This is a genomic window from Variovorax sp., from assembly GCF_965279555.1.
GTDB lineage: Bacteria > Pseudomonadota > Gammaproteobacteria > Burkholderiales > Burkholderiaceae_C > Variovorax.
Window position 1 is genome coordinate 4,598,503 of sequence record NZ_OZ257247.1, and the last position, 56,281, is coordinate 4,654,783.

General features: G+C 68.1%; 51 protein-coding genes (2 of these 51 running past the window's edge). 26 read left to right on the forward strand and 25 right to left on the reverse strand.

All coding sequences use genetic code 11. The features are described from left to right. The 4 genes from ACQY8B_RS21515 to ACQY8B_RS21530 all read left to right on the forward strand — a co-directional run. A protein-coding gene (locus ACQY8B_RS21515; RefSeq protein ID WP_422088563.1) for a hybrid sensor histidine kinase/response regulator crosses the window boundary here: on the forward strand, positions 1-53 show its 3' end. Its footprint begins 1,747 nt before the window's first position; 53 of the gene's 1,800 nt are visible here — the last part of the coding sequence; the start codon falls outside the window, past its left edge; it ends in the stop codon at positions 51-53. Positions 54-153: 100 nt separating this feature from the next. After that, positions 154-744, forward strand: a complete 591-nt coding sequence (locus ACQY8B_RS21520; protein WP_422088564.1) for a cytochrome b — start codon at positions 154-156, stop codon at positions 742-744. Continuing rightward, positions 744-1,325 (forward strand): YceI family protein, encoded by a 582-nt coding sequence (locus tag ACQY8B_RS21525; protein ID WP_422088565.1) that lies wholly within the window; start codon positions 744-746, stop codon positions 1,323-1,325. The genes ACQY8B_RS21520 and ACQY8B_RS21525 overlap by 1 nt, the downstream gene beginning before the upstream one ends. 44 nt (positions 1,326-1,369) lie before the next feature. Further along, positions 1,370-2,026, forward strand: coding sequence for a YceI family protein (locus tag ACQY8B_RS21530; protein ID WP_422088566.1), 657 nt, complete (start codon positions 1,370-1,372; stop codon positions 2,024-2,026). 39 nt (positions 2,027-2,065) lie between these two features. Here ACQY8B_RS21530 and ACQY8B_RS21535 read toward each other — a convergent pair whose 3' ends face one another. After that, positions 2,066-2,323, reverse strand: coding sequence for a hypothetical protein (locus ACQY8B_RS21535; protein WP_422088567.1), 258 nt, complete (start codon positions 2,321-2,323; stop codon positions 2,066-2,068). Positions 2,324-2,468: 145 nt separating this feature from the next. On the opposite strand from ACQY8B_RS21535, the gene ACQY8B_RS21540 reads away from it, so the two are divergent. Beyond that, positions 2,469-3,113, forward strand: coding sequence for a LysE family translocator (locus tag ACQY8B_RS21540; RefSeq protein ID WP_422088568.1), 645 nt, complete (start codon positions 2,469-2,471; stop codon positions 3,111-3,113). Between the two features lie 17 nt (positions 3,114-3,130). Here the strand turns inward: ACQY8B_RS21540 and ACQY8B_RS21545 are convergent, their stop codons facing one another. From ACQY8B_RS21545 to argS, 7 genes are all read right to left on the reverse strand, one after another. Next, positions 3,131-4,732 carry a phospholipase D family protein gene (locus tag ACQY8B_RS21545; protein ID WP_422088569.1) on the reverse strand — a complete coding sequence of 534 codons (1,602 nt, stop codon included), beginning with the start codon at positions 4,730-4,732 and terminating at the stop codon, positions 3,131-3,133. 10 nt (positions 4,733-4,742) lie between these two features. Next, positions 4,743-6,356: an RNA polymerase factor sigma-54 gene (locus ACQY8B_RS21550; RefSeq protein WP_422088570.1), complete on the reverse strand. Its 1,614-nt coding sequence runs from the start codon at positions 6,354-6,356 to the stop codon at positions 4,743-4,745. 20 nt (positions 6,357-6,376) lie between these two features. Next, positions 6,377-7,171, reverse strand: a complete 795-nt coding sequence (gene lptB, locus ACQY8B_RS21555) for an LPS export ABC transporter ATP-binding protein (protein WP_422088571.1) — start codon at positions 7,169-7,171, stop codon at positions 6,377-6,379. After that, complete coding sequence (gene lptA / locus ACQY8B_RS21560; protein WP_106935949.1) at positions 7,168-7,878, reverse strand: lipopolysaccharide transport periplasmic protein LptA; 711 nt, start codon at positions 7,876-7,878, stop codon at positions 7,168-7,170. The genes lptB and lptA overlap by 4 nt, the downstream gene beginning before the upstream one ends. A gap of 125 nt (positions 7,879-8,003) precedes the next feature. Beyond that, positions 8,004-8,651, reverse strand: coding sequence for a thiol:disulfide interchange protein DsbA/DsbL (locus ACQY8B_RS21565; protein ID WP_422088572.1), 648 nt, complete (start codon positions 8,649-8,651; stop codon positions 8,004-8,006). A gap of 149 nt (positions 8,652-8,800) precedes the next feature. After that, positions 8,801-9,562, reverse strand: a complete 762-nt coding sequence (locus ACQY8B_RS21570) for an SPOR domain-containing protein (RefSeq protein WP_422088573.1) — start codon at positions 9,560-9,562, stop codon at positions 8,801-8,803. A gap of 11 nt (positions 9,563-9,573) precedes the next feature. Beyond that, on the reverse strand, positions 9,574-11,259 hold the full coding sequence (gene argS / locus ACQY8B_RS21575; protein ID WP_422088574.1) for an arginine--tRNA ligase: 1,686 nt from the start codon (positions 11,257-11,259) through the stop codon (positions 9,574-9,576). Positions 11,260-11,389: 130 nt separating this feature from the next. Between argS and ACQY8B_RS21580 the strand changes: the two genes are divergently transcribed. Further along, on the forward strand, positions 11,390-11,722 hold the full coding sequence (locus ACQY8B_RS21580; RefSeq protein WP_422088575.1) for a hypothetical protein: 333 nt from the start codon (positions 11,390-11,392) through the stop codon (positions 11,720-11,722). Between the two features lie 56 nt (positions 11,723-11,778). Here the strand turns inward: ACQY8B_RS21580 and ACQY8B_RS21585 are convergent, their stop codons facing one another. The 5 genes from ACQY8B_RS21585 to ACQY8B_RS21605 form a co-directional block, all read right to left on the reverse strand. Beyond that, on the reverse strand, positions 11,779-12,231 hold the full coding sequence (locus ACQY8B_RS21585; protein ID WP_422088576.1) for a DUF2214 family protein: 453 nt from the start codon (positions 12,229-12,231) through the stop codon (positions 11,779-11,781). 198 nt (positions 12,232-12,429) lie between these two features. Continuing rightward, positions 12,430-13,356 (reverse strand): LysR family transcriptional regulator, encoded by a 927-nt coding sequence (locus ACQY8B_RS21590; protein WP_422088577.1) that lies wholly within the window; start codon positions 13,354-13,356, stop codon positions 12,430-12,432. A 42-nt stretch (positions 13,357-13,398) separates the two neighbouring features. After that, positions 13,399-14,379 carry a Bug family tripartite tricarboxylate transporter substrate binding protein gene (locus ACQY8B_RS21595; RefSeq protein WP_422088578.1) on the reverse strand — a complete coding sequence of 327 codons (981 nt, stop codon included), beginning with the start codon at positions 14,377-14,379 and terminating at the stop codon, positions 13,399-13,401. A gap of 4 nt (positions 14,380-14,383) precedes the next feature. After that, positions 14,384-15,574, reverse strand: coding sequence for a CaiB/BaiF CoA transferase family protein (locus ACQY8B_RS21600; RefSeq protein ID WP_422088579.1), 1,191 nt, complete (start codon positions 15,572-15,574; stop codon positions 14,384-14,386). Beyond that, complete coding sequence (locus ACQY8B_RS21605) at positions 15,567-16,505, reverse strand: hydroxymethylglutaryl-CoA lyase (RefSeq protein ID WP_422088580.1); 939 nt, start codon at positions 16,503-16,505, stop codon at positions 15,567-15,569. Before ACQY8B_RS21605 ends, ACQY8B_RS21600 begins: the two co-directional genes overlap by 8 nt. Before the next feature lie 137 nt (positions 16,506-16,642). Here ACQY8B_RS21605 and ACQY8B_RS21610 point away from each other — a divergent pair, with 137 nt between their 5' ends. After that, the gene (locus tag ACQY8B_RS21610; RefSeq protein ID WP_422088581.1) at positions 16,643-17,383 is read left to right on the forward strand and encodes an IclR family transcriptional regulator; all 741 of its coding nucleotides are present in this window, start codon (positions 16,643-16,645) and stop codon (positions 17,381-17,383) included. Between the two features lie 28 nt (positions 17,384-17,411). On the opposite strand, the gene hisC is transcribed toward ACQY8B_RS21610, so the two are convergent. After that, positions 17,412-18,389, reverse strand: a complete 978-nt coding sequence (gene hisC, locus ACQY8B_RS21615) for a histidinol-phosphate transaminase (protein WP_422088582.1) — start codon at positions 18,387-18,389, stop codon at positions 17,412-17,414. 205 nt (positions 18,390-18,594) lie between these two features. Here hisC and ACQY8B_RS21620 point away from each other — a divergent pair, with 205 nt between their 5' ends. Next, complete coding sequence (locus ACQY8B_RS21620; protein WP_422088583.1) at positions 18,595-20,769, forward strand: malate synthase G; 2,175 nt, start codon at positions 18,595-18,597, stop codon at positions 20,767-20,769. A 156-nt stretch (positions 20,770-20,925) separates the two neighbouring features. Further along, entirely contained in the window at positions 20,926-22,236 is a 1,311-nt protein-coding gene (locus ACQY8B_RS21625; RefSeq protein ID WP_422088584.1) for an MFS transporter, read from the forward strand. Here ACQY8B_RS21625 and ACQY8B_RS21630 read toward each other — a convergent pair. Together ACQY8B_RS21630 and ACQY8B_RS21635 are read right to left on the reverse strand one after the other, a co-directional pair. Further along, positions 22,215-22,430 carry a hypothetical protein gene (locus tag ACQY8B_RS21630; RefSeq protein WP_422088585.1) on the reverse strand — a complete coding sequence of 72 codons (216 nt, stop codon included), beginning with the start codon at positions 22,428-22,430 and terminating at the stop codon, positions 22,215-22,217. The two genes, ACQY8B_RS21625 and ACQY8B_RS21630, sit on opposite strands and share 22 nt — an antisense overlap. Before the next feature lie 114 nt (positions 22,431-22,544). Then, positions 22,545-22,856, reverse strand: a complete 312-nt coding sequence (locus tag ACQY8B_RS21635) for a hypothetical protein (RefSeq protein ID WP_422088586.1) — start codon at positions 22,854-22,856, stop codon at positions 22,545-22,547. On the opposite strand from ACQY8B_RS21635, the gene ACQY8B_RS21640 reads away from it, so the two are divergent. Further along, complete coding sequence (locus ACQY8B_RS21640) at positions 22,843-23,421, forward strand: fasciclin domain-containing protein (RefSeq protein ID WP_422088587.1); 579 nt, start codon at positions 22,843-22,845, stop codon at positions 23,419-23,421. The genes ACQY8B_RS21635 and ACQY8B_RS21640 overlap by 14 nt on opposite strands. Before the next feature lie 7 nt (positions 23,422-23,428). Here ACQY8B_RS21640 and ACQY8B_RS21645 read toward each other — a convergent pair whose 3' ends face one another. Continuing rightward, a complete protein-coding gene (locus ACQY8B_RS21645) occupies positions 23,429-24,355 on the reverse strand; it encodes a LysR substrate-binding domain-containing protein (protein ID WP_422088588.1) in 927 nt (308 codons plus the stop codon). 82 nt (positions 24,356-24,437) lie between these two features. Between ACQY8B_RS21645 and ACQY8B_RS21650 the strand changes: the two genes are divergently transcribed. From ACQY8B_RS21650 to ACQY8B_RS21670, 5 genes are read left to right on the forward strand one after another with little or no spacing between them, the layout of a single operon-like run. Continuing rightward, positions 24,438-24,770: a DUF2917 domain-containing protein gene (locus ACQY8B_RS21650; protein ID WP_422088589.1), complete on the forward strand. Its 333-nt coding sequence runs from the start codon at positions 24,438-24,440 to the stop codon at positions 24,768-24,770. 54 nt (positions 24,771-24,824) lie between these two features. Beyond that, positions 24,825-26,003 carry an acetyl-CoA C-acetyltransferase gene (locus ACQY8B_RS21655; protein WP_422088590.1) on the forward strand — a complete coding sequence of 393 codons (1,179 nt, stop codon included), beginning with the start codon at positions 24,825-24,827 and terminating at the stop codon, positions 26,001-26,003. Positions 26,004-26,008: 5 nt separating this feature from the next. Continuing rightward, positions 26,009-26,812 carry an enoyl-CoA hydratase-related protein gene (locus tag ACQY8B_RS21660; protein WP_422088591.1) on the forward strand — a complete coding sequence of 268 codons (804 nt, stop codon included), beginning with the start codon at positions 26,009-26,011 and terminating at the stop codon, positions 26,810-26,812. A 57-nt stretch (positions 26,813-26,869) separates the two neighbouring features. Next, the gene (locus ACQY8B_RS21665; protein WP_422088592.1) at positions 26,870-28,126 is read left to right on the forward strand and encodes a 6-phosphofructokinase; all 1,257 of its coding nucleotides are present in this window, start codon (positions 26,870-26,872) and stop codon (positions 28,124-28,126) included. Then, positions 28,126-28,356, forward strand: a complete 231-nt coding sequence (locus tag ACQY8B_RS21670; protein WP_422089091.1) for a cysteine-rich CWC family protein — start codon at positions 28,126-28,128, stop codon at positions 28,354-28,356. The genes ACQY8B_RS21665 and ACQY8B_RS21670 overlap by 1 nt, the downstream gene beginning before the upstream one ends. On the opposite strand, the gene ACQY8B_RS21675 is transcribed toward ACQY8B_RS21670, so the two are convergent. Continuing rightward, entirely contained in the window at positions 28,347-29,672 is a 1,326-nt protein-coding gene (locus ACQY8B_RS21675; RefSeq protein ID WP_422088593.1) for a zinc-binding metallopeptidase family protein, read from the reverse strand. The two genes, ACQY8B_RS21670 and ACQY8B_RS21675, sit on opposite strands and share 10 nt — an antisense overlap. 145 nt (positions 29,673-29,817) lie before the next feature. On the opposite strand from ACQY8B_RS21675, the gene ACQY8B_RS21680 reads away from it, so the two are divergent. The 4 genes from ACQY8B_RS21680 (at position 29,818) to ACQY8B_RS21695 (ending at position 35,681) form a co-directional block, all read left to right on the forward strand. Further along, on the forward strand, positions 29,818-31,320 hold the full coding sequence (locus ACQY8B_RS21680; RefSeq protein WP_422088594.1) for an MFS transporter: 1,503 nt from the start codon (positions 29,818-29,820) through the stop codon (positions 31,318-31,320). A gap of 77 nt (positions 31,321-31,397) precedes the next feature. Continuing rightward, on the forward strand, positions 31,398-32,543 hold the full coding sequence (locus tag ACQY8B_RS21685; RefSeq protein ID WP_422088595.1) for an ABC transporter substrate-binding protein: 1,146 nt from the start codon (positions 31,398-31,400) through the stop codon (positions 32,541-32,543). 39 nt (positions 32,544-32,582) lie between these two features. Beyond that, positions 32,583-33,350 carry a class II glutamine amidotransferase gene (locus tag ACQY8B_RS21690; RefSeq protein WP_422088596.1) on the forward strand — a complete coding sequence of 256 codons (768 nt, stop codon included), beginning with the start codon at positions 32,583-32,585 and terminating at the stop codon, positions 33,348-33,350. A 114-nt stretch (positions 33,351-33,464) separates the two neighbouring features. Continuing rightward, positions 33,465-35,681, forward strand: coding sequence for a TonB-dependent receptor (locus ACQY8B_RS21695; RefSeq protein WP_422088597.1), 2,217 nt, complete (start codon positions 33,465-33,467; stop codon positions 35,679-35,681). Between the two features lie 9 nt (positions 35,682-35,690). On the opposite strand, the gene gshB is transcribed toward ACQY8B_RS21695, so the two are convergent. Then, positions 35,691-36,650: a glutathione synthase gene (gene gshB, locus ACQY8B_RS21700; protein WP_422088598.1), complete on the reverse strand. Its 960-nt coding sequence runs from the start codon at positions 36,648-36,650 to the stop codon at positions 35,691-35,693. Positions 36,651-36,930: 280 nt separating this feature from the next. On the opposite strand from gshB, the gene ACQY8B_RS21705 reads away from it, so the two are divergent. Together ACQY8B_RS21705 and ACQY8B_RS21710 are read left to right on the forward strand one after the other, a co-directional pair. Further along, entirely contained in the window at positions 36,931-37,362 is a 432-nt protein-coding gene (locus ACQY8B_RS21705) for a nuclear transport factor 2 family protein (protein ID WP_422088599.1), read from the forward strand. A gap of 13 nt (positions 37,363-37,375) precedes the next feature. After that, positions 37,376-38,299, forward strand: coding sequence for a polysaccharide deacetylase family protein (locus tag ACQY8B_RS21710; protein WP_422088600.1), 924 nt, complete (start codon positions 37,376-37,378; stop codon positions 38,297-38,299). Between the two features lie 17 nt (positions 38,300-38,316). Here ACQY8B_RS21710 and ACQY8B_RS21715 read toward each other — a convergent pair whose 3' ends face one another. The 6 genes from ACQY8B_RS21715 to leuS form a co-directional block, all read right to left on the reverse strand. Further along, entirely contained in the window at positions 38,317-40,185 is a 1,869-nt protein-coding gene (locus tag ACQY8B_RS21715) for a potassium transporter Kup (RefSeq protein ID WP_422088601.1), read from the reverse strand. 165 nt (positions 40,186-40,350) lie between these two features. Next, a complete protein-coding gene (gshA, locus tag ACQY8B_RS21720; RefSeq protein WP_422088602.1) occupies positions 40,351-41,679 on the reverse strand; it encodes a glutamate--cysteine ligase in 1,329 nt (442 codons plus the stop codon). Between the two features lie 123 nt (positions 41,680-41,802). After that, the gene (locus ACQY8B_RS21725; protein ID WP_422088603.1) at positions 41,803-43,095 is read right to left on the reverse strand and encodes a glutamate-5-semialdehyde dehydrogenase; all 1,293 of its coding nucleotides are present in this window, start codon (positions 43,093-43,095) and stop codon (positions 41,803-41,805) included. A gap of 92 nt (positions 43,096-43,187) precedes the next feature. After that, the gene (holA, locus tag ACQY8B_RS21730; protein ID WP_422088604.1) at positions 43,188-44,261 is read right to left on the reverse strand and encodes a DNA polymerase III subunit delta; all 1,074 of its coding nucleotides are present in this window, start codon (positions 44,259-44,261) and stop codon (positions 43,188-43,190) included. A gap of 7 nt (positions 44,262-44,268) precedes the next feature. Beyond that, positions 44,269-44,790: an LPS assembly lipoprotein LptE gene (lptE, locus tag ACQY8B_RS21735; RefSeq protein ID WP_422088605.1), complete on the reverse strand. Its 522-nt coding sequence runs from the start codon at positions 44,788-44,790 to the stop codon at positions 44,269-44,271. Positions 44,791-44,801: 11 nt separating this feature from the next. Continuing rightward, positions 44,802-47,444: a leucine--tRNA ligase gene (leuS, locus tag ACQY8B_RS21740; protein ID WP_422088606.1), complete on the reverse strand. Its 2,643-nt coding sequence runs from the start codon at positions 47,442-47,444 to the stop codon at positions 44,802-44,804. 203 nt (positions 47,445-47,647) lie between these two features. Between leuS and ACQY8B_RS21745 the strand changes: the two genes are divergently transcribed. The 5 genes from ACQY8B_RS21745 to glgX form a co-directional block, all read left to right on the forward strand. After that, positions 47,648-48,613, forward strand: a complete 966-nt coding sequence (locus ACQY8B_RS21745; RefSeq protein WP_422088607.1) for a Bug family tripartite tricarboxylate transporter substrate binding protein — start codon at positions 47,648-47,650, stop codon at positions 48,611-48,613. 1 nt (position 48,614) lies between these two features. Continuing rightward, the gene (locus ACQY8B_RS21750) at positions 48,615-49,676 is read left to right on the forward strand and encodes an NAD/NADP octopine/nopaline dehydrogenase family protein (RefSeq protein ID WP_422088608.1); all 1,062 of its coding nucleotides are present in this window, start codon (positions 48,615-48,617) and stop codon (positions 49,674-49,676) included. Positions 49,677-49,773: 97 nt separating this feature from the next. Beyond that, positions 49,774-51,456 (forward strand): alpha-glucosidase, encoded by a 1,683-nt coding sequence (locus tag ACQY8B_RS21755; protein WP_422088609.1) that lies wholly within the window; start codon positions 49,774-49,776, stop codon positions 51,454-51,456. Between the two features lie 5 nt (positions 51,457-51,461). Then, positions 51,462-53,636, forward strand: coding sequence for a 1,4-alpha-glucan branching protein GlgB (glgB, locus tag ACQY8B_RS21760; RefSeq protein WP_422088610.1), 2,175 nt, complete (start codon positions 51,462-51,464; stop codon positions 53,634-53,636). Positions 53,637-54,234: 598 nt separating this feature from the next. Beyond that, positions 54,235-56,281, forward strand: partial view of a glycogen debranching protein GlgX gene (gene glgX, locus ACQY8B_RS21765; RefSeq protein WP_422088611.1) — the 5' portion only. Its footprint extends 65 nt past the window's final position; 2,047 of the gene's 2,112 nt are visible here — the first part of the coding sequence; the start codon lies at positions 54,235-54,237; the stop codon falls past the right edge of the window.

Consider the following 56,281-nt stretch of genomic DNA (forward strand, 5'->3'; position numbering starts at 1 on the left):
TGCAGCCGGACGAACTGCACGGGGTGCTGCTGAAGGCGCAGCCACGGGGCTGAAGGCGCCCGGCCTTGCCCTGCGTGGCCGCTGGCACGGGCCGTGCAACAGCGTCACGGCTTCCGATATATGCTCCGCGCACAGGCCGCCGGCCCTGCCCCGATGTCCACCGACACTCCTCTTTCCTCCCTCCCCGCCGATCCGCGAAACCTGCGCTACGGCGGCGTCGCCATCGCCTTGCACTGGCTGCTCGCGGCACTGATCGCAGGCTCGCTCGGCGTCGGCCTCTACATGACGGGGCTGCCGTTCTCCCCCCTGCGCCTGAAGCTCTACAGCTGGCACAAGTGGGCCGGCGTCACCATCCTGCTGCTGTCGGCGCTGCGGCTGGCCTGGCGGCTCGGGCACCGGCCGCCGGCCCTGCCGGTGGCGCTGTCGCGCTGGCAGCTCGCGGCCTACCGCACGGGCCATGCGCTGATGTACCTGCTGTTCTTCGCGGTGCCGCTCTCGGGCTGGGCCTACAGTTCGGCGATGGGCGTGCCGGTCGTGTGGTTCGGCGCGCTGCCGCTGCCCGACTTCATGCCGGTCGACCAGCCCTTTGCCGAGGCGGTGCTGCAGCCGCTGCACAAGGGCTGCGCCTTCACGCTGGCGGGCGTCACGCTGCTGCACGTGGCCGCGGCGCTCAAGCACCACTGGATCGACCGCGACGGTCTGTTGAAACGCATGTGGCCCGCGCCACGCAAGGAATCCGCCTGATGAAGCGCCGTGACCTTTTCGTTCCCCTCGCCTTCCTGGCGCTTGCGCCGGGCATGGCCGCCTTCGCCGAGCCGCCGGCCGCGAAGCTGGTCGCCGACAAGAGCCAGATCGTGTTCGTCAGCAAGCAGATGGGCGTGCCGGTGGAAGGCACGTTCAAGAAATTCGACGCCCAGGTCGCGTTCGACCCGAAGAAGCCCGAGGGCGGCAGCGTGGCGCTGCACATCGACACGGCCAGCGCCGGCTTCGGCATTCCGGTGAGCGACGCCGAACTGCCCAAGGCGCCATGGTTCGACGCCGCGCACTTTCCGCAGGCCACCTTCCAGTCGAGCGCGATCAAGGCGCTGGGCGACGGCAAGTTCGAGATGACGGGCAAGCTCACCATCAAGGGCACGGCGAAAACGGTGACGGTGCCGGTCGGCATCGCTGCCGCCGGCGCCAACCAGGCGGTGGCGACCGGAAGCTTTACGATCCAGCGGCTCGACTACAAGGTCGGCGACGGCGAATGGACCGACACCTCGATGGTCGCCAACGAGGTGCAGGTGCGCTTCAAGCTCACCATCGCGGGCCTCGGGCCGCTGTGAAGAACCACCAGGCCGCGCTGCTGCTCACTCACCCCCACCCTTTCATGACATATCCAGCCACCGCCGTGAAGACGAAGCTCATCCTTGCCGCGCTGCTGTCGGCCGCGGCCTTCTCCGGCACCGCCACGGCGCAGGAATACACGGCGCCGCCCGTGGCCGTGAAGCCCGCGGGCGGGCCGAAGAAGAACGCGAACTACGTGGTCGACCCGACGCACACCTTCGTGATGTACGAGATGGGCCACTACGGCACCACCACCAACCGGGGGCGCTTCAGCACCAAGGACGGCTCGGTGCAGATCGACGGCACCGGCACCAGCGGCAAGGTCGACATCACGATGGACATCAGTTCCATCAACACCGGCGTCGACCTGCTCAACCGCCATGTGCAGAGCAAGGATTTCTTCAACGTGGCGGAATTCCCGACCGGCCGCTTCGTGGCCGACCGGATCGACATCAGCGGAGACAAGGTGGTCGACGTGCCGGGCACGCTCACCCTGATGGGGCAGACGAAGCCGGTGACGCTGAAGGCGGTGCGCTTCAACTGCTACCTGAGCCCGCTGATCAACCGCCAGGTGTGCGGCGGCGACTTCGAGACCACGGTGGAACGCAGCGACTGGGGAATTACCTGGGGACTGAACTTCGGCTTCGAGAACAAGGTGAAGCTGCTGGTGCAGGTGGAAGCGGTCAACGTCCAGCCTTAGGCGCTTCCGGCGCCGTGGCTGGCGGCCCCGCCGGCCTGCCTACCTGACGATGGTCTTGCGGGGGCGGCTTGCGGCCAGCGGCTCCTCGCTATCGTCTTTCGGGGCTTTCAGCCAGTTGCGGGCGGCCATCAGGGCACGCGGAAGGTTCAGCAGGACCAGCATCCAGGCGCCCATCGCCACGGCCATCACCGCACCGAACAACAGTTGTTCGGCCAGCGGCGCATCACTCCAGTAGAAGAAGCTCAGCAAAAACGACAGGATCAATGCCCAAATGATCAGAAGGTAGAGATTTTTCATTTTTGTACGCCGCGGAAGTCGGCACACAAAATGTAAACGAAAATTAAATTTAAGTACTACTTATAGTTTACTTTTCAGTCGTTGATCAGCGTGACTTTCTGCACGTTATTCACCCATTTCAAAATTTCCCAAGGAGACAGCCCCGATGGACAACACCCTTTCCTTGCTGGGCATCGCCGGCGCGATGGCAGTGGGCGCAATGAGCCCCGGCCCCAGTTTCGTCATGGTGGCGCGCACGGCCGTGGCCTCGCGCGGCGACGGGCTGGCGGCGGCGTTGGGCATGGGTGCGGGCGGACTGGTCTTCGCCATCGCCGCGATGGCCGGACTGCAGGCAGCGTTCCTGGCGGTGCCGGGGCTCTATCTGGCGATAAAAGGCTTTGGCGGCGCCTACCTCGTCTACCTGGGTTTTCGCATCTGGCGCGGAGCGCGGCAGCCACTGGCTGTTACGCCCGAAGTGGGTAACTCCACCGGCCGACAGGGCCGCGGCGGCCGTACCTTCCTGCTGGGGCTGGCCACCCAGGTCAGCAACCCGAAGACGGCGGTGGTCTACGCCAGCATCTTCGCCGCCTTCCTGCCGCGCGAGGTGCCGCTGGTACTGGCGCTGGCGGTGCCGGCAGTGATCTTCTGCATCGAGACCGGCTGGTACGCCATCGTGGCACTGGCGCTTTCCTCGGCGGCGCCGCGCTCTGCCTACCTGCGCTACAAGGCCTGGATCGACCGCGCGGCCGGCGGCGTGATGGGGCTGCTGGGCGTGCGGCTGGTCTGGTCGGCGGTGCGCGGCGGTCACTGACCGGACACCGGCCGCGCCTAGAGCAGGCTCTCGGGCGTCAGCGGCGCCAGTATCTCGAGCATCGTGCGGTCCCAGAAGCCCGAATCGGGCTCCTCGTGCAGCACGGTGATCTGGCCGGCGTCGTCGCTGACCCATTCGATGTGCCCGTCGTTGCTGCCTTCCGCAAAGCGCAGCCGGTAGGCGCCCTGCTGCTTGAGCACATCGAGCAGCTTGAGCATCTGCTGCGCCATTTCCGGGCTGTGGATGATCAGCCCGATCTCGGTGTTCTGCGACTCCGAGCGCGGGTCGAAATTCATCGAGCCCACGAACAGCGTGCGCCGGTCGATCACCGCCGACTTGGCATGCAGCCGCCCGACCGTGGTGCCGAAGAGCCCCAGCCGCACGCTGCGCCGGGTGCGCGTGGAACTCAGCTCGTACAGGTCGGCGCCGAGCTTGAGCATGTCGGGCCGGTAGCGGCGGTAGGCGGTGTGCACCAGCGGCTCGTCGGTGGCGGCCAGCGAATTGGTGACCACGCTGATCTTCACGCCGCGCCCGCGGATCTCGCGCATCACCTCGAGCCCCGTGGCGCCCGGAATCAGGTAGGGCGAGACGATGGTCACTTCGTCGCGCGCGCGGCGCATCTGCTCGACCACGTTGTAGCGCACGCTGTCGACGTCCAGCAGCGGCACGCCGCCGTACGACGCGGTCTTGCCGATGACCCGGTCGGGCGAGTCGGCATAGGCCTCGGCCAGGGTCCAGATCAGGCCCAGCCTGCCGGCGTTCAGGTCGTCGGCGATCGGGCTGTAGCCCAGCAGGTCGTTGGGCGCGGGCGGTGGTGGCGGCGGGGTGGTGCCGGCGCCGGTAGCGGCATCGAAGCGGCGCTGCAGTTCCTCGCGCGAAAGGCTGCTTGCCACCACCGACTGCACGGGGCGCACGTAGGTGCTGTTCCAGTACTGGTCGAACAGGCTGCCGAGCCGGGGGATCAGCGCGCCGGTCACGAAGGTGTCCAGGTCGAGGAAGTTCTCGCCCGCCGTGCGCGTGAAGTACTGGTTGCCGATGTTGCGCCCGCCCGCCACCGCCATCGCGCCGTCGGCGATGAACAGCTTGTTGTGCATGCGGCGGTTCACGCGGCTGAAGTCGAACAGCGACGCCGCGAAGCGCCTGAGCAGGCTGCCGCGCCCGGCCGGGAACGGGTTGAAGAGGCGCAGCTCGACATTCGGCGTGGCGGCAAAGCCGAGCAGCAGTTCGTCTTCGCCGGAGGTGTAGAGGTCGTCCATCAGCACCCGCACGCGCACGCCGCGCAAGGCGGCATCGCGCAGGGTGCGCAGCAGGTAGCGGCCGGTCTCGTCGTTCTCGATCTGGTAGTACTGCACGTCCAGCGTGCGCTGGGCGCGGCGCGCGAGCTCGATGCGGGTGTCGAAGGCAAAGTCGCCGCCGGGCATCAGGCGAAAGCCGCTCAGGTCGGGGTCGGGCTGGGCGGCCATCGCGAGCTTGCCGAGCGCGGTGTCGGCCGACACGGCCATGGCCCTGGTGGGCGGGCGCGGCGCCTCGTCGGGCAGGGTGGCGCAGCCGCTGAACAGCAGCACGGCCAGCAAAGCGATCACCCAATGGCCCCAGCGCGACATCGGGAGACGGCTCATCGAAGGCTTTCTACAGTGCCTTGCGCAGATTGGCGGGCGCGATGCGCAGCGCCTCGCGGTACTTGGCCACGGTGCGGCGCGCGCACTCGATGCCCTGCTCCTTGAGCATCTCGGAGATCTGGCTGTCCGACAGCGGCTTCTTGATGCTCTCCGAGCTCACGAACTGCTTGATCAGCGCACGCACCGCGGTGCTCGATGCATTGCCGCCGGTCTCGGTGCCCAGCGCCGAACCGAAGAAATACTTCAGCTCGACCGTGCCGAACGGGGTGGCCATGTACTTGGCGGTGGTCACGCGCGAGATGGTGGATTCGTGCAGGCCCAGCTCGTCGGCAATTTCGCGCAGCACCAGCGGGCGCATGGCCAGCTCGCCGTGCACGAAGTAGCTCTTCTGGCGCTCGACGATGGCGTTGCTCACGCGCAGGATGGTGTCGAAGCGCTGCTGGATGTTCTTGATGAACCAGCGCGCCTCCTGCAGCCGCTGCGACAGTGCCTGGCTGCCTTCGCCCTTGTGCGACTTGAGCGCGCCGGCATAGATGTCGTGCACGCGCAGGCGCGGCATGACCTCGGGATTCAGCATGACGCGGAACTTGACGTTGGTGCCCCGGCCGGTCTTGGTGACGATCACGTCGGGAATGACGATGTTGCGCTCGACATCGACGAAACGGCGCCCCGGCTTGGGCTCCAGCCGCGCGATGACCTGCAGCGCCGAGCGCACCAGCTCTTCGCTGCTGCGGGTGAGCGTGGCCAGGCGCTTGAAATCGCGCCGCGCGAGCAGCTCCATCGGCTGCTTGCAGATGGTGATGGCGGTCTTGTAGACCTGTGCCTGCTCTTCGTCTTCGTCGTCCTCGGCGGCCAGCGCGCGCAGCTGGATGCTCAGGCATTCGCCCAGGTCGCGCGCGCCCACGCCCACCGGCTCCAGGCTCTGCAGCAGGCCGAGTGCCACCTGGAAGTGGTGCACCAGGTCGTCGAACTGGTCGTTGTCGTCGCCGGCCAGGCCCGAGGCCAGCGCCGGCAGGGAGTCTTCGAGATAGCCGTCGTCGTTGAGCGACTCGATCAGGAAGCGCAGCGCGGCGCTGTCGTTCTCGCTCAGGCGCAGGCTCAGTGCCTGGCGGTGCAGGAACGACTGCAGCGATTCCTGGCTGCGCGCAAGCTCGGTGGCGTCTGCGCGCTCGTCGTCGCCCAGGTTGTTCTGGCGCGCGGGGGCGTCGCTGCCCCACTCGCTGTCGTCGGGCGCCATGTCGACGGTGCCGTCGCCTTCCCAGTCGGGCTCGCGCTCGGCGATCTCGGCGGCGGGGCCGTCGGAATCGGCCGTGGTGGTGGTGCTGGTCTCGGTCGAGGCGGCGGAAGTGCTGGCCGGCGGCGGGGTGAACTCGCTCTCGCCGTCGCCGCCCTCGCCACTTTCGCCGCCGTCATCGCGCGCGACGGGGGCGTCGGCCGTGTCGAGCCCGAATTCCTCGCGCGCCGCTTCTTCCGCGGTGCGCTCGAGGAAGGGGTTCTCGTCGAGCATCTGCTCCACTTCCTGGCTCAGTTCGAGCGTGGAAAGTTGGAGCAGCCTGATCGACTGCTGCAGCTGTGGCGTGAGTGCCAGATGCTGCGAGACGCGAAGGGACAGCCCTTGCTTCATGTGGAGAACCCGACCCTTCCTTACATGCGGAAGTGTTCGCCCAGGTACACCCTGCGTACCTCGGCGTTGTCGACGATCTCCGAGGGCGTACCTTGTGCCAGCACATGCCCGTCGCTGATGATGAACGCGTGATCGCAGATGCCCAGCGTTTCGCGCACGTTGTGGTCGGTGATGAGCACGCCGATGCCGCGCTCCTTCAGGAAGCTGATGATCCGCTGGATTTCGATCACGGCGATCGGGTCGATGCCGGCAAAGGGCTCGTCCAGCAGGATGAAGCGCGGCTGGGTGGCCAGGGCGCGTGCGATCTCGACGCGGCGGCGCTCGCCGCCCGACAGCGCCAGCGCCGGCGAGTCGCGCAGGTGGTCGACGCGCAGGTCGGCCAGCAGTTCGGACAGGCGCTCTTCCATGTGCTGCCTGGACAGCGGCACGAGCTTGCCGCTCGCGTCGGGCTCATGCTGCAGTTCGAGCACGGCGCGCACGTTTTCCTCCACGGTGAGCTTGCGGAAGATCGAGGCTTCCTGCGGCAGGTAGCTCAGGCCCATGCGCGCGCGGCGGTGGATGGGCATGTGGGCGATGGGCTCGCCGTCGATGGTGATGTCGCCCGCATCGGCGCGCACCAGCCCGACGATCATGTAGAACGAGGTGGTCTTGCCGGCGCCGTTGGGGCCGAGCAGCCCGACGACTTCACCCTTCTGCACGTCGAGCGAGACGTCCTTCACGACCGTGCGGCTGCCATAGCTCTTCTTCAGGCCGCGCGCCACCAGGCGGCTGCCCGGTGCGCCGTTGGCTTCCTGGGTTCCAGCGGTTTCGATCACTTGCGGGTTTCTCCATCGCCACCGAGCGTGGTGGTCGAGCGCAGGCCCGTGCCGGGTGCCGGCGTGGACGCTGCCGGCGCGGCGGGCTTGGCTCCGGCCGGAGCGCCGGGCGCGGGCGCCGTGGCGGCCTTGGGTGTCAGGATGGTCTTGACGCGGCCGCTCGGGGACGATGCGTTGACCGCGGTGTTCGGCGGCACGGTGGAACCGTTGACCGTGTAGGTGTCGTTGCTCTGGTCGTAGACGATCAGGGCGCCGGTGCTCACGTCGTTCGGCGTCGAACCGAGCAGGCGGCGCATTTCTGCGTTGCGGATGAACTTGACGTTGTCGGCGCGGCTGTCGTACTCGATGACTTCGGATTCGCCCTCGATCCACTCGTCAGGTGCGTTGCGCTTCTGCTTGTAGTAGGCCCGCTTGCCGGGTGCCGCCGTGACCACGCCGTACTGGTAGCCCTCGGCGTCCTGGCGGACATCGAGCCGCGCGCCGCGGATGATGATCGTGCCTTTTGTTACCAGCACGTTGCCCGTGAACACGCTGGTCTGCTTGAGGTCGTCGTAGCGCATGGCATCCGACTCGATGTTCATCGGCTTGCTGCGGTCGGCGGTCTCGGCCAGGGCGCCCGAGGCAAGGCCGGCCAGCAGCAACGCGGCGGCAGCCAGGCGGCCGACGCGACGCAGGAAGGGAGTGGTGGAGTAAGAATGCAATGTCATAGAGGCACGAAACTTGCTCGGCATTGTATGCGGCTGATTGCGTCAACCCGCACGCACAGATGAAAAAGCCCGCCGAAGCGGGCCGGTGAGGGGCGCAGCGGCACGAAGTGCGCGGAGCCTGGGCGTCAGCCCTTTTTAGCTTCGCCGACCAGGTAGTTCACGACCTGCAGCACCTTGGTCATGCTGCCAGCGGTTTCGCCGTCCACGTACCAGCGGCCGGCGACAGCCATGGCCGGCACGCCCGCCACCTTGTAGGCATCGGTCATCTGCGAAGCCCGCTTGGCCTTGCTGGCCACGCCGAACGAGGTGAAGAGTTCCTTGAACTTGGCGCCGTCGAGGCCGTTGGCGGTGGCCCAGGCAATGATGTTGGCGTCGCCGTTCACGTTCTGGCGCTGCGCGTGGATCGCATTGAATACCTTCGGCTGGTATTCGTCGACCTTGCCCATGGCTTCGAGCGTGTAGTACAGGCGCTGCTTGGCTTCGACGTCGTTGCCCACGAAAGGCACCGGGATGCGGCGGAAGGCCACTTCCTTGGGGGCCGACTTGACCCAGGCTTCGAGCGACGGTTCGAAGTCGTTGCAATGGGGGCAGTTGTACGAGAAGAACTCGACCACTTCGACCTTGCCGGCCGGCGCGTCGACGGGCACGCGCTTGTCGAGCACCAGGTACTCGGTGCCTGCCTTGGGCGCACGCGCCTGGGCATGGGCCGGGTTGGCGGCCAGGGACAGCAGCCCGAGCGAAGTGGCGGCCAGCGAAAAGTCACGACGTTTCATTGAAAGGATTCTCCAGTTGGTACGGCAGACTGAGCCGGCACGCGGCGGGGAGTTCCCCCGCCCGCGGCGCGCCCAAGGCGATGAATGGTGGCGGCAAATACCGCGCGGCGAAGCTTAAGGGCTATTCGTGGCAATCGATTGCCGCGGCTTCAGCGTTGCACCCGCACGAGTGCCGAGTCGAGGCCGCCGCCGTCCAGGCGCTCCTTGAGCCGGTCGGCGTCTTCCTTCTTGTTGAAGGGGCCGGCGCGCACGCGGTAGACGGTGCGGCCCGCCTGCTCTCGCTCGGTGACCTTGGCCTCGACGCCCATCAGCGACAGCTTGGCGCGCTGCGCCTCGGCGTCGTCGGTGGTGCGGAAGGCGCCGGCCTGCACGAAGTACATGAACGGGTCGGCGCCCGAGCTGCTGCTGGCGGCGCTGGTGTTGCTGCTGGGCGCGGCCGACGCGGTGGTCGTGCTGCCGGAGCCGCCGCCCGAGCGGGCGCGCGCCAGGTCGCCCAGCGGGTCGTTCGACGGCGGCAGCGCATTGGCCTCGGCCGGCACGGGCGCGGTGCGCGGCTTGGCCGTGGGCGCCACCACCACGGGCACCGGCGGCGCGGTCGTGGGTGGTGCGGTGGCGGGTGCGACCGCGGTGGTCGCCGGCTCGCCAGTGACGGGGTTGACCGGCCCGCTCGCGGCCGGCGCCGGCTTGGCGGCGCCGGCCTTGCCGGCCAGTGGCGCGTTCGGATCCCAGTCGCGGTTCTTGCGGGCTTCGGCCTCGTCCTGCTCGGCACCGCCGCGCTGCGTCTTGGTCACGAAAGGAATCGGCACCTTGGTCACGTAGACCGCAATGCCCAGCGCGACGCCCAGGCCGAGCACCAGCCCGATGATCAGGCCGATGACGATGTTGCCGCGTTGTCTGGTTGTCTTCTTCATGGTGGGGTGGTTCACATCTTGCTCGGCGCACTGACGCCGAGAATCGCGAGGCCATTGTGCAGCACCTGCGCGGTCGCGGCGACCAGCGCCAGGCGGGCCAGCTTGACCTTCTCGTCGTCCACCAGGATGCGTTCGGCGTCGTAGTAGCTGTGGTAGCTGGCGGCCAGCTCGCGCAGGTAGAAAGTGACGTCGTGCGGGGCGAAATCGCGCGCGGCCGCGGTGAGCATGGCCGGGTACTTGGCCAGCAGCAGCATCAGCGCCTGGGCCGCCGGGCTTTCCAGCGGCGACAGGTCAACGCCCGCCAGCGTGGCGCGGTCGCCGCCCCAGCCCGCGAGCACCGAGCAGATGCGCGCATGCGCGTACTGCACGTAGTACACCGGGTTGTCGTTGTTCTTGGTGACCGCGAGGTCGACGTCGAAGGTGTACTCGGTGTCCGGCTTGCGGCTCAGCAGGAAGAAGCGCACGGCGTCGGTGCTGGTCCATTCGATCAGGTCGCGCAGCGTGACGTAGCTGCCGGCGCGCTTGCTGATCTTGACCTCCTCGCCGCCCTTGACCACGCGCACCATGGTGTGCAGCACGTAGTCGGGATAGCCCTCGGGGATGCCCTCGCCAGCAGCCTGCAGGCCGGCGCGCACCCGGGCGATGGTGCCGTGGTGGTCGGTGCCCTGGATGTTGACGACCTTGTGGAAGCCGCGCTCCCACTTGGCGATGTGGTACGCCACGTCGGGCACGAAGTACGTGTACGTGCCGTCCTGCTTCTTCATCACGCGGTCTTTGTCGTCGCCGTAGTCGGTCGACTTCAGCCAAAGCGCGCCGTCCTGCTCGTAGGTCTTGCCGGCGGCCACGAGCTTCTGCACGGCGGCCTCGACGCGGCCGCTGGTGTACAGGCTCGACTCCAGGTAGTACTGGTCGAAGTGCACGCGGAAGGCCTGCAGGTCCAGGTCCTGTTCGCGGCGCAGGTAGGCCACGGCGAACTCGCGGATGGCGTCGATGTCCTCGATGTCGCCGGTGGCGGTGACTTCGCGGTCTTCAGACTTGACGGTCTTCTTCGCCTTGAAGTCTTCGGCGATGTCGGCGATGTAGTCGCCGTTGTAGGCCGGCGCCTTTTCGCCGCTGGGCCATTCGGCGTCGCCGGGCTTGAAGCCGCGCGCGCGCAGCTGGGTGCTGTTGGCCAGCGTCTGGATCTGCACGCCGGCGTCGTTGTAGTAGTACTCGCGCCACACGCTTTCGCCCTGCGAGGCGCGCAGGTTGCAGATGGCGTCGCCCAGCGCGGCCTGGCGGCCGTGGCCGACGTGCAGCGGGCCGGTCGGGTTGGCCGAGACGAACTCGACCAGCACCTTCTCGCCGGTGGCGGGCTGCTGGCCGAAGCTTTCGCCGGCCGACAGCACCTCGCGCACGATCTGCTGCTTGGCCGCCGTCTTCAGGCGGATGTTGAGGAAGCCGGGGCCGGCGATCTCGATGGCTTCGACCCATTGGCCGAAAGCGGGGGTTGCGAGCAAGGCGGCGCTGAGCTGTTCGGCCAGCTCGCGCGGCTTGCGCGCTAGCGGTTTGGCGAGCTGCATGGCTGCCGTGCTGGCGAAATCGCCGTGGGCAGCCACCTTGGGCGACTCGAACGCAGCTTTGGAGCCAGCGCCGGGCGAGAGGGATTCGAGCGTGTTCGCGAGCGCCGCGAGCAGCTCCTGTTTGACCAATAGCATCTGCGAATTTTACCGGGGGCAAACCCGAGCGCTGTTGACAATGGTCATCCAATCGTGAACCTGGGCCGTTACGATGGTCGGCCCCGGGGCGGGGCAACTGTCACAACCAACCTTGCAAGGACATATCACCATGAAGAAGTTCCTTTCCCTGGTAGCCCTGGGCGCCTGTCTCTCCTTCGGCGCCTACGCGCAAGACAAGGCCGCCGCACCGGCAGCCGCTCCCGCCGCCATGGCCGCGCCGGCCGCCGGCGCCAGCTGCGACGCCAAGGCTGTCGACAAGAATGGCAAGGCCCTGGCCGGCGCCGCCAAGGCCAGCTTCGTCAAGAAGTGCGAAAAGGACACCAAGGCCGCCGCTGCACCCGCCTGCGCGACCAAGGCAGTCGACAAGAACGGAAAGGCCCTGGCCGGCGCCGCCAAGAACAGCTTCATGAAGAAATGCGAAGCGGACGCAGCCAAGGGCTGATGCACCGCCAGCGCTGAAGAAGCCCGCCTCGCGCGGGCTTTTTTCGTCCCGGCTTCCTATTTGCCGAAGCCGCGCGCCAGGAACACCGCCACCAGCGGGATCAGCGCGATCAGGTGCGCCTGGACAATCACCAGCTTGCGCGTCTTCCTGATGTCGGCCTCGTCCGGCAGCTTGCCGGTGGCGCGCAGCGTCTTGCGCCAGCGGAAGTAGGTGAGCGTCGGGAAGATCGAAACCACGCCGACGATGATGAAGAGCCCCAGCTTCACGTGCAGCAGCGGGTTGGTCCAGTACCAGGCCGTGCCCTTCATGCCCCACCAGGTGCGTGCGATGCCGGTGGCGAGCACCGCGACAGCCGCGATGCCGTAAACCATGTCGACCTTGGCCAGCCGCTCCACCACGGCCGCGTTGAGCCACTGCACCCGGCACAGCGCCGCTTCGCTGGAGATGAACACAACCATCGTCAGGATGGCCAGCAAGTGCAGATAGGCGAGGATGGCTTCGAGCGTCATCGAGGGCTTTCAAGGTGGCTCGCCCCCAGGCTGCGCGCACTTCGTGTCGCTTCGCCAACCCCCTACCGGGGGCAACACCTGAGGCCCGGCAAAGCCGGTTCCTCGGTGTTTCGCGAAGGAGCCTCGATCGCTGTCAACGTGGGGAGCGTGTCAACAAAATTTCAAATGTGAAGAGATTGTGCCGCCGCACCCCTGCCCTCAGGCCCTGCCGCCCCAGAATTCCGGGTTCCCGTATTGCTCCTTGAGGAAATCAAGCCACAGCCGCACCCGCAGCGGCAGGTGCTTGGCGCCCGCGAACACGGCGTAGATGCCGTTGGGCGGCGCGGCGAATTCGTCGAGCAGCGGCACGAGCAGGCCGGCGTCGATCTCTGCCTCTACCTCCCAAGTGCTGCGCCAGGCGATGCCGTGGCCGGCCAGGCACCAGTCGTGCAGAACCTGGCCGTCGGAGCAATCGAGCGGGCCGCTGGGCCGCAGGTGGATGAGTTCCTGCGCGCCGGCCTCGGTGGTAATGCGAAAGGCCCAGCCGCGCGTCTGCGAGGCGTCGCTCGACAGCGTGAGGCAGGCAAAGCGCGAAAGCTCGCCCGGATGCTTCGGCTTGCCGTGCCGGCGCACGAAGTCCGGGGTGGCGACGCAGCGGCGGCGGTTGTCGGCCAGCCGCACGCTCACCAGCGACGAATCGGGCAGGTCGCCCACGCGCACCGCGCAGTCGAAGCTCTCGCCGGTGACGTCGACTACCCGGTCGCTGAGGTTCAGCGAAATCGTCACCTCCGGGTGCAGCGCATGAAAGCGCGGCACCAGCGGCGCGACATGCCGGCGGCCGAAGCCGGCCGGCGCCGTCACGCGCAGGTGGCCGCTCGCCTTGATGCCGCCGGCACTCACGCTGGCCTCGGCGTTGGCGAATTCGGTCAGCAGGCGCTGGCAGTCTTCGAGGAAGGCGCTGCCCTCGTGCGTGAGCGTGATGCGGCGCGTGGTGCGCACCAGCAGCTTGACGCCCAGCCGCTCTTCGAGCGCGTCGAGCCGGCGGCCCATGATGGCCGGGGCAACGCCCTCGGCCTTGGCCGCGGCGGTGAGGCCGCCCCGGGTCGCGACGGAAACGAAGGATTCGAGCTGCTTGAGGCGGTCCATGGCGGGCGGAACTATATCCCCCGCCGTACGAAGGACGCGGCCTTATTCGGGCCGCACGCCCGCCTCGCGCACCGCCGCGCCCCAGCGCGCATGCTCGGCCTTGATGTACTGCGCCGCCTGCTCCGGGCTGCCGCCGCCCGGCGTGCTGCCTTCGGCCAGCAGTTGCGAGATGGTCGCCGGCCTGGCCAGCGCCTTGCCGATGGCGGCGTTGAGCTTCTTCACGATGTCGACTGGCGTGCCGGCGGGCACGACGATGGCTTTCCAGTCCACCGCCTCGAAGCCCTGGTAGCTCTCGCCCACCGTCGGCACGTCGGGCATCACCGGCAGGCGCTTGGCCGAGGTGACGGCCAGCGCGCGCAGCTTGCCGCCCTTCACCATCGAGAGCGCGCCCTGCGGCGTGGCGAACATGTAGTCGGTCTGCCCGCCGAGCAGGTCGGTGATGGCGGGCGCGGCGCCCTTGTAAGGCACGTTGAGCACCTTGAAGCCCGCGCGCCTGGCGAGCACCTCGCCGGCCATGTGGCCCAGCGTGCCGGTGCCCGCGAGCGCCTGCTTGATCTCGCCCGGCCTGGCCTTGGCGGCCGCGACCAGTTCGGCCAGCGACTTGTACGGCGCCTCGGTGCGCACCACCAGCACCACCGGCTGCGATGCCACCACGGCCACCGGCACCAGGTCCTTCAGCGCGTCGTAAGGCATCTTGGGAAACAGCGTCGGGTTGATCGCGAGGTTCGCGGTCTGGCCCAGGCCGATCGTGTAGCCGTCAGGCCTGGCCTTGGCCACCACGTCCATGCCGATGTTGCCGTTGCCGCCCGCGCGGTTGTCGACGATGAAGGTCCACTTGGTGTCGTCCATGACCTTCTGCGCGATCAGCCGCGCCACGATGTCGGTGGCGCCGCCGGGCGTGTAGGGCACGACGAGGCGCACCGGCTTGTCGGGCCAGGCTGTGTCGGCGAGGGCGGGTGCGGCGCTCAGGCATGCCGCGGCCGCGGCGCAGGCGAGCAGTGCGCGCCGTGTGATCGATTGCATGGGGTCAGTCTCCGAGGGTGATGTTGTGTGTTGCGAGCGCGGCGATCTGTTCGTCGCTGTAGCCCACTTCTTTGAGGAGTTCGCGGCTGTGTTCGCCGATGTGCGGCGGCTGCAGCCGGATGCCGGGGCGTTCGCCGTCCAGCGTGAACGGCATCAGCGGCACCTTGGCCGTGCTGCCGTCGTTCATGCGCACCGGCGCGAGGCCGCCGGTGGCGTTGAGGTGCGGATCGTCGAACAGGTCTTGCGGCTTGGTGATGGGCGCGAAGGGCAACTCGTTGCGCTCGAACACGGCCGCGAGCTCAGCGGCGCCGCGGTTCGCCAGGTGCGAGCGCAGGATGGGCATCATCCAGTCGCGCGCCAGCACGCGGTCGTTGTTGGTCTTCAGGCGCGGGTCGGCCAGCATGTCTTCCAGGCCGAAGGCCTTGCAGAAGATGGCCCACTGCTTGTCGCTCACAGCCGCCAGGAAGATCTGTTCGCCGTCTTTCACGGTGAACACGTCGTACACCGCCCAGGCCGAGATGCGGCTGGGCATCGGGTCGGCCGCCTTGCCGGTGGCGGCGAACTGCATCATGTGCTGCGCCACCAGGAACACGTTGTTCTCGAACAGCGCCGACTGCACCTCGCAGCCCTTGCCGGTGAGCTCGCGCTGGCGCAGCGCGGCCATCGCGCCGATGGCGCCGAACATGCCGCCCATGATGTCGTTCACGCTGGTGCCGGCGCGCAGCGGGTCGCCGGCACGGCCGGTCATGTAGGCCAGGCCGCCCATCATCTGCACCACCTCGTCGAGCGCGGTGCGGTGGTCGTACGGGCCGGGCAGGAAGCCCTTGTGGCTCACGTAGATGAGGCGCGGGTTGAGCTTGGCCAGCGTGTCGTAGTCGAGCCCCAGCTTCTTCATGGTGCCGGGCTTGAAGTTCTCGCTGACGATGTCGGCGGTGGCGATCAGGCGCAGCGCGGCCTCCACGCCCTCGGGCTTCTTCAGGTCGAGCGCGATGCTCTTCTTGTTGCGGTTGAATGTCGGGAAGAAGCCCGCGCCGGAGCCCAGCAGGCGGCGCGTGTTGTCGCCCTCGATGGGCTCGACCTTGATGACCTCGGCGCCGAGGTCGGCCAGCAGCAGGCCGCAGGTCGGGCCCATGACCATGTGGGTGAATTCGACGACGCGAACGCCGGCGTACGGCAGAGGATTGGCTTCAGACATGTTGTGCGATGTGTTCCTGGACGAAGCCCTTGGGCAATCCGGCTTCGGGCGTCATGCCGTAGACCGGCTCGCCCGGCAGGCCGGCCATGAGCGGCGCGCGCGCCGCGATGAGTTTCTGGATGTCGATGCCGGTGCGCACGCCCATGGCCTCGAACATGAAGACGAGGTCTTCGGTGACGGCATTGCCCGAGGCGCCCGGCGCATAAGGGCAGCCGCCGAGGCCGCCGAGCGAGGCGTCGAAGGTGCGCACGCCCTCGTCCCATGCCGCCAGGCAGTTGGCGATGCCCAGGCCGCGCGTGTTGTGCATGTGGGCGGCGCCAGCGTGCACGCCGATCTCCGCGCGCAGCCGCCTGAACAGCCGGCGCACCTGCGCGGGGTTGGCATAGCCGACGGTGTCGGACAGGCCCGATTCGTCCGCGCCGGCCTCGATGCATTGCGCGGCCAGGCGGATCACCTCGTCTTCGGGCACCAGGCCCTGCAGCGTGCAGCCGAAGGCGGTGGAAATGCCGGCCTCCAGCTTCACGCGCGGCGCGATGGCGTTGCGCAGCTCGGAGATGGCGCGCACTTCTTCCACCATTTCCGTCGGCGTCTTGCGCACGTTGGCCAGCGAATGCGCCACGCTGGCCGACACCGGCATGGTGAGCTTGTGCACGCCGGCCTCCAGCGCGGCCTGCGCGCCCTTGCGGTTGGGCACCAGCGCCATCACCACCAGGCCGGGCAGCGTGACGGCATGGCGCACCACCTCGGCGGCGTCGGCCATCTGCGGCAGCAGCTTCGCGGGCACGAAGGAAGCGACCTCGATCTCGCGCACGCCGGCGGCGTAAAGCGCGTCGATCCAGCGCAGCTTGTCGGCGGTGGGCATGGTGGCCTTGACCGACTGCAGGCCGTCGCGCGGGCCGACCTCGCTGATGAGAACGTCGGGGGGGGTCATGGAATCTGTCTCCTGTGCTGGAATTGCTTGACTGTTCTGTCTTACAGAACTATATTCCGCTTAACAGAATTAGACCGTCGATCCGTCCGACTGTCAAGCCGACCCATCCCCATCCCCATCCCCGTCCCCCACTGCCCATGCCCCGCAAAGCCCAGACCGAATCGGTGTCCGACCTCAATGCCGCCCCCGGCGGTGCCGCCGCGGTCGACCGCGCGCTGAGCCTGCTCTCGGCATTCCGCCCGGGCGACGAGGCGCTGTCGCTTGCGCAGTTCGCTGAACGCACGCAGCTCTACAAGAGCACCGTGCTGCGGCTGCTGGCCTCGCTCGAACACGCGCGGCTGATCCGCCGCCAGGACGACGGCCGCTATGCGCTGGGCATGGAGATCGCGCGGCTGCACGGGCTGTATGCGGCGTCGCTGTCCGTCGACCGCATCGTGCTGCCGGTACTGCGCGCGCTTGCGGCGACCACCGGCGAAAGCGCGGCGTACCACGTGCGGCAGGCGCAGGGCGGCAGCTGGGTGCGGCTGTGCCAGTTCCGGGTCGATTCATCGCACGTGGTGCGAGACCACGTGCGCGTCGGCGACCTGCTGCCCAACGACCGGGGCTCGGGCGCGCGGGTGCTCATCGCCTTCGGCCCGGAGCGCGACCTGCCGCGCGACGCCGAAGAACGCAAGCTGTACGAGGACATCCGCGCGCAGGGCTTCTGCGCGCTGGTGGGCGACCGCACGGCAGAGCTGGCGGGCATCTCGGCGCCGGTATTCCATGCGGACGGCAGCCTGGCGGCGGCAGTTACGCTGACGATGCCCACGCACCGGTACGACGAGCGCTACATCGAGCCGGTGCGCGCCGCGGCGAAGGAGCTCAGCGGCCAGGTCTGACGCCGTCCGGCGTCAGTCAGTCGGTCAGTCAGCGCAGCGCGGCGAGCACCGCGCGGTTCTGCTCGGGCAGCCCCACGCTGATGCGCAGCCATTGCGGCAGGCCGTAGGGGCCGAGCAGCGACACCTCGATGCCGGCGGCCAGCAGGCGCGAATGCACTGCCTGCGCGTCGCCGACCTGCACCATCAGGAAGTTGCCGGAAGAAGGAACGCAGGCCAGCCCCAGTTCCCTGAAGCCGGCGGCGAGCTGGTCGCGCCCGGCGGTGTTGAGCTCGTACGTGCGCGCCAGGAAGTCCGCGTCGCCCAGCGCGGCCACCGCGGCGGCCTGCGCCGGCGTCGTCACGTTGAAGCGCGGCCGGTGTGCGTTCATGCGCGCCGTGAGCGCCGGCTGCGACACGCCGTAGCCGATGCGCAGTCCGGCCAGGCCGAAGGCCTTGGAGAAGGTGCGCGCCACGATCAGGTTCGGCAGGCGGCGCACCCACTCGATGCTGTCGTAGCGCTGCGCGGGCGAGAGGTATTCGGTGTAGGCCTCGTCCAGCAGCACCGTCACGTGCGCGGGTACGGACTGCAAAAAGGCCAGCAGCGGCGCGGCATCGATGAAGGTGCCGGTGGGGTTGTTGGGGTTGGCCACGAACACCAGTTTCGTGTCGTCGCAGATGGCGGCGCGCATGGCGTCCAGGTCATGGCCGAACTCGCGCGACGGCACGACTGTTGCGTGCGCATGGGCATGCGCCGTGGCCGCCGCATAGACGATGAAGCCGTACTGCGAATAGACGACGCCCTCGCCCGGCTTCAGGCTCACCTGCGCCGCCAGCTCGAGGATTTCGCTCGACCCGCTGCCCAGCGTGAGCCAGTCGGCGGGCACGTCGAGCCGGGCGGCCAGGGCGTTTTTCAGGGCCGTGCCGTTGCTGTCGGGGTAGTTGCCGGCGCCCTCGAGCGCGGCGGCGGCGGCCCGACGGGCCGATTCGGGCATGCCCAGGGGGTTTTCGTTGGAGGCCAGGAGAATCATGGAACAGGTCGGGATTTATTTAAGAAGTTAAATATATCCGCCGGCCACCATGCTCTTATCAGTGCCTACCCTTTGCGCCCTGTACCTCTCACGCTCGATTACCTCTATTTTTGTCACGGATAAATCCCGCTTGCGGCTCTTACTCGTCAACCAGGTATCGAATAAAGTTGATCCCAGGATTGCATCTTTCTCAAGGAGAACCCCCATGACCGCCCGCACCACCGCCCACGGACTCCAGGTCGCGACCGAGCTCCACCGCTTCATCGAGGACAAGGTCCTGCCCGCCAGCGGCGTGGCCAGCGACGTCTTCTGGAAGGGCTTCGACGCCATCGTCAGCGACCTCGCGCCGAAGAACATCGCCCTGCTCGCCGAACGCGACCGCCTGCAGAGCGAGCTCGACGCCTGGCACAAGAAGAACCCCGGCCCGATCGCCGACATGCCGGCCTACCGCGCCTTCCTCGAGAAGATCGGCTACCTGCTGCCGCAGCCCAAGGGCGCGAAGGCCACGACCGCCAACGTCGACTCCGAACTCGCGCTGCAGGCCGGCCCGCAGCTGGTGGTGCCCATCCTCAACGCACGCTACGCACTGAACGCCGCCAACGCACGCTGGGGTTCGCTGTACGACGCGCTCTACGGCACCGACGCCATTCCCGAAACCGGCGGCGCGGAAAAGGGCTCCGGCTACAACCCGGTGCGCGGCGCCAAGGTCATCGAGTTCGCGCGCAACGTGCTCGACCAGGCCGCGCCCCTGGCCAACGGCTCGCACAAGCAGGCCACCGGCTACAGCGTGAAGGACGGCAAGCTGGTCGTCGCGCTGCAGAGCAGCAGCACCGGCCTGGCCGACGCATCGCAGTTCGTCGGCTACCAGGGCGACGCCGCCGCGCCGTCGTCGGTGCTGCTCAAGCACAACGGCATCCACCTCGACATCCGCATCGACCGCGGCACGCCCATCGGCAAGAGCGACGCGGCCGGCGTGAGCGACCTGGTGCTCGAAGCCGCGCTCTCGACCATCCTCGACCTCGAAGACTCGGTGGCCGTGGTCGACGCCGCCGACAAGGTGGTCGCGTATTCGAACTGGCTCGGCATCGTCGAAGGCACGCTGACCGAGGAAGTCGCCAAGGGCGGCAAGACCTTCACGCGCGGCCTGAACCCCGACCGCGAATACACCGGCGCCGACGGCAAGCCCGTGAAGCTGCACGGCCGCTCGCTCATGTTCCTGCGCAACGTGGGCCACCTGATGACCAACCCGGCCGTGCTGTATGCGGACGGCAAGGAGATTCCGGAAGGCATCCTCGACGCCGTGGTCACCACCACCATCGCCACCATCGACCTGAAGCGCAAGGGCAACTCGCGCACCGGCAGCATCTACATCGTCAAGCCGAAGATGCACGGCCCGGCCGAAGTGGCCTTTGCCAGCGAGCTGTTCGGCCGCGTCGAGCAGCTGCTCGGCCTGCCCGCCAACACCGTGAAGCTGGGCATCATGGACGAAGAGCGCCGCACCAGCGTCAACCTGAAGGCCTGCATCGCCGAGGCCGCGGCGCGCGTGGCCTTCATCAACACCGGCTTCCTCGACCGCACCGGCGACGAGATGCACACCGCCATGCAGGGCGGCCCGATGATCCGCAAGGGCGACATGAAGTCCAGCGCGTGGATCGGCGCCTACGAAAAGAACAACGTGCTGGTCGGCCTGTCGTGCGGCCTGCGCGGCAAGGCGCAGATCGGCAAGGGCATGTGGGCCATGCCCGACCTGATGGCCGCGATGCTCGAACAGAAGATCGCGCACCCCAAGGCCGGCGCCAACACCGCCTGGGTGCCCTCGCCCACCGCCGCCACGCTGCATGCGCTGCACTACCACCAGGTCAGCGTGACCGCGGTGCAGCAGGAGCTGGAAAAGATCGACGCCGACGCAGAGCGCGACAACATCCTCGGCGCGCTGCTGCAGGTGCCGATCGCGGCCGATGCCAAGTGGACCGCCGAAGAGCGCCAGCAGGAAATCGACAACAACGTGCAGGGCATCCTCGGCTACGTGGTGCGCTGGATCGACCAGGGCGTGGGCTGCTCGAAGGTGCCCGACATCCACAACGTCGGCCTGATGGAAGACCGCGCCACGCTGCGCATCTCCAGCCAGCACATCGCCAACTGGCTGCTGCACGGCGTGGTCACCAAGGCGCAGGTCGACGAGACCTTCCAGCGCATGGCCAAGGTGGTGGACGAGCAGAACGCGGGCGACCCGCTGTACCAGCCGATGGCCGGCAACTTCGCGACCTCCTCGGCCTACAAGGCGGCGCAGGACCTGGTGTTCAAGGGCATCGAGCAGCCCAGCGGCTACACCGAGCCGCTGCTGCATGCATGGCGCCTGAAGGTCAAGGGCGAGGCCTGAGTCTTCGCACCAGTGACTGAACGGCAATGAAAGCCGGGCTCCTGCAGCCCGGCTTTTTCTTTTGTCGCGAGGCGCGGGCGTCGCCGTGGCGACGGCCGAGCGCCAGCGATCCATTAGCATTCAGGCCGCCTCATCCTTCACGGCCTTTCTCTCCTCATGAATCCGAACGCGGCACCCAAGCCCGCGGAGCGCTCACGCCTCTCCCGCCTCACCCGCCTTTCCCACTGGTCAACCTCCACGACGGCGATGCTGGTCGCCCTTGCCACGGCCTTCGCCCTGAGCCAGGCCTTCCGCACCGTGGGCGCGATGATGGCCACGCCGCTCTCCCAGAACTTCGGGCTGACGCCGCAGCAGCTCGGCATGTGGGCCGGCACCTTCCATTTCACGTTCGGCGTGATGCAGCTCGGCATGGGCGTGTCGATCGACATGTTCGGCGTGCGCCGCACGGTGCTCAGCGCCTTTCCGCTGGCCGTTGCAGGCGCGGTGCTGTGCGCGATGGCGCCGAGCTTCCATGCGCTGCTGCTGGGGCAGGCGCTGATCGGCGTGGGCTGCGCGCCCGCGTTCCTGGCGTGCACGGTGTTCATCGCGCGGCACTTCGATGCGGCGCGCTTCACCGCCATGTCGGGGCTGGTGATGAGCATGGCCGGCATGGGCATCCTGTTCACCGGCACACCGCTGGCATTGCTGATCGAAGCCGCATCCTGGCGTGCCGGCTACGCGGCGCTGGCCGGGTTCGCGGTGCTCTCGTGGCTGGTCATCTTCTGGCGCGTGCGCGAGCCCGCGCGCGCGGCGGTAGTACATGGCGGCGGGCAGCAGGCGCCGGCGGAACGCCAGTCGCTGCGCAACGCGGTGCGCGAGCTGCTGCCTCTCTTCGCCATGCCGCACACGCTGGGGCTGCTGTGCTTCGCCTGCGTGTCGTACGCGGCGTTCATCACGCTGCGCGGCCTGTGGCTCGGCCCGGTGCTGCACGACCGGCACGGCCTGTCGCTGGTGGCAAGCGGCAACGTGGCGCTGGTGATGACCGTGGCCGGCATGGTCAGCCCCGCGCTGTTCGGCCGCATGGACCCGGGCGGCGCGCGGCGCGGCCGCTGGATGATGGGCTGCGCCGTCGCCGGCGCGCTGATGTTCGGTGCCATGGCGCTGACGCATTCGGCGGTCGTCGACATCGGCCTGCCGATCATCTACGGCCTGCTCTCGGGCTACAGCGTGCTGCAGTACGCGTACACCAAGAACGCCTATCCGGCGGAGATGACCGGCCGTGCGATGGCGCTGCTGAACATGGCGATGTTCCTCGGCGTGTCGCTGATGCAGTGGACCACCGGCGTGGCCGCGTCGTGGGCGGTGGCGCACGGCGCGGAGCCGTTCCGCGCGGTATTCCTCACGGTGGCCGGCATGCTGGCTTTGGGAACGCTTGCGTTCCTGGTGCTGCCGCGCTCGCATGGCGGTCAGTCCTCCGTGAAGCGATAGTCGGCCTTCCGCAGGGCCACCTTCTGCGCGCGCCGTTCCGCGCGATGCGTGCGCAGGTGGCGCCCGGCCTTCTGGTTGGATTCGCCGCGCGCCATCGCGGCCGCCACGGGGTTGCGAGGTGCCGACGCCGGCACCGAAAAGTAGAACCGGCCCAGACGCTTGTCGTCGTCACGGGCCTTTCGTTGAGCACTCATGTGCGCACACTCCGAAAAACAGGAAAGCCCCGGCGAATGGCTGCGCGGGGCCTTTGTCGATGGGCCTCGGCGGGTGCATGGATGCACGTCCGGCCGGGGCGGTCGGTGTGCGGATCAGGTGTTCAGGAAAAGCTTCATTGAATGGTGTGGTCGCCCGGGAGGTTGGTCGTCACCGGGCGCGGTGAGAAAGAAACTGTTGCCGAAAAACGAGGGGCGGATTCTGGCGAGCGCCTGCACGAACCGCAAGGCCCGCATGCGCGGCTGTGGCGCAAAGCCGACGCGGCACAAATCTGCAACCGGCTGCGAATCCAAACGCGAAGAGGCCCCGTATTCGATCCAAGCGCATCGCGCCTCCGAGCTGTTGGCGGTTTCCACAGACACCTTCAAGAACCATTCTTTCCAGGAGCCTTCAATGAAAAAACTCATGATTGCAGTCGGCGTTTCGGTCCTGCTCGGCGCTTGCGCGGGCGGCATGGGCATGAGCGGCAGTGGCAGCAGCGGCATGTCGTCGAACCCGATGGTCGGCGGCGCCGCGATGTACCCGACGAAGGACATCGTCGACAACGCCGTCAACTCGAAGGACCACACGACGCTGGTCGCCGCAGTCAAGGCCGCAGGCCTGGTCGACACGCTGAAGAGCCCCGGACCGTTCACCGTGTTCGCGCCCACCAACGAGGCCTTCGCCGCACTGCCGGCCGGCACCGTCGACACGCTGCTCAAGCCCGAGAACAAGCCCACGCTGACCAAGGTGCTGACGTACCACGTGGTGCCTGGCCGCATGGACGGCCCGGCGCTGATGAGCGCGATCAACGCGGGCGGCGGCAAGGCCGTGCTGAAGACCGCCAGCGGCGGCACGCTGACCGCGACGATGAACGGCGGCAACGTGTGGGTGACCGATGCCAAGGGCGGCACCGCGATGGTCACCATCGCCAACGTGTACCAGTCGAACGGCGTGATCCACGTGATCAACAAGGTGCTGCTGCCGGGTTGATCCTTCTTCAGGTCCGCTGCGCGGCTTCCGCTTCGTCGCGCAGCCATTGAGCGAAGTCCTGCGCGTCGCGGTTGCCCGCGGCGCGCTGCGACATCTCGACGAAGTAGGCGCGGCGCGACATGGCGCCTTCGCCGAGCGGTGCCACCAGGCGGCCGTCTCTCACGAGTTCGCGCAGCAGCGGCATCCTTCCGATCACCACGCCCTGCCCCGCCACGGCCGCCGCCACCGCGTCGGCATAGTGGGTGAAGCGCAGCGTGCTCTTCATGCGCAGGTCGGCCAGACCCATCACGCGCAGCCAGGGTTCCCAGTCGGTCGTCGCCGTCTCGCCGGGATCGGCGTAGTCGACCGTGAGCAGCGTGAGGCCCGACAGGTCCGACGGCGCATGCAGCGCCTCGGCGAGCTTCGGCGCGCACAGCGGCACCACCGACTCCTCGAACAGCGCCGGCCCCACGCCACGGCTGATCGGCGCGAAGCGCACGGCGATGTCGATGCGGCTGCTTTCCAGGTCGAGCAAATCGAGCGTGGCCGACACGCGCACGTCGACCTGCGGATGGGTGCCGGTGAAGCGCGCCAGTTTCGGAATGAGCCAGAGCGACGCGAAACCCGGCGTTGTGGTGATCGCCACCTGGCGCGGCGCCGAGTTGGCACGCACGCGCGCGGTGGCGTCGCGCAGGCGCTCCAGGCTGTCGGTGACGGCGCGCTGCATGACGCCGCCGGCCTCGGTGAGCGACAGCGCACGGTGGCGGCGCTCGAACAGCAGCACGCCCAGGCTGGCCTCCAGCTGCTGGATCTGTCGGCTCACCGCCGATTGCGTCAGGTGCAGTTCGCCCGCCGCGAGCGTGAAGCTCAGGCGCCGCGCCGCGGCCTCGAAGGTGCGCAGCAACTCGAGTGGCGGCAGCTCGCCGGCCGAGGCTTTCGCATTCTCTGGATGCATGCAACGAGTTCCGAATGACCGCGTGTAAGTAAGTGGCCGGCTCACTATATTCATTCGTATCTCGAATGCAATGGAGCTTGCCATGAGCACTTCTTCAAAGAAATCCGGCGCCGCCTCGCGCTTCCACGTCAGCCTGCCGACCCGTTCCATCTTCGCCGTGCCCGATGGCGCCGGCGTGGGCATCGAATGCCGCAGCGGCTCGGTCTGGGTCACGGTGGACCGCGACACGCGCGACATCGTGCTCGCGCCCGGCGAGCGCTTCGAGAGCGCCGAGCACCGGCGCGTGCTGGTGTCGGCGCTGGAGTCCTCGTGCATCACCGTGTCGGATGCGCAGCCGGCCGCGATTCCCCTCGCGAAGCGCACCGGTGCGCGGTCGCCTTGGCGACTCCTGCCCCACGGGTTGTCCCCGGCTTGACCGGGCACCATGGGCGTCGAACCATCGATGGCTTCCTGAACGAAAGACATCGATATGGCAGAGGCATACATCGTTGCCGCAGCGCGCACGGCCGGCGGCCGGCGCGGCGGCAGGCTCGCGGGCTGGCACCCGGCGGACCTGGCGGCGCAGGTGATAAACGCGCTGGTGGCGCGCAGCGGCATCGACCCGGCGGCGGTGGAGGACGTGATCCTCGGCTGCGTGAGCCAGGTCGGCGAGCAGGCCACCAACATCGCGCGCAACGCGGTGCTGGCCTCGAAGCTGCCCGAATCGGTGCCGGGCACATCGGTCGACCGGCAATGCGGCTCGTCGCAGCAGGCGCTGCACTTCGCGGCGCAGGCCGTGATGTCGGGCAGCATGGACGCGGTGATCGCGGGCGGCGTCGAGAGCATGACGCGCGTGCCGATGTTCACGCCCAACGCCCTGCCCGCGAAGGCAGGGCTGGGCACCTACATGAGCCCCGCGATGAAGGCGCGCTACCCCGGCGTGGAGTTCAGCCAGTTCACCGGCGCGGAAATGATCGCCAGGAACTACGGCATCGAGAAAAGCGCGCTCGACCGCTACGCGCTGGAGAGCCATCACCGCGCGATCGCCGCGACCCGCGTGGGCGCGTTCGACGACGAGATCGTGCCGGTCGACGTGCTGCTGGCCGACGGCACCCGCAGCGGCGAGACGCACACGGTGGACGAAGGCATCCGCTTCGACGCGACGCTCGAAGGCATCGCGGGCGTGAAGCTGATCGCCGAGGGCGGGCGCTGCACCGCCGCCACCGCGAGCCAGATCTGCGACGGCGCGAGCGGCGTGCTGGTGGTGAACGAACGCGGCCTGAAGGCGCTGGGCGTGAAGCCGCTGGCGCGCATCCACCACATGAGCGTGATGGGGCACGACCCGGTCATCATGCTGGAGGCCCCGCTGCCCGCGACGCAGCGCGCGCTGAAGAAGGCCGGCATGAAGATCGGCGACATCGACCTGTACGAGGTGAACGAAGCCTTCGCGCCCGTGCCCATCGCATGGCTGCAGGCGCTCGACGCCGACCCGGCGCGGCTCAACGTGAACGGCGGCGCCATTGCGCTGGGCCATCCGCTGGGCGCCTCGGGCACCAAGCTCATGACCACGCTGATCCACGCGCTGGCAAAGCGCGGCAAGCGCTACGGCCTGCAGACCATGTGCGAAGGCGGCGGCATGGCCAACGTGACCATCGTGGAAAGGCTTTGACGGCAATGAGCGACCAGGCTTTCATCCTCCACGAACTGAACGACGGCATCGCCACGCTCACGCTGAACCTGCCGGCCAAGCTGAACCCGATCGCGCGCGAGCTGCAGGTCGAGCTGCGCGACGCGCTGGAGCGCATACGCGACGACCGCACGGTGCGCGCAGTGATCCTCACCGGTGCCGGCAAGGCCTTCTGCGTGGGCGCCGACCTGAGCGCGATGGCGCCAGGCGAAGCCGGCAAGTCGCTCGGCACGCAGACCGCCGAGTGGATGCAGGAACTCAGCAATCCGCTGATCGAAACCTTGCGCACCCTGCCGGTGCCGGTGGTGGCCGCGGTGAACGGCCCGGCGGCCGGCGCGGGCGTGGGCCTGGCGCTGGCGGCAGACGTGACCATCGCGGCGCGCAGCGCCTACTTCTACCTGCCCTTCCTGCCCAAGCTCGGCATCGTGCCCGACCTCGGCTGCACCTGGGCCATTCCGCGCCGCGCCGGCCGGGCGCGCGCCATGGGCATGGCGCTGCTCGACGAGCGCGTGGACGCGGAGCGTGCGGTGCAGTGGGGCCTGATCTGGTCCTGCGTGGACGACGGGCAGCTGATGAAAGAAGCCGCGGGCGTCGCGCAGCGCCTCGCCCGGCTGCCGGCGCATGCGGTGGTCGAGGCGCGCGAAGCCTTCGACGCCTCGGAGCGCCACTCGCTGAAGGAACAGTTGCACTACGAGAGCGAACGCCAGCGCGAGCTGATCGACCGCCCCAGCTTCCGCGAAGGCGTGAGTGCCTTCCTGCAGAAGCGGCCGCCGGTCTTCGAGAGCCGCTGACATTCCGACACCGGCGCCCGCTGGCGCCGGCCCGGGGGCTGCGTGACAATGCCGCGCATGCCCATCCCCAATGCCTTCTACGCCCAGTCAGGCGGCGTCACCTCGGTCATCAACGCGTCGGCCTGCGGCGTGATCGAGACGGCGCGCCGGCACCCGGACCGCATCGGCAAGCTCTACGCGGGGCGCAACGGCATCATCGGCGCGCTGGCCGAGGAGCTGATCGACACCGGCGCGGAGCCGGCCGAGGCCATCGCCGCGCTGCGCACCACGCCTTCCGGCGCCTTCGGCTCGTGCCGCTACAAGCTCAAGTCGCTCGAGAAGAACCGGCGCGAATACGAGCGGCTGATCGAGGTGTTCAAGGCGCACGGCATCGGCTATTTCTTCTACAACGGCGGCGGCGATTCGGCCGACACCTGCTTCAAGGTGAGCCAGCTGTCGCAGTCGATGGGCTATGCGCTGCAGGCCATCCACGTGCCCAAGACCATCGACAACGATCTGCCGCTGACCGACTGCTGCCCTGGCTTCGGCTCGGTCGCGAAGTACGTGGCGGTGTCGACCATCGAAGCCTCGTTCGACGTGCGCTCGATGGCGGCGACATCGACCAAGGTGTTCGTGCTCGAGGTGATGGGGCGGCACGCGGGCTGGATCGCCGCGGCCGGCGGGCTCGCCGCGGACCAGGGGATTCCGGTGGTGGTGCTTTTTCCGGAAATCGAATTCGACAAGGTGCGCTTCCTGGCGCGTGTCGAAGAACTGGTGAAGCAGCACGGCTACTGCTCGGTGGTGGTGTCCGAGGGCTGCCACCATCCCGACGGCACCTTCCTCGCGGAGCAGGGCACGCGCGATGCCTTCGGCCATGCGCAGCTCGGCGGCGCGGCACCGGTGGTGGCGCAGATGGTCAAGGACGCGCTGGGCCACAAATTCCACTGGGCCGTGGCCGACTACCTTCAGCGCGCGGCGCGCCACATCGCCTCGGCGACCGACGTGAAGCAGGCCTACGAGCTGGGCCGGCGCGCGGTGGAGCTTGCGCTGGAAGGCCGCAACGCCGTCATGCCGACCATCGAGCGCATCTCCGACGAGCCGTACGCGTACCGCATCGGCAGCGCACCGCTGGAGGCGGTGGCGAATGTCGAGAAGCCGATGCCGCGCGATTTCATTTCGGACGACGGCTACGGCATTACCGAGAAGTGCCGCCGCTACTTGCTGCCGCTGATCGAGGGCGAGGACTACCCCGCCTACAGCGGCGGCCTGCCGGTGTACACCACGCTGCGCAACCTGGCCGTGCCGAAGAAGCTGCCGGCCTTCGAGATCGCATGATGGCAACCGGCACGGCGGTCATCGACGCCACGCGCTGCCCGCTGTGCGGCGAGCCGAACCGCTGCGCGATGGAGATCGAACGCGAGACCGGCCGGGCGCAGCCGCCCTGCTGGTGCATGCAGGTCGACTTCAGCAATGCGCCGCTGACCAACCTGCCGGAAGAGATGCGCGGGCTGGCGTGCATCTGCATGCGCTGCGCGACGGGAGCCGCGCCACGGCGTCAGGACTGACCGGCGTCCTGGGTCTGCGTCTGTGATTGCGCCTGGGGCTGCACAGCCTCCGGCGCGGCCACCTCGCCCGACATCACCATCGACGGCGTATCGCCCTGCCGCTGCTGCGTGATCACCTGGTGGATGAACTGCAGCTTGCCCACGGCCGTGCGCGGAAGCACGAAGGGGTAGTAGTCGGGCTGGCCCATGCTGCGCGACAGCTCGTTGAGCACGTTGGTGAGCAGCACCCAGCCGTTGATGAAGTCGAGGAACTGGCCGGCATCGGGGTGGTCCGGCTGCCACAAGTCGTCGAGGGTGAAGAGGTCGCTCGTGAGTTCGACGTTGGCCGCATCGACGCCGAAGCTCATCGCGGTGTCCGCCGTGTCGGCCATGTGCAGGTAGTGCGCCCAGGTCTCGGCCCAGTCTTCCCAGGGATGCGTGCTGGCGTAGCTGCTGACGTAGCGGTCGGTCCAGTCGGGCGGCGGGCCCTGCTCGTAGTGGGTCTGCAGCGCGGCCGCGTAGTCGGCGCGTTCGTCGCCGAAGAGCGCGCGGAAGTCGTCGATCCACGGCGTGGGCTGCACCAGCAGGTCCCAGTAGTAGTGCCCGATCTCGTGGCGGAAATGGCCGAGCAGGGTGCGGTAGGGCTCGCGCATCTCGGCGCGGATGCGCTCGCGCACGGCGTCCTCGGCCTCCTCGGCGTTGAGGGTGATCACGCCGTTGTCGTGGCCGGTCATGACGTGCGGGCCGCCCGGCACGTTGCTCAGGAAGTCGAAGGTCATGCCGTGCACCGGATCGGCGTGGCGGCTCACCACCGGCAGGCCGAGCGCGAGCAGCTGCGAGATGAGCCGGCGCTTGGCGGTCTCGAGCTTGCGCCAGAGCTCGCCGTTGCTCTCCACCGACAGGTCGGGAATGGTGCGGGTGACGCTGCATGCCAGGCAGTAGCCGGGCGCCAGGCCGTGCGGATCGGCGGGCGGCGGCTCGCCCTCGCGCGCGGCCGGCACCATCCAGCTGCAGGCGGCGGGCGTCATGAGGTTGGCGCAGCGGCGGTAGGTAGGGCCGTGCGGGTCGCCGAACACTGTGAAGGTGTCGGGCTGCGCGCCGTCGCCTTGCGCCGGTGCAAGCGGCACGACGCCGAGGCGGTCGATCACGTAGCCCAGCGGCGTGTGGCAGGCCAGGCATTCGCTGTTGCGCAGGAACACGGGACGGCCGCACTGGCAACGGTAGGCCCGGCTGACGGTGGGCGCGGCGAGTTCGGTGGCGAGCGTGGGCGCGCCTTCGGGCTCGGCGGCGGCCGGGGCGCCGGCTTGCGGATCTTGGGCTTCGGGCAGGGAATCCATGTGGTTGTCTTGATCTTCTGGAAGACGTCTTCTGGAAGACGCGGAGGGGACAGCCGGGCCATTGTGCGACCCGCGGGCATGGGCCTCATCGCGCAAACACCGATATGCTTGTAGGACGACGGACCCCGAGACATTCCGCCGCCCCATGACCTCCCCACAGACATCCGAAGCCGCGAGCACGCCGGCCCCGCCCTCCATCGGCACGATGCGCCAGCGCTATGGCGAGCACTACCGCTGGTACCTGCTGCTGTCGGTCATGGTGGGGACGATGGCGTCGATCATGTCCTCGACCATCGTCAACGTGGCCATTCCCGGCATGAGCCATCACTTCTCGCTCGGGCAGGAGCGCGCGCAGTGGGTGAGCTCGGGCTTCATGGTGGCGATGACGGTTTCGATGCTCACCACGCCGTGGCTGCTGTCGCGCTACGGCTACCGGCGCACCTATGTGGGCACGATGGTGCTGCTTCTGCTGGGCGGCATCGTGGGCGGGGTGGCCAACGACTTCTCCCTGGTGCTGTTCGCGCGCGTGGCCGAAGGGCTGGCGGCGGGGGTGGTGCAGCCGATTCCGGCCATCATCATCCTGCGCGCCTTCGAGCCGCACGAGCAGGGGCGCGCGAGCGGCATCTTCGGCATGGGCGTGGTGCTGGCGCCGGCCATCGGGCCGAGCATCGGCGGTGTGCTGGTCGACTTGTTCGGCTGGCGCTCGATCTTCTTCATGGTGGTGCCCTTCTGCCTGGCGTCGCTCTGGCTGGCCTACAAGTTCGTGCCGACCACCGCGCCCGGCGGCGTGGCGGCGGTGCGCGGCGGCGGGCTCGACGGACGCGGGCTGGCACTGGGCACCATCGGCACGCTGTGCCTGCTGAACGGGCTGGTGGCGCTGCGCGGCGATTCGCCCTTGCAGGCCGGGCTGCTGCTGGCCGGCGCGCTGGCGGCGTTCGGCGCCTTCGTGTGGTGGCAGCGGCGGCTCGCGGCCTCGGGCGGCACGCCGCTGATGAACCTGGCGCTGTTCCAGTACCGGCAGTTCGCGATGGGCAGCGTGGTGGCGTTCATCTACGGCACGGCGCTGTTCGGCTCGACCTACCTGCTGCCGGTGTACATGCAGGTGGGGCTGCACCTGTCGGCCTCGCACGTGGGCACCATCCTGCTGCCGGCGGGCATCGTGCTGGCGCTGACCATCGCCGGCGTGGGCCGGCTGGCCGACAGGCATCCGACCTGGGTGCTGGTGACCATCGGGCTGGCGCTGCTGGCCGCGTCGTTCGCGCTGATGATGGTGCTGCGGCTGGACAGCGCGCTGTGGCTGCTGGTGGCGTTCGCAATCATCGGGCGCATCGGGCTGGGGTTCATCCTGCCCTCGCTCAACCTGGGCTCGATGCGGCCGCTGGCCAAGCCGCTGATTCCGCAGGGCGCCAGCGCCATCAACTTCGTGCGCATGCTGGGCGGCGCGGCCGGCGTGAGCCTGTGCGCCATCGTGCTCGAGTGGCGGCTGGCGGCGCACGGCGATTCGCTCGCCAACCCGATGAGCAGCCCGGCGCGGCTGGCGGCCTTCGACGAGGTGTTCGCGATGCTGGCGGGGCTGTGCGCGCTGGCGGTCTGCGCGGCCTGGCAGCTGCGGCAGGGGCCGGCGGAAACGGCGCGCAAGACGGGGTAAACCCCGGCGGCGGAAGACGGGGCTTTCGCATTCAATTGTTATCAGTTGTATCAAGCTCGCCAGCGAGCCCCATTCCCATGCATCGCAGAAATTTCATTGCCGCTTCGGCGGCGGCTGTCGCCGTGCCCGCGCTCGGCCTTTCGTCTTTTGCCCATGCTGCGGAGAGCGGCGCGGCGGACACCGAAATCGTGCTCGGCCTCACCGGCATCCTGAGCGGGCCGCTCGGGGCGCCGATCAAGGTCGTGGCGGCCGGCGCGGGGCTGGCTTTCGATGCGGTGAATGCGCAGGGCGGCCTGTCGGGCCGCAAGATCCGGCTGGTATCGCTCGACGACGAACTGGTGCCCGAAAAGGCGGTGGCCAACTACGAGAAGCTGCTTGGCGAGCACCGCGCCTTCGCCTTCTTCGGCTGCGTGGGATCGGGCACCACCGCGGCGGCGGCCAAGGTGCTGAACCAGAGCGGCGCGCCAATGGTCGGCGGCTACGCGGTGTCCGACTCGGCGCGCGAGAAGGTGGCGGGCTCCGGCTACTTCGTGCGCGCCACCTTCGCGCGCGAGGCGCAGGCGCTGGTGCAGCACCTGACGACCATCGGCGTCTCGCGGATCGCGGTGGCCTACCTCGACAACCCGGGCGGCGCCGAAGTGGCAAAGCTGGTCGAGGCCGCGCTCGCCACGCTGCAGCTCAAGCCAGTGGCCGCCGTGCCGGTGAAGGGCGACGGCTCGGCCAACGAGGCCTCGGGCAAGGCGCTGGCGGACAGCAAGGCGCAGGCGGTGATCATGTACCTGGGCGGCGGCATCGGCGGCGAGGTGATGAAGGCCGCCTGGGCCGCGGGCGGGCGCCAGATGTTCTACGGAATGTCGATCGTGCCGGGCGACGTCACGGCGCGGCTGGTGGGCGACAAGACAAGCGGGCTGGCCATCTCGCAGATCGTTCCCTACCCGTGGAGCGAAGTGGACGCCGGCGCAAGGGAGTATCGGCAGCTGGCCGAACGCGCCAAGGTCGACGTGGGCTACCTGAGCTACGAAGGCTATGTGAACGCGCTGGTGATGATCGAGGCGCTGCGCCGCACCGGGCGCGACCTGACGCGCGCCAGGCTGCATGCCACGCTCAAGGCCATGAAGCTGCGGGTGAACAACATGGAGATCGATTTCACCGGCGCCAGCAACACCGGCTCTCGCTTCATCGAGATGGTGCGGGTGACGAAGGAAGGCAAGTTCCTGCGCTAGCAGCCGCCCGGCCGCGCGAATCGCGGTCTAATTGCGGGCATGTGTCAATTGCTAGGGATGAACTGCAACACGCCGACCGACGTGACCTTCAGCTTCACGGGGTTCGCGCAGCGCGGTGGCCGCACCGATCACCATGCCGACGGCTGGGGCATCGCGTTCTTCGAGGACCGCGGGCTGCGCCACTTCGTGGACCACCAGCCGGCGTGCGAATCGCCGGTGGCAGAGCTGATCCGGCGCTATCCCATCCAGAGCCGCAACGTCATCGCGCACATCCGCAAGGCGACGCAGGGCGAGGTCAACCTGCAGAACTGCCACCCGTTCGTGCGCGAGCTGTGGGGGCGCTACTGGGTGTTCGCCCATAACGGCGACCTGAAGGAATTCCGCCCGCGCCTGCACGGCAACTTCCACCCGGTGGGCAATACCGACAGCGAGCATGCCTTCTGCTGGATCATGCAGGAGCTGGCCAAGTCGCACGCGGGCGTGCCGAGCATCGAGGAACTGACGCTCACTTTGCGCGAACTGGCGCCGCAACTGGCGAGCCACGGCACCTTCAACTTCATGCTGTCCAACGGACAGGCGCTGTGGGCCCACGCGTCGACCAACCTCTGGTACGTGGAGCGCCGGCATCCCTTCGTCACCGCGCAGCTCTCCGACGAAGACCTGGCGATCGACTTCGCGCAGCACACCACGCCCAGCGACCGCGTGGCGGTGGTAGTGACGGCACCGCTCACGACCAACGAAACCTGGACGCAGTTCGCGCCCGGCGAGCTTCATGTGTTCGTGGATGGGCGGCTTTCGGGGTACTGAGCGACGTTGCAATCTTTTTACTGACACATTTTCGCAACAGTGCAATAAAGTATCGGCGGGCGGGCGCAAGTGCGAGAACAATAACCGTTCTCATTTGCATCTTTCGAACCGTCCATGCCCGCATCTCATTTCCATCTTCGGCCTGTCGTGGCCGCAACGCTGCTCGCGCTCCATGCCGTGGCGGCACTGGCCCAGAACAACACGGCCGAACCGGCCGCCGCAGCGGTGTCGAGCGGCACGCTGGCCACGGTGAACGTGGAAGCCAGCGCCGACGCATCGGCCGAAGGCCTGGCCAAGCCCTACGCCGGCGGCCAGGTGGCACGCGGCGGGCGCGTCGGCATCCTGGGCACCCAGGACATGATGAGCACGCCCTTCTCCAGCACCAACTACACCAACGAGCTGATCCAGGACCAGCAGGCCAAAAGCGTGGCCGACGTGCTGCTGAACGACCCGTCGGTGCGCCAGGCACGCGGATTCGGCAACTTCCAGGAGCTGTACGTGGTGCGCGGCTTCCCGGTGTACTCGGACGACGTGTCGTACAACGGCCTCTACGGCATGCTGCCGCGCCAGTACATCGCCTCTGAATTCTTCGAGCGCGTGGAAGTGTTCCGCGGCGCCAACACCTTCCTGAACGGCGCGGCTCCCGGCGGCAGCGGCATCGGCGGCGCGATCAACCTGCTGCCCAAGCGCGCGCCCAACGAAGCGCTCACCCGTGTCGGCTTCGGCGTGCAAAGCGGCGGCCAGGGCTTCGTCAACCTCGACCTGGCGCGCCGCTTCGGTCCCGACGACAGCCTGGGCGTGCGCGTGAACGCGGTGCGCCGCGAAGGCGGCACCGGCGTGAACAAGGAAAGCCAGCAACTCAGCGCCTTCGGCGTCGGCCTCGACTGGCACAACCGCAACGTGCGCCTGTCGGCCGACTTCGGCTACCAGGACTACGACCTGAAAGACGGCCGCCCGAGCCTGACGCCTTCGTCGACGCTGCCGATCCCGCGCGCGCCCGACGCCCGCACCAACTTCGCCCAGCCCTGGACCTATTCGAAGGAAAAGGACAAGTTCGCCACCTTCCGCGGCGAAGTCGACATCACCGACAACATCACGGCCTGGGCCGCCGGCGGCGTGCGCCGCAGCAGCGAAGACAACGTGCTGTCGAACCCGACGCTCACCGACGCCTTCGGCAACACCAGCAACACGCGCTTCAGCAACACCCGCGAAGACCGCATCGGCACCGGCGAAATCGGCGTGCGCGGCAACTTCACCACCGGCCCTGTGAAGCACACGCTGGTGGCCTCGGCCGCCAAGTACAGCAACGACCGCGACAACGCCTACGCCATCTCGGCGCAGAGCGTGCGCAACAACATCTACACGCCGTATGCGTCGCCCTACCCGGTAGCCAACGGTGCTTTCGTTGGCAACACGCTCGACAACCCGCGGCTGACCGACCGCATCGACACCTCGAGCGTGGCCGTCGCCGACACCATGGCGTTCATGGACGACCGCCTGCTCGTCACGCTCGGCGCGCGCCGCCAGACCATCAAGCAGACCAGCTACGCCTACAACACGCTCACGCAGACCAGCTACTACGACAAGAGCAAGACCACCCCGGTGGCCGGCGTCGTGTTCAAGATCACGCCGACGGTTTCGGCCTACGCCAACTACATCGAAGGCCTGGTCAAGGGCAACGTGGCGGGCACCACGGTGAACAACCGCCCGGTCACCAATGCCGGCGAGATCTTCGCGCCGTACCAGGCCAAGCAGAAGGAAATCGGCGTCAAGTACGACGGCGGCACGCTCGGCGCCAGCGCCGCGTTCTTCACCACCGACCAGCCGACTTACTACTACTCCGGCCAGACCTACGGCCTGTACGGCAAGCAGCGCAACCAGGGCCTGGAGTTCTCGGTGTTCGGCCAACCGGCCAAGGGCCTGCGCCTGCTCGGCGGCCTGACGCTGCTCGACGCCAAGCAGAAGAACACGCAAGGCGGCGCCACCGACGGTCTCACGGCCATCGGCGTGGCCAAGCAGCAAGCCAACCTGGGCGCCGAATGGGACGTGCCGGGCCTGCGCAACCTGTCGCTGAACGCCCGGGTGCTCTACACCTCGAAGCAATACGCCAACGCCGCCAACACCCAGTCGGTGCCGTCGTGGACGCGCTTCGACATCGGCGCGCGCTACCTGGTCGACCTGGGCAACGGCCGTGCGCTCACGCTGCGTGCGCGCATCGACAACCTGTTCAACAAGTCGTACTGGGCCTCGGTGGGCGGCACGCAGGGCAGCAACTACCTGGTGCTGGGCGCCCCGCGCACCTTCTCGCTGAGCGGCACCATCGACTTCTGACGGCCGAAGTCAGCGGCCCTGCGGCTGCAGGGTCGCTTCCAGCGCATCGATGAACATCGCCGGCACGTCGAAGCCGGTCTGCTCGGTGATTTCCTGGAAGCAGGTCGGGCTGGTCACGTTGATCTCGGTGACCGAATCGCCGATCACGTCGAGCCCGATCAGCAGCAGCCCGCGCGGCGCGAGCGCACGGCCGATGGTTTCCGCGATCTCGCGGTTGCGCGCCGTCAGCGGCTGCGCCACGCCCTTGCCGCCGGCCGCGAGGTTGCCGCGCACCTCGGTGCCTTGCGGAATGCGCGCCAGCACGAAGGGCGCCGGTTCGCCCGCGATGATCAGGATGCGCTTGTCGCCCTGCACGATCTCGGGCACGAAGCGCTGCACCATGATGGTCTCGGCACCGTCCTTGTTCAGCGTCTCGACGATCGAACCGAGGTTCAGCGCGTCCTGCTTCACGCGGAAGATGCCCATGCCGCCCATGCCGTCGAGCGGCTTCAGGATGATGTCTCCGTGCTCAGCATGGAAGTCGCGCACGGCCTGGGCGCTGCGCGTGACCAGCGTGGGCGTGACGAACTGCGGAAACTCCATGATCGCGAGCTTCTCGGGGTGGTCGCGCAGCGCGCGCGGCGTGTTGACCACGCGCCCGCCCTCGCGCTCGGCCTGCTCCAGCAGGTGCGTCGCGTAGATGTACTCGGCGTCGAAGGGCGGGTCCTTGCGCATCAGCACCGCGTCGAAGTCCTTCAGCGCCTTCGACTCGGTGATGTCGACGCGGTACCAGTCCTTCGCGTCGCCCGTCAGCGTGATCTGCTGCACCGTGGCGGTGACGAAGCCGCCCGACTTCCACTGGATGTCCTGCGGCAGGCAGGCCGCGATGCGGTGGCCGCGGCGCTGGGCCTCGCGCATCATCGAGAAGGTGGTGTCCTTGTAGATCTTGAAATGATCGAGCGGGTCGGCGACGAAGAGGATGTTTTTCATCAGGCGTTCTTTCTTGCGGTGCCATGAACGGCGGCTGCCGCCGGGCTATCGGGGCGCGATGTTGCCGGAAGCGGCGATGTCCTTGCCGGCCGGGGCCTTTTCCTCATGCGTCCGGCTGGGCTCGAGGCATCGCATCGGGCGATTGTGCCGGGAGGGCGGCAGCACCAGATTGTCAACAATCTTGACGCCACAATGTCAACCATCAGGCACGGGAATTGCACGAACCCTGTCGCGATATCCCGCCGTGCACCGCCATGGCCCAGCAAGATTGGAGAAACCCGTGGAAGCATCCGTTTCGCAGCAGAGCAATCCCGCGCTCGACCCCGCCGCCGTGGTGGACGAGTTCCTTCGCCTGGTGATGATTCCCGACCCGCAGTCGGCCTCGCGCTTCACCGCGCCCGACATCCGCATCCGCTTCACCGGCAACCGGCCGATGCAGGCACCCGGTGACACCTCGGCCTTCAATGCGAAGCGCTATGCCTGGGTCAAGAAGAAGATCGAGCGCACCGAGACGGTGTCCGGCGGCACGCCCGAGGAAACGGTGGTCTACAGCCTCGGCACGCTCTACGGCGCATGGCCCGACGGCACGGCCTTCGAAGGCAATCGGTACGTCGACCGCTACGTGGTGCGCCACGGCCTGATCGTGCAGATGGACGTGTGGAACGACAGCGCCGAATGGCTGCTGGTGCGCGCCGGCCTCGCCGTGCTGTGACGAGGCCGCCGGCATGACGACGCGCTGGCCCGACCGGCTCCCCACGCACGACCGCTTCGACTACCGCCCCATCACGCGGCGGCCCGACTACGTGTGGCCGAACGGCGCGCGGCTGGCGGTGTACATCGGCTTCAACGTCGAGCACTTCGCCTTCGGCGACGGGCTGGGTGCATGCATCGGCCCGGCCTCGCCGCAACCCGACGTGCTCAACCACGGCTGGCGCGAGTACGGCAACCGCGTCGGCGCGTGGCGCTGCCTCGATCTGTTCGACGCGCTCGCGCTGCCCACGGGCGCGCTCGTCAACACCGCGCTGTACGACCATTGCCCCGAACTGGTCCAGGCGCTGGTGGACCGCGGCGACGAATTGATCGGCCACGGCCACAGCAACGCCGAACGCCAGGGCGTGCTCGACGAGGTGCACGAGCGCGCGCTGCTGCAGCGCTGCCGCGAGCGCATGCTGCGCGAGAGCGGGCAGGCGCCCGCCGGGTGGCTCTCGCCATGGATTTCGGAAAGCGCCGTCACGCCCGACCTGCTGGCCGAGACCGGCTACGGCTACACGCTCAACTGGTGCCACGACGATCAGCCGCTGCGCATGCGCACGCGCGGCGGCGGCTCGCTGTGGTCGGTGCCGTATCCCCAGGAGCTCAACGACATCCCGATGATCGTCGGCCGCCTGATGGACGCGAAGGACTTCAGCGCGATGGTGATCGACAACTTCGAGGAAATGCTCGGCCAGTCGCGCACGCAGCCGCTGGTGATGGGCGTGGCGCTGCATCCGTACATCGTGGGCCAGCCCTACAGGCTGCGGCACCTGCGCACCGCGCTCGCGCATCTGGCGCATGCGCGCGACCGGGGCGACATCTGGTTCACCACGCCGGGCGCGATCGCCTCGCACGTGGAACAGATTGCGAAGGAACGGCCGGGGGAGTTCGGCTGAGGCGCCCTGCCCCGCCCTCAGATCTCGATCTTCGACCCCAGCTCCACCACCGCGTTGTTCGGCAGCCCCAGGAACGCCGCCGCCCCGCTCGCGTTGTGGTGCATCTGCGCGAACAGCTTCTCGCGCCACGGCGCCATGCCGCTGCCGAGCGTGGGAATCACCACGTCGCGCGACAGGAAGTAGCTGGTCGTCATGGCCTCCAGCTGGCAGCCGCGCATGCGTGCGTGCTCGAGCGCGCGCGGCAGGTCGATGTCGTTCTTGAAGCCGTAGTGCACGATGATCTGCCAGCAGTGATGGCCCAGCGGCTCGATCTCTATGCGCTTGTCCATGGGGATCCAGGGCACCTCGTGATTGCGCACCGTGACGAACATGTTCTGCTCGTGCAGCACTTTGTTGTGCTTGAGGTTGTGCAGCAGCGCATTGGGCACCACGCCCGGCTCGGCCGTGAGGAACACCGCCGTGCCGTCCACGCGCACCGGCGGGCTCACGAACACCGAGTCGAGGAACGACTTCAGGTCGATGGCGTCGGCATGCTGCGCCTCGCCCATCAGGCGGCGGCCTTCCTTCCAGGTGATCATCAGCGTGAACACGAAGCCGCCGATCATCAGCGGGAACCAGCCGCCCTCGAACAGCTTGAGCAGGTTCGAGGCGAAGAACATGAAGTCGACGAAGAAGAACACCGCCGTCGAGCCGATGCACAGCAGCAGCGGCAGCTTCCATGCATAGCGGATCACGAAGAAGGTCAGCACCGTGGTGATGAGCATGTCGGTGGTCACCGCGATGCCATAGGCCGCGGCCAGGCTGCTCGACGAGCGGAACATGACCACCGCCAGCACGATGGCCACGAACAGGCCCCAGTTGACCAGCGGAATGTAGATCTGCCCGGCCGTGCGCACACTGGTGTGCTCGATGTTCAGGCGCGGCAGGTAGCCCAGCTGGATGACTTGGCGCGTGACGCTGAACGCGCCCGTGATGAGCGCCTGCGACGCGATCACCGTGGCCAGCGTGGCCAGCAGTACCAGCGGAATGAGCGCCCATTCGGGCGCCATCATGAAGAACGGGTTCTTCACCGCCTCGGGGTTCTCCAGCAGCAGCGCGCCCTGGCCGAAGTAGTTGAGCGTTAGCGCCGGCATCACGACCGAGAACCACGCGATGCGGATCGGGCTCTTGCCGAAGTGGCCCAGGTCGGCGTACAGCGCCTCGGCACCGGTCACGCACAGCACGGTGGCGCCCAGCAGGATGAAGCTGGTGCCGGGGTTGTCCCAGATGAACTTGAGCGCGTAGAACGGGTTCAGCGCCTTGAGGATTTCAGGGTGGTGCACGATCTGCGACACGCCGAGCACCGCGATCGACAGGAACCACACCAGCGTGACCGGCCCGAAGAACTTGCCGATGCCCGCCGTGCCGCGCTTCTGCACCACGAACAGGCAGAACAGCACGACCAGCGTCAGCGGAATGACGTAATGCGTGAAATGCGGCGACACCACTTCCAGGCCCTCGACCGCCGACAGCACCGAGATGGCCGGCGTGATGACCCCGTCGCCATAGAACAGCGATGTGCCGAAGATGCCGACCACCAGCAGCAGGTGGCGCAGCCTGGGCTTGTCCGCCACCGCACGCGAAGCCAGCGCGAGCATCGCGACCAGCCCGCCCTCGCCTTCGTTGTCGGCGCGCAGCACCAGCACCACGTACTTGATGGAGACGATGACGGTGAGCGTCCAGAAGAACATCGACAGGATGCCGTAGACGTTCTCGACCGTGAACGGCACATGGCCGTGGCCGAAGACTTCCTTGACGGCATACAGGACGCTGGTGCCGATGTCGCCGTAGACGACGCCGATGGCGCCGACGATCAGGCCGGCGGAGATGGTTTTGGGGGCTGACACGAAGTCGATGGGAAAAGGGCTGGCTGTATCAATCGACGTGTCAGACACGCGGGGGAGCGATGGCGGCGGATTCCGCGCCATGCATCCCCTCCGCCCTTTGGGTTCCGTTGATGTGGGGCCGCTATTTTGCCGCCGCCCGCCGCCGCCGCAAGCCGGCCCCCACAATCATTCGTAGATTTCGGCGTCCGGGTTGGTGGCTTCCATCTCGTAGCTGGCGGCCACCATTGCGAGCCGGCCGACCACGCCGTACATATAGAAGCGGTTCGGCGCGCTGGCGCCGGGCTTGGCGCCCGGCTGCGGCAGGTGCGCGCTTTCGGAGAAGGCCAGCGGCACGAAGCTCGCGCCCGGCAGCTTGAGGTTCTCGTCGGGCGCCTGCTCGGCATGCACGCGGTAGAAGCCGCCGACCACGTAGCGGTCCATCATGTAGACAACCGGTTCGGCCACGCCGTTGTGCACGCGCTCATTGGTGAGCACGCCTTCCTGGACGATCAGCTCGGTGGGTTCGCGCAGCTCGCGCAACTCGCGCGCTTCCCGGCTGTTGGCGGCCTTGACGGCCGACGCGCCGCGCGGCTTGCCGATCAGCGCCTCGACGTCTTTCACGTCGCGCACCGTCACCACGCCCGGGCTGCCGCTGTCGCTGTGGCCACCCTTGACGACCACGAACGGCTTCTCGTTGATGCCGTATTCCTTGTACTTGCGGCGCACCTTGGTCAGCACCGCGTCCACATGGCTGGTCAGCACGTCGATGCCGCGGCCCTCGGCCACGTCGACGCCTTCGGCGCGCGCATAGATCGGGTTGATGAGCCAGGGGTCGATGCCCAGCAGCTTGCCGAAGCGCTTGGACAGCTCTTCATAGCTGTGCAGGTGGTTGCTCTTGCGACGCACCGACCAGCCCGCATGCAGCGGCGGCAACAGGTATTGCTCGTGCAGATCCTCGAGGATGCCGGGCGTTCCCGCGGAAAGCTCGTTGTTGAGCAGAATTGTGCAGGGATCGAAGTTCTTCAGCCCCAGCCGGCGCTTGGTGCGCACCACCGGCTCCAGCGTGACGACGTCGCCGCCGGGCAGTTCGATCTTCTTGGGCGACTTGATGGCCGGGTCGATCGACCCGACGCGCACGTTGAGTCCCGCCATATGGAAGATGCGCACCAGTTGCGCGACGTTGGCGAGATAAAAGGTGTTCTTGGAGTGATTTTCCGGAATGACGAGCAGGTTGCGCGCCTCCGGACAGATCTTCTCGATGGCTGCCTGCGCCGCCTGCACGGCCAGCGGCAGCATTTCCTTGGTGAGGTTGTTCCAGCCGCCGGGGAACAGGTTGGTATCGACCGGCGCGAGCTTGAAGCCGGCGTTGCGGATGTCCACGGCGCTGTAGAACGGCGGCGTGTGTTCCATCCACTCGAGCCTGAACCAGCGCTCGATGGCGGGCATCGAGTCGAGTACCCGCTGCTCCAGTTCGTTGATCGGGCCGGTCAGGGCGGTGACGAGATGCGGAACCATGCGGCGGCCTTGTTGGTTTTGTGCTTAAAGGTAGAGCGGAATTGTAGGATTTGGGGATGGCCGCCCCAATGACAAGACTGGAGAAAGCGGTCTTGGTTCAGCCGATCCGCTCTCCACAGCTTCTCAACTCCGGACTTCGCCCTGCCCAAGCACGACGTACTTGAGCGAGGTCAGTCCTTCGATGCCGACCGGTCCGCGGGCGTGGAACTTGTCGGTGCTGATGCCGATTTCGGCACCCAGCCCGAACTCGAACCCGTCCGCGAAGCGGGTGCTCGCATTGACCATGACGCTTGCCGAATCGACCTCGCGCAGGAAGCGCTGCGCATGCACATGGTCGCGCGTGACGATGGCGTCGGTGTGATGGCTCGAATAGCGGTTGATGTGGGCGATGGCCTCGTCCACGCCGGCCACCACCTTGATGCTGATCACGGCGGCGAGGTATTCCTCGGACCAGTCGGACTCCACTGCATCGACCACCTTGGCCTGCGGATCGATGGCGCCATCGGCGCGCAGGATGCGGGCGGCTTCCGGGTCGCAACGCATTTCCACGCCCTTGGCCGCGAAGATGGCGGCGATCTCGGGCAGGAAGTCTTCGGCGACCGTGGCCGACACCAGCAGGCCTTCGGCGGCGTTGCAGGGGCTGTACTTCTGGGTCTTGGCGTTGTCGACGATGCGCAGCGCCATGTCGAACTCGGCCGTGTCGTCCACGTACACATGGCAGTTGCCGTCCAGGTGCTTGATGACCGGCACCTTGGCGTCGCGGCTGATGCGCTCGATCAGGCCCTTGCCGCCGCGCGGAATGATCACGTCCACGAACTCCGGCATGGCGATCAGCTGGCCGACGGCTTCGCGGTCGGTGGTCTGCACCAGCTGCACCGCCTCGACCGGCAGGCCGGCTTCGGCCAGGGCCTCGGACACCAGCAGCGCCAGCGCCTTGTTCGATTCGATGGCTTCCGAGCCTCCGCGCAGGATGGCGGCATTGCCGCTCTTGATGGCCAGGCTCGCGGCTTCGATGGTCACGTTGGGCCGGCTCTCGTAGATCATGCCGAAGACGCCGATCGGCACGCGCATCTGGCCCACGCGGATGCCGCTGGGCTGCTGCTTCATGCCGATGATTTCGCCGATCACGTCGGACATGCCGGCGAGCTGCTCGCAGCCCTGGGCGACGGTCTCGATGACCTTGGGCGTGAGCTTGAGGCGGTCGACCATCGGCGCCGAGAGGCCGGCGGCCGTGGCGCGCTCCAGGTCTTTCCGGTTGGCTGTGGCCAGCACCGGGCCTGCTTCGCGCAGGCGCCGGGCCAGCGCCTTCAGTGCTATGTTTTTGGTAGCTGCATCCGCACGGGCCATGAGGAATGCAGCGGCTTTGGCTTGCAGACCCAGGGTCTGCATGTGCTCGCTGACATTGAACGCGTTCATGCCTCTATTTTCCCATGCCGATCCGTGGCCGGGCTGCGGCGGGCCTTTTGATGGCTGGAGCCATCGCGGATCAGGCGCGGATCAAGCGCGGATCAAGCGCGTCTGGGGGCGGCAGCCGCGCTGCTGCAGGCGCGGCACAGCATCAGCGCCAGCCGTTGCAGCGCCTGCCAGCCGCTGGCGGGCCAGTCGGGCTGCTTCAGGCCCTTCACGATGCCGTCGACCACGTGCGCGGCGCGCAGCAGGCGGGTCAGCATGCGGTCGTCCAGCCGGGGCAGCACGCGCTCGAAGGCACGCTCGCGCGTGCCCCAGATGCGGTTCTCGCGCAGCGCCATGGGCAGCGGACGGCCCGAGGCCATGGCGTCCTTCACGCGCTTGAGGGCACGGATGTCCTCGGCGATCGTGTAATGCACCAGCACCTCGGCCTCGCCCTCGGCCTGCAGGCCGTCGAGCATGCGCGCCACGCGCTGCGGGTTGCCGGCCAGCACGGCTTCGGACAACTTGAACACGTCGTAGCGCGCCACGTTGTTGACTGCGCCTTCGACCTGCTCCCAGCTGAGCTCGCCTGCGGGATGCAGCAGCGCGAGCTTCTGGATTTCCTGGTGCGCCGCGAGCAGGTTGCCCTCGACCCGGTCGGCAAAGAACTGCAGCGTGCGCTGGCCTTCGTCGCCGGGCATCACGCGCTGGCCCTGCTGGCCCAGGCGCTGCGCGATCCATTGCGGCAGCGCGCTGCGCTCGATCGGGTCGACCTGGATGCTCGCGCCGTTGTTCTCCAGCGCCGAGAACCAGGCGCCGGTGCGCGTGGCCTTGTCCAGCCGCGGCAGCATCACCAGCGTGAGCGTGCTGTCGTTGCCGGGTGCCGACTCGGCCAGCTGCTGCAGCGCCGCGCTGCCGTCCTTGCCCGGCTTGCCCGACGGAATGCGGATCTCCACGATCTGCTTGTCGGCGAACAGCGAAAGCGAGCCGCCGGCCGCGAGCACCGCGCTCCAGTCGAAGTGCGCGCCGGCCACGGTGTACGAACTGCGCTCGGTGTAGCCCTGCGCGCGCGCGGCGGCGCGGATGGCGTCGGCCGCTTCCTGCGCGAGCAGCGGCTCGTCGCCGTGGATCGTGTAGAGCGGCTTCAGGCCCTTCTGCAGATGAGCCCCGAGCGAGGCGCTGGCGAGTTGCATCGACGGATTACAGCGACTTGACCGCTGCGATACGGCGCATCAGCTGCTGCGCGATGTCCGACTGCATGTCGCGGAACAGCAGGTCGGCCTCGCCTTCCTTGGCCAGCGCATTGGTCTCGTTGAAGCTCAGGTCGCGCGTCTGCGAGACCTCGGCGGCGGGAATCAGGTCCTTGCCTGCCGGAGTGCGCAGCCGGAAGCGGATGCGCAGCTGCAACTGCAGCTCGCGCACCAGGCCCGCCGAATTGGTCGAGATCACGATGCGGTTGCGGTCCTCGCCCAGGATCTCCAGGATCACGTCGGCCTTGGTGGCGTCTTCCGGCGGCAGCACGGTCACCGAGCCGGTGGCCCGCAGTTCGCGCCGGATCTGGTTGATCATGGCCGTGCTGCCCGACACCGACAGCGACTTGAACGCAAAGACCGGTGCCTTGCGCAGCTCGAAGCCGCACCCGGCCAGGCCGAGCGAGGCGCCGGCCGCCGCCAGTCCGAGGAGAAGGCCGCGGCGCGGCAGCGAGACATTGCGATTGTTCATGCTTGAGTCGTTCAAAGAACCACGTTGACCAGACGGCCGGGAACCACGATCACGCGCTTGGGTGGCGCGCCTTCGGCGAAGTTGACGAAGTCGTCGCAGGCCAGCGCGAGTTTTTCGATCTCGTCCTTCGAAGCGCTGGCCGGCACGCTGAGCTTGCCGCGCAGCTTGCCGTTGACCTGCAGCATGAGCTCGATCTCGTCCTGCACCAGCGCGCCGACGTCGACCGTGGGCCAGGGTGCGTCGAGCAGCCCGCCCAGGTCCTTGTCGTAGCCGAGTTCGTTCCACAGCTGTTGCGCGATGTGCGGCGTGGCGGGGTACAGGCAGCGCAGCAGGATGCCGAAGCCCTCGCGCACCGCGGCGGCGTCGCCCGCGCTGCCGTCGGGCTTGAAGCCTTCCAGCGCGTTGAGCAGCTTCATCGCGCCCGACACCACCGTGTTGTATTGCATGCGCTGGTAGTCGTAGTCGATCTGGCGCAGCACGGTATGCACTTCGCGGCGAAGCGCCTGGGCGCCCTTGCCGAAGGTCTGGCCGGCCAGCGCGACGGGAGCGATGTCGGCCTGCGCCGCGCCGAAGTTCCACACCCGGCGCAGGAAGCGGTAGCTGCCTTCGACGGCCGCGTCGTTCCACTCGAGGGTGGCTTCGGGCGGCGCGGTGAACATGGTGTACAGGCGGGCCGTGTCGGCGCCGTACTTCTCGATCAGGTCCTGCGGGTCGACGCCGTTGCGTTCGCTCTTGCCCATCTTGCCCACGCCGCCGTACTCGACCTTCGTGCCATCCGCGGTGGTGCCGCCAATGATGCGGCCCTGCGCGTCTAGCACGGTCGTGACCTCGGTGGGCGGGAAGTAGTCCTTGCCGCCCTTCTCGTTGCGCTTGTAGAAGATGTGGTTGAGCACCATGCCCTGCGTCAGCAGCTTGCTGAAGGGCTCGTCGGCCTTCAGCAGGCCGAGGTCGCGCATCACCTTGGTCCAGAAGCGCGCGTACAACAGGTGAAGAATGGCGTGCTCGATGCCGCCGATGTACTGGTCCATCGGCATCCAGTAGTCGGCGCCGCCGGCCACCATGGCTTCGTCGTTCTTCGGGTCGCAGTAGCGCATGAAGTACCACGACGAGTCGACGAAGGTGTCCATGGTGTCGGTCTCGCGCCGCGCGGGCTTGCCGCAGACGGGGCAGACCACGCCTGCATGGAAGCCTTCGTGCTTGTGCAGCGGGTTGCCCGAGCCGTCGGGCACGCAGTCGGTCGGCAGCACCACGGGCAGGTCCTTCTCGGGGACCGGCACCGCGCCGTGTTCTTCGCAATGGATGATCGGGATCGGCGTGCCCCAGTAGCGCTGGCGGCTCACGCCCCAGTCGCGCAGGCGCCAGGTGGTCTGCAGCTCGCCCAGGCCCTTCTGGCCCAGCGCATGCGCCACGGCGGCCACGGCCTCCTTGTAGCGCATGCCGCTGAAGTTGTCGGAGTTGATGGTCACGCTGCGCTGCCCGGACTCGTCTTTCAGGCCGTACCAGTCCTGCCACTTGTGATAGTCGAAGTGCGGCTCGTCGTCGACCAGAACGACCTGGATGATCTCGATGCCGTACTTGTTGGCGAAGGCGAAGTCGCGCTCGTCGTGCGCGGGCACGCCCATCACGGCGCCGTCGCCGTAGCCGATGAGCACGTAGTTGCCGACCCACACCGGCACCTGCTCGTCGGTGATCGGGTGCGTCACCGTGAGGCCGGAGGGCACGCCCTTCTTCTCTTGCGTGGCGAGCTCGGCCTCGGTGGTGCCGCCGCTCTTGCATTCCTCGATGAAGGCCGCGACCTTGGGGTCGAGCGTGGCGGCATGCGCGGCCAGCGGGTGCTCGGGCGCCACGGCGCAGAAGGTCACGCCCATGATGGTGTCGGCGCGCGTGGTGAACACGTACATGCGGCCGTCCTGGATCAGCTTGCCGTCGGCGCCCTTGATGTCATGGGTGAAGGCGAAGCGCAGGCCTTCGCTCTTGCCGATCCAGTTTTCCTGCATCAGCTTGACGCGCTCGGGCCAGCCCGGCAGCTTGTGCTGGGTGTGCTCGAGCAGTTCCTCGGCGTAGTCGCTGATCTTCAGGTAGTAGCCCGGGATCTCGCGGCGCTCGACCGTGGCGCCGGTGCGCCAGCCCTTGCCGTCGATCACCTGCTCGTTGGCCAGCACGGTCTGGTCGACCGGGTCCCAGTTCACGACCTGGGTCTTGCGGTAGGCAATGCCCTTTTCGAGCATCTTCAGGAACAGCCACTGGTTCCACTTGTAGTAGCTCGGGTCGCAGGTGGCGATCTCGCGGCTCCAGTCGATGGCCAGGCCCATGGCCTGGAGCTGGCCCTTCATGTAGGCGATGTTCTCGTAGGTCCACTTGGCCGGCGGCACGCCGTTCTTCAGCGCCGCGTTCTCGGCCGGCAGGCCGAAGGCGTCCCAGCCCATGGGCATCAGCACGTTGTAGCCGCTCATGCGCAGGTAGCGCGTGAGCATGTCGTTGATCGTGTAGTTGCGCACGTGGCCCATGTGCAGCTTGCCGCTGGGATACGGCAGCATCGAGCAGGCGTAGTACTTCTTGCGGCTCGCGTCCTCGGTGACGCGGTAGGCATCGGCGGCGCTCCATTGCGCCTGGGCAGCGGACTCGACGTCGCTGGGTTTGTAGCTGGGATTCATGGCGGTTCGGCAAGAGCCCGGCGCAAGGCGGCCGGGAACGCGGGATTATCGCGCCGGACTAGACTCGCCCCCAGGCTTCGCGCACTTCGTGTCGCTTCTCCTTCCCCCTGCCGGGGGCAATGCCGGCGGCCCGGCAAAGCCGGTTCCGCGGCATTTCGCGAAATAACGAAGCCCAAACAGTGCGCCACGGGATGGAATTCGCCATGAAATTGTTTTTGAAACACCTTGTCGTGTGCTTCGCCGTGGTTGCCGCCACGCCGCTGTGGGCACAACACAACGACAAGCCCCTGCGCATCGTCGTGCCCTTCGCCACCGGCGGCGCGCAGGACGTCATCGCGCGCTACCTGGGCGCCAAGCTGACCGACAAGCTGGGCCAGCCGGTCATCATCGACAACAAGGCCGGCGCCGGCGGCATCGTGGCAGCCGACGCCGTGGCCAAGGCGACCGACGGCGCCACGGTGCTGCTGGCCACGGGCGGCGCGGTCACGATCGCTCCCCACCTGCAGGCCAGGCTGCCCTACGACCCGGTGCACGAGCTGGTGCCGGTGGCCCTGGTGGCCGACACGCCCATGACGCTGTCGGTGCGCACCGAAAGCCCCTACAAGACCGTGGCCGATGTGCTGAGCGACGCCAAGGCCAGGCCGGGCCAGGTGACCTACGCCTCGACCGGCAACGGCACCGTCTCGCACCTGACCGGGGCGCTGCTGGCCCAGGCCAGCGGCGTGAACATGCTGCACGTGCCCTACCGGGGCGCGGCGCCCGCCATGACCGACCTGCTGGGCGGGCAGGTGGCAACCATCGTGACCAGCGTGGCCTCGATCGAGCCCATGGTCGCCAGCGGCAAGGCGCGCGTGCTGGGCACCTTCTCGCGCGTTTCCCTCCCCAGCATGGGCTCGGCGCCCACCATCGGCGAGGCCACCGGCCTGCCGGGCATGGAAGTGCCGGTCTGGGTCGGCGTGATGGCCCCGGCACGCATGCCGGCGGCAAGCATCGAGAAGCTGTCGGCAGCGCTGATGGAGGTGTGCAACCTGCCGCAGACGAAGCAGCGCTTCGCCCAACTGGGCGCGGTCAACACCTGCGGCGGCCCGGCCGCGCTGGGCAAGGTCGTGGCGGAAGACAGCCAGCGCTGGGCGAAGGTCATCAAACAAGGCGGGATCAAGGTTGAATAGATTGGCACACCGCGTCGGCATTGCCGGCACCGGGGCGATCGCGCTGGCCAGCGCGGCTTGGCTGCGGCGGGCGGGGCACGGCGTGGCCGTGTGGTCGCCGGGCGGCCGGGGCGCCGAGGCCCTGCGTACTCAGGCGCTGGAAGCCGGCGGCATCCAGTCGTTTTCGGTGACCGTCGAGGTTGCCGACGACGCAGCCGGCCTTTGCGCGGCATCGGACGTGCTGCTGCTCGCCCTGCCGGTCAACGGCCACAAGCGGTTGATGGACGCGCTGCTGCCCTTCCTGCGCGACGGCCAGACGGTGATCGTCAGCTCGATGGCCTCGCTGTCGTCGCTCTATCTCCATGAAGCAGCCAGGCAAGCCGGACGCCAGGTCACCGTCGCCAGCTTCGGCACGACCGTGCTGACCGCGCGCCGGGAGTCGGCCACGCAGGTCAAGGTCATGACGCGGCGCAAGGCGGTCGGCGTGTCCACCCTGCCCGGCGCGAAGGCGGACGAGGCCGTCGCGCTGTGCACCGAGCTCTTCGGCGACGGCTTCTTCCCGCAGGAAAGCGCCCTCGCCAGCGCCCTGGCCAACGTCAACGCGCAGTCGCACGGCCCGCTGGCGGTGTTCAACTGGACCCGCATCGAGCGCGCCGAGAACTGGCCGCAATACCACTGCATGACGCCCGGCGTGTCGCGCGCGATCGAGGCGCTCGACCAGGAGCGCCGCGCCGTGGCGCGGGCCTTCGGCATCGAGCTCGGCCCCATCGAGGCGCACTTCGCGCGCTCCTTCGGCACCACGTCGGAAAAGCTGGCGGACATCGCCGCCGAGCTGCACGCCAAGCGCGGCGGGCCGCCCGGCCCGGTGCAGGTCGACACCCGCTACGTGACCGAGGACATGCCCTACGGCCTGGCGTTCATAGAGGCGCTGGGCGCCATCGCCGGCGTGCCCACGCCCGCGACCCGCACCATCGTGGACGCGGCCTCGCTGGTCAACGGCATCGACTTCCGCCGCGAGAACGACTTGCTCGAACCGCTGGGCCTGGCGAACGAAACCGTCGCGGGGCTGCTCGCGCGGCTGTGATGGCAGCGGCCGGAGGCCGCGCACCAACGCCCGCACGGGGCGTATCACTGGCCCGAATCTCGCATGCCACAATGGTTTTCCGACCACAGGGACCGGCATGGGCACCAGCGACAAGAGCAGCGACAAAGGCGGCAGCGAATGGTGGCGCGGCGCGGTGATCTACCAGATCTACCCGCGCAGCTTCAGCGACAGCAACGGCGACGGCATCGGAGACCTGCCCGGCATCACGGCCCGGCTCGACCACGTGGCGGCGCTGGGCGTCGATGCGGTCTGGGTCTCGCCCTTCTTCCGTTCGCCGATGAAGGACTTCGGCTACGACGTGTCCGACTACCGCGCGGTCGATCCGCTGTTCGGCACGCTGGCCGACTTCGACGCCATGCTCGCGCGCATGCATGCGCTGGGCCTGAGGCTCATCATCGACCAGGTGCTCTCGCACACTTCCGACCAGCACGCCTGGTTCGCCGAAAGCCGCAGCTCCCGCGACAACCCCAAGGCCGACTGGTACGTGTGGGCCGACCCCAAACCCGACGGCACGCCGCCCACCAACTGGCTGTCGGTGTTCGGCGGCTCGGCCTGGCAATGGGATGCGCGGCGGCGGCAGTACTACCTGCACAGCTTTCTTGCCGAACAGCCCGACCTGAACTTCCATTGCGCCGAGGTGCAGGAGGCCTTGCTCGGCGAAGTGCGCTTCTGGTGCGAGCGCGGCGTCGACGGCTTCCGCTTCGACGCCTGCAACCACCAGTTCCACGACGCGCTGCTGCGCGACAACCCGCCGGCCTCGCTCGCGTCGATCGACGAGGTCAGCACGGTGCGCGCCGACAACCCGTATGCGATGCAGCAGCACCTGTATGACAAGAGCCAGCACGAGAACCTGGCGTTTCTCGAAAACCTGCGCCGGCTGCTCGACGGCTACGGCGCGGTGGCGCTGGGCGAGGTCGGCGACGAGAACGCGCCGCCCGTCATGGCGCAATACACCGAGAGCGGCAAGCGCCTGCACCTGGCCTACAGCTTCAGCCTGCTCACGGCCGACCACAGCCCCGGGCACCTGCGCCACCAGGTGGAAGCACTCGATGGCGCGCTGGCGCCCGCCGGCGGCTGGGGCTGCTGGGCCGTGTCGAACCACGACGTGCCGCGCGTCGCCACCCGCTGGAGCGGCGGCGCACCCGCCGACACGCGCCGCGACCGCCTCTGGCTGATGCTGCTGCTCACGCTGCGCGGCAGCGCCAGCATCTACCAAGGCGAGGAACTCGGCCTGCCCGAGGCCGAGGTGCCGTTCGAACTCCTGCAAGACCCTTACGGCCGGGCGTTCTGGCCCGAATTCAAGGGCCGCGACGGCTGCCGCACGCCGATGCCCTGGACCGACGAGGCGCCGCACGGCGGCTTCACCGCCGGCACGCCCTGGCTGCCGGTGTACGGCCCGCACCTGCCGCTGGCCGTTGCGCGGCAGGCCGACGACCCGGGCTCGATGCTCGCCTTCAGCCGCGCCCTGCTGCGCTGGCGCCGCACGCAGCCGCTGCTGCGCACCGGCGGCATCGCCTTCATCGACGCGCCCGAGCCCCTGCTGCATTTCGAGCGCACCGACGGGAACCAATCGCTCCACGCGATCTTCAACCTGGGAAGCGCGCCGGTGTCGATGTCCTTGCCCGATGGATTGCAGCCTCTCGTCGGACAACCGCTCGCGCCGACCGCCGCCGTGCAGAGCATCGGTGAAAAGCGCATGCTGGTGCTGGCGCCCTATGGCGTCTTCATCGGCATGCCCGCCGAAGAAGGAATGAGCTGACCGCCATGCCCCTGAAGCCGTTGTCCGAATCCGAAGTCCGCGCGCTCATGCGCGCCGAACACGGCGATCCGTTCGCCGTGCTGGGGCCGCACGAGACTGCCGAGGGCCTGGAGGTGCGCGCGCTTCTGCCCGGCGCGCAGCGCGTGGCGGTGGTGCATTCGCGCACCGGCTGGCCGCTGTCGATTCTTTCGCGCCACGGCGAGTCGGACCTGTTCAGCGGACTGGTGCCGGCGGCCGAGGCCCGCATGGGCTATTCGTTCCAGATCGACTGGGACGCCCACACCTCTCGGCTCGAGGACCCCTACCGCTTTCCGTTCGTGCTCGGCGATACCGACGTCTGGCTGCTGGCCGAGGGCACGCACCTGCGGCCGTGGGAGCGGCTGGGCGCGCACCTGCGCGAGATGAACGGCGTCAAGGGCGTGGCCTTCGCGGTCTGGGCGCCAAACGCGCGGCGCGTGTCGGTGGTCGGCGACTTCAACAACTGGGACGGCCGGCGCCACATGATGCGGCTGCGCCGCGAGTGCGGCGTGTGGGAAATCTTTGCGCCGCACGTGACGGTGGGCGATGCCTACGAGTTCGAGATTCTTTCGGCGCACGGCGAAGTGCTGCGCAAGGCCGACCCGTTCGCGTTCTCGGCACAGCTGCGGCCAGACACCGCCTGCGTGGTGCAGCCGCTGCCGGCCGCAGTCAAGATGCCCGAAGGCCGCGCCGAGGCCAACGGCCGCCATGCGCCGATCAGCATTTATGAAGTGCACCTGGGCTCGTGGCGCCGCAAGAACAACGGCCACGAGTGGCTCGACTACCGCGAGCTGGCCGACACGCTGGTGCCCTATGCGCGCGACATGGGCTTCACGCACATCGAGCTGCTGCCGATCAGCGAGCATCCGTTCGACGGCTCCTGGGGCTACCAGCCGATCGGCCTGTACGCGCCGACCTCGCGCTTCGGCACGCCGGGCGACTTCCGCCATTTCGTCGAGGCCGCGCATGCGGCGGGGCTGGGCGTGATCTTGGACTGGGTGCCAGCGCATTTCCCGACCGACGCGCACGGCCTCGGCAGCTTCGACGGCACCGCGCTTTATGAGTACGCCGACCCGCGCGAGGGCTTCCACAACGACTGGCAGACGCTGATCTTCAACTACGCGCGCACCGAGGTGCGCAACTACCTCGTCGGCAATGCCCTCTACTGGCTGGAGCGCTACGGCGTGGACGGCCTGCGCGTGGACGCGGTGGCCTCGATGCTCTACCGCGACTACAGCCGCAAGGCGGGCGAGTGGATACCCAACACCTTCGGCGGACGCGAGAACCTCGAAGCCATCGACTTCCTTCGGCGCATGAACCGCGTGGTGGGCGTCGAGCGGCCCGGCGCGGTGACGCTGGCAGAGGAGTCGACCAGCTTCCCCGGAGTGACCCGCCCGCCGGAAGACGGCGGCCTGGGCTTTCACTACAAGTGGAACATGGGGTGGATGAACGACACCCTGGCGTATGCGGGCACCGACCCGGTCTACCGCAAGCACCACCACCAGAAGATCACCTTCGGGCTGATGTATGCGCACAGCGAAAACTTCGTGCTGCCGCTGTCGCACGACGAGGTGGTGCACGGCAAGGGTTCGCTGATCGGGCGCATGCCGGGGGACGAGTGGCAGAAGTTTGCCGGGCTGCGCAACCTGTATGGCTACCTCTGGGCGTATCCCGGCAAGAAGCTGTTGTTCATGGGGGGCGAGTTCGCGCAGTACGCCGAATGGAATGCGGACTGCAGCCTGGACTGGCATCTGCTGGAGCACGCGGCGCATCAGGGCGTGCGGCGGCTGGTGCGCGACCTGAACAACGTGTACCGGCATTTTCCGGCGCTGCACGAGCTCGATCATGACGGCGACGGGTTCGAGTGGATCGTGCATGACGATGCGGATCAGTCGGTGTTTGCCTTTGTTCGGAGGGCTCGTGACGGGGCGTTCGTCATTGCTGTCTGCAACTTCACGCCTGTGCCTCGGGTTGGGTACCGGTTGGGGGTTCCGTTTGCTGGCTCTTATCGGGAGATCATCAATACGGATGGGGCTGTGTATGGGGGGAGTGGGGTTGGCAACGGGGTTGTCGAAAGCTCTGCCGTCGAGTGGCATGGGAAGGCGGACTCTGTTTGTGTCAGCTTGCCGCCTCTGGGTACTGTGATGTGGGTGTTGGTTTGATGTTTTTGGGTGTTTGTTTTCCGGGGCCGGGTCTCGGCCCGGCGGCCGAGCTACTTTTCTTTGCTTCGCCAAAGAAAAGTAGGCAAAAGAAAGGCGACCCTGCTGTCTGCGACCCTTCGCTTCGCTACGGGCAACCTGCGGTGCTCGACGTAGACGGGGGTCCGCAGAACTCGCTTCGCTCAAACAGCTGCGGCCCTGATCCCGCCTACGTCTGCGCTCCTCGGCGCAGCCAGAAGGGGGTTGGAAACCGAACACGCCATCGCTGCGCTCGGCGCGAACGGCGCAGCCGCGCAGCGGCTGCGCCACATAGGGCCGAGCGAAGCAAAGGCCAGTGTCGGTTCCCGCTCCCACCCCTCTGGCTGCGCCGAGGAGCGCAGCGTTTCGCGGATCAGGGCTCGCAGCTGTTTGAGCGAAGCGAGTTCTGCGAGACCCCGCGAAACGCGAGCACCGCAGGTTGCCCCGTAGCGAAGCGAAGGGGTCGCAGACAGTGGGGTCGCCTTTTCTTTGCTTACTTTCTTTTGGCGAAGCAAAAGAAAGTGAGTCGCCCGCCGGGGCGAGTCCCGGCCCCGGGCAGCAAGCCCCCTGCAAGGCAAAAACAATGCTGAGCCCAGGCCACCCCTTCCCCCTGGGCGCAACCCCCACGAAGCAAGGCGTCAACTTCGCTCTGGCAGCGCCAGCAGCCCAAGCCGTGGAGCTGTGCATCTTCGATGCCACAGGCAAGAACGAACAGCAGCGACTGAAACTGTCGGCACAGACAGACGGCATCTGGCACGGCCTCCTCCCCAACGGGAAGCCGGGCCTGGTCTACGGCTATCGTGTGCACAGCCCTTGGTTACCCCACGAGGGAAAGCGCTTCAATCCCTGCAAGCTCCTGCTCGACCCATATGCGCGCGAGATCGTCGGCAGCTACGACGGCAGCGACATCTTTCTGGGCCACGATCCGGCGAGCCCCGCCGAACGGGACACCCGCGACAACGCCAGCGTCGCCCTGAAAGCCCGCGTCGCCGCGCCCTCCAACGCGCCGGCCGCCCCGGGCCACGCCCGCATCGCGGCAGGTGACCGCGTCCTCTACGAACTGCACGTCAAGGGCCAGACAAAGCTGCACCCTGCCGTGCCCGCCCCCCTTCGAGGCAGCTATGCGGGACTGGCCGAACCCGCCGTGCTCGACCATCTTCAGCGCCTGGGCGTCACCACCCTGAGCCTCATGCCCGTGCAGCACCGCGCAGACGAACAGCGCCTGCTGCACATGGGCCTGAGCAACTACTGGGGCTACAGCACCATCGGCTGGTTCGCGCCCGAAGCCCGCTACTGGAGCGGCCGCCCCGGCACCACGCCCGCCGGCGAGTTCCGGGCGATGGCCGACGCGATCCACGCGCGCGGCATGGAACTGGTGATCGACGTCGTCTACAACCACAGCGCCGAGACCGACGAATTCGGCCCCACCCTCTCGCTGCGCGGCATCGACAACGCCCTGTACTACCGCCTGCGCCCCGACGACGGCGCGCTCTACGAGAACTGGGCCGGCACCGGCAACTGCCTCGACCTGACCGAGCCGCGCGTGCTGCAACTGGTAATGGACAGCCTGCGCTTCTGGGCCTGCGAGATGGGTGTCGACGGCTTCCGCTTCGACCTGGCGCCGGTGCTCGGCCGCGGTGCGAAGAACAACAACGGCTTCGACCCGCGCGCGCCCTTCTTCGCGGCCATTGCGCAAGACCCGGTGCTGTCTCGCACGCTGCTCATCGCCGAGCCCTGGGACCTGGGCCCCGGCGGCTATCGCCTGGGCGAATTCCCGCCCGGCTGGCTCGAGTGGAACGACCGCTACCGCGACACCCAGCGCGGCTTCTGGCTGCGGCAGGACCACGAGGGCGACGGAAAGGCCGGCCTGGGCGACTTCGCGCAGCGCTTCACCGCGTCGAGCACGCAGTTCGCGCACGATGGCCGCGCGCCGAGCGCCAGCGTCAACTTCATCACCGCGCACGACGGCTTCACGCTGCGCGACCTCGTCAGCTACGACGAGCGCCACAACCTCGCGAACGGGGAAGGCAACCGCGACGGCCACGGCCACAACCTGAGCAACAACTGCGGCGTCGAGGGCCCGAGCGACGACCCCGGCGTGCTGGCCCTGCGCGAGCGGCTGCGGCGCGCGCTGCTGGCCACGCTGATGCTCTCCCAGGGCACGCCGATGCTGCTGGCCGGCGACGAACTGGGCCACACCCAGCAAGGCAACAACAACGCCTACTGCCAGGACAACGAGACCACCTGGCTCGCCTGGATCGGCGCCGCGTCCGACCCCGCGAGCGACGCGGCCCGCATGAGCGCCTTCGTGGCGCGGCTGGCGGCGCTGCGGCGCGAAGCCCCGGCGCTGCGCAGCGCGCGCTGGTGGCCGGCCGAGCCGCCCGAAGGCACGCCGCCCGGCATCCGCTGGCTGCGCCCCGACGGCGAACCGATGACACCCGCCGACTGGCAGACAGGCACGGCCCTTGCAATCCTCTTTGCCGGGAGCGATGCATCGGATGAAGCAAGCGGAAAACAAAGCGCATGGCTGGTGATGGTGAACGCGGGGCCGGACACCGTGCAGTTCAGGCTGCCAGGGGGCGGCTGGCGCCTGTGCCTGTCCACCGACCCCGGCCACGACCCGGGGAACC

Coding starts and splice junctions, on each gene's coding strand:
- ACQY8B_RS21520 (WP_422088564.1), top strand. CDS start 154: ATGTCCACCGACACTCCTCTTTCCTCCCTCCCCGCCGATCCGCGAAAC.
- ACQY8B_RS21525 (WP_422088565.1), top strand. CDS start 744: ATGAAGCGCCGTGACCTTTTCGTTCCCCTCGCCTTCCTGGCGCTTGCG.
- ACQY8B_RS21530 (WP_422088566.1), top strand. CDS start 1,370: ATGACATATCCAGCCACCGCCGTGAAGACGAAGCTCATCCTTGCCGCG.
- ACQY8B_RS21535 (WP_422088567.1), bottom strand. CDS start 2,323: ATGAAAAATCTCTACCTTCTGATCATTTGGGCATTGATCCTGTCGTTT.
- ACQY8B_RS21540 (WP_422088568.1), top strand. CDS start 2,469: ATGGACAACACCCTTTCCTTGCTGGGCATCGCCGGCGCGATGGCAGTG.
- ACQY8B_RS21545 (WP_422088569.1), bottom strand. CDS start 4,732: ATGAGCCGTCTCCCGATGTCGCGCTGGGGCCATTGGGTGATCGCTTTG.
- ACQY8B_RS21550 (WP_422088570.1), bottom strand. CDS start 6,356: ATGAAGCAAGGGCTGTCCCTTCGCGTCTCGCAGCATCTGGCACTCACG.
- lptA (WP_106935949.1), bottom strand. CDS start 7,878: ATGACATTGCATTCTTACTCCACCACTCCCTTCCTGCGTCGCGTCGGC.
- ACQY8B_RS21565 (WP_422088572.1), bottom strand. CDS start 8,651: ATGAAACGTCGTGACTTTTCGCTGGCCGCCACTTCGCTCGGGCTGCTG.
- ACQY8B_RS21570 (WP_422088573.1), bottom strand. CDS start 9,562: ATGAAGAAGACAACCAGACAACGCGGCAACATCGTCATCGGCCTGATC.
- argS (WP_422088574.1), bottom strand. CDS start 11,259: ATGCTATTGGTCAAACAGGAGCTGCTCGCGGCGCTCGCGAACACGCTC.
- ACQY8B_RS21580 (WP_422088575.1), top strand. CDS start 11,390: ATGAAGAAGTTCCTTTCCCTGGTAGCCCTGGGCGCCTGTCTCTCCTTC.
- ACQY8B_RS21585 (WP_422088576.1), bottom strand. CDS start 12,231: ATGACGCTCGAAGCCATCCTCGCCTATCTGCACTTGCTGGCCATCCTG.
- ACQY8B_RS21590 (WP_422088577.1), bottom strand. CDS start 13,356: ATGGACCGCCTCAAGCAGCTCGAATCCTTCGTTTCCGTCGCGACCCGG.
- ACQY8B_RS21595 (WP_422088578.1), bottom strand. CDS start 14,379: ATGCAATCGATCACACGGCGCGCACTGCTCGCCTGCGCCGCGGCCGCG.
- ACQY8B_RS21600 (WP_422088579.1), bottom strand. CDS start 15,574: ATGTCTGAAGCCAATCCTCTGCCGTACGCCGGCGTTCGCGTCGTCGAA.
- ACQY8B_RS21605 (WP_422088580.1), bottom strand. CDS start 16,505: ATGACCCCCCCCGACGTTCTCATCAGCGAGGTCGGCCCGCGCGACGGC.
- ACQY8B_RS21610 (WP_422088581.1), top strand. CDS start 16,643: ATGCCCCGCAAAGCCCAGACCGAATCGGTGTCCGACCTCAATGCCGCC.
- hisC (WP_422088582.1), bottom strand. CDS start 18,389: ATGATTCTCCTGGCCTCCAACGAAAACCCCCTGGGCATGCCCGAATCG.
- ACQY8B_RS21620 (WP_422088583.1), top strand. CDS start 18,595: ATGACCGCCCGCACCACCGCCCACGGACTCCAGGTCGCGACCGAGCTC.
- ACQY8B_RS21625 (WP_422088584.1), top strand. CDS start 20,926: ATGAATCCGAACGCGGCACCCAAGCCCGCGGAGCGCTCACGCCTCTCC.
- ACQY8B_RS21630 (WP_422088585.1), bottom strand. CDS start 22,430: ATGAGTGCTCAACGAAAGGCCCGTGACGACGACAAGCGTCTGGGCCGG.
- ACQY8B_RS21640 (WP_422088587.1), top strand. CDS start 22,843: ATGAAAAAACTCATGATTGCAGTCGGCGTTTCGGTCCTGCTCGGCGCT.
- ACQY8B_RS21635 (WP_422088586.1), bottom strand. CDS start 22,856: ATGAGTTTTTTCATTGAAGGCTCCTGGAAAGAATGGTTCTTGAAGGTG.
- ACQY8B_RS21645 (WP_422088588.1), bottom strand. CDS start 24,355: ATGCATCCAGAGAATGCGAAAGCCTCGGCCGGCGAGCTGCCGCCACTC.
- ACQY8B_RS21650 (WP_422088589.1), top strand. CDS start 24,438: ATGAGCACTTCTTCAAAGAAATCCGGCGCCGCCTCGCGCTTCCACGTC.
- ACQY8B_RS21655 (WP_422088590.1), top strand. CDS start 24,825: ATGGCAGAGGCATACATCGTTGCCGCAGCGCGCACGGCCGGCGGCCGG.
- ACQY8B_RS21660 (WP_422088591.1), top strand. CDS start 26,009: ATGAGCGACCAGGCTTTCATCCTCCACGAACTGAACGACGGCATCGCC.
- ACQY8B_RS21665 (WP_422088592.1), top strand. CDS start 26,870: ATGCCCATCCCCAATGCCTTCTACGCCCAGTCAGGCGGCGTCACCTCG.
- ACQY8B_RS21670 (WP_422089091.1), top strand. CDS start 28,126: ATGGCAACCGGCACGGCGGTCATCGACGCCACGCGCTGCCCGCTGTGC.
- ACQY8B_RS21675 (WP_422088593.1), bottom strand. CDS start 29,672: ATGGATTCCCTGCCCGAAGCCCAAGATCCGCAAGCCGGCGCCCCGGCC.
- ACQY8B_RS21680 (WP_422088594.1), top strand. CDS start 29,818: ATGACCTCCCCACAGACATCCGAAGCCGCGAGCACGCCGGCCCCGCCC.
- ACQY8B_RS21685 (WP_422088595.1), top strand. CDS start 31,398: ATGCATCGCAGAAATTTCATTGCCGCTTCGGCGGCGGCTGTCGCCGTG.
- ACQY8B_RS21690 (WP_422088596.1), top strand. CDS start 32,583: ATGTGTCAATTGCTAGGGATGAACTGCAACACGCCGACCGACGTGACC.
- ACQY8B_RS21695 (WP_422088597.1), top strand. CDS start 33,465: ATGCCCGCATCTCATTTCCATCTTCGGCCTGTCGTGGCCGCAACGCTG.
- gshB (WP_422088598.1), bottom strand. CDS start 36,650: ATGAAAAACATCCTCTTCGTCGCCGACCCGCTCGATCATTTCAAGATC.
- ACQY8B_RS21710 (WP_422088600.1), top strand. CDS start 37,376: ATGACGACGCGCTGGCCCGACCGGCTCCCCACGCACGACCGCTTCGAC.
- gshA (WP_422088602.1), bottom strand. CDS start 41,679: ATGGTTCCGCATCTCGTCACCGCCCTGACCGGCCCGATCAACGAACTG.
- ACQY8B_RS21725 (WP_422088603.1), bottom strand. CDS start 43,095: ATGAACGCGTTCAATGTCAGCGAGCACATGCAGACCCTGGGTCTGCAA.
- holA (WP_422088604.1), bottom strand. CDS start 44,261: ATGCAACTCGCCAGCGCCTCGCTCGGGGCTCATCTGCAGAAGGGCCTG.
- lptE (WP_422088605.1), bottom strand. CDS start 44,790: ATGAACAATCGCAATGTCTCGCTGCCGCGCCGCGGCCTTCTCCTCGGA.
- leuS (WP_422088606.1), bottom strand. CDS start 47,444: ATGAATCCCAGCTACAAACCCAGCGACGTCGAGTCCGCTGCCCAGGCG.
- ACQY8B_RS21745 (WP_422088607.1), top strand. CDS start 47,648: ATGAAATTGTTTTTGAAACACCTTGTCGTGTGCTTCGCCGTGGTTGCC.
- ACQY8B_RS21755 (WP_422088609.1), top strand. CDS start 49,774: ATGGGCACCAGCGACAAGAGCAGCGACAAAGGCGGCAGCGAATGGTGG.
- glgB (WP_422088610.1), top strand. CDS start 51,462: ATGCCCCTGAAGCCGTTGTCCGAATCCGAAGTCCGCGCGCTCATGCGC.